This is a genomic window from Thalassospira lucentensis MCCC 1A00383 = DSM 14000, from assembly GCF_000421265.1.
GTDB classification, from domain to species: Bacteria; Pseudomonadota; Alphaproteobacteria; order Rhodospirillales; family Thalassospiraceae; genus Thalassospira; species Thalassospira lucentensis.
Genome location: NZ_ATWN01000002.1, coordinates 403701 through 460014, shown reverse-complemented (window position 1 = coordinate 460014; position 56314 = coordinate 403701). Strand labels below are relative to the sequence as shown.

60 protein-coding genes (2 of these 60 only partly in view) are annotated in these 56314 nt (G+C 53.9%); 30 read left to right on the top strand and 30 right to left on the bottom strand.

What is annotated here, in order from left to right:
• The 3 genes from K355_RS0106295 to K355_RS0106285 all read left to right on the top strand — a co-directional run.
• On the top strand, positions 1–748 hold the 3' portion of the coding sequence (locus K355_RS0106295) for a Bug family tripartite tricarboxylate transporter substrate binding protein (protein WP_022731269.1). The gene continues 218 nt to the left of window position 1, outside the view; the window shows 748 of its 966 coding nt (coding positions 219–966); its start codon lies beyond the left edge, outside the window; its stop codon occupies positions 746–748.
• Positions 749–828: 80 nt separating this feature from the next.
• Positions 829–1269, top strand: a complete 441-nt coding sequence (locus K355_RS0106290; RefSeq protein WP_022731268.1) for a tripartite tricarboxylate transporter TctB family protein — start codon at positions 829–831, stop codon at positions 1267–1269.
• Positions 1270–1280: 11 nt separating this feature from the next.
• Positions 1281–2780 carry a tripartite tricarboxylate transporter permease gene (locus tag K355_RS0106285; RefSeq protein ID WP_022731267.1) on the top strand — a complete coding sequence of 500 codons (1500 nt, stop codon included), beginning with the start codon at positions 1281–1283 and terminating at the stop codon, positions 2778–2780.
• An 89-nt stretch (positions 2781–2869) separates the two neighbouring features.
• On the opposite strand, the gene ahpD is transcribed toward K355_RS0106285, so the two are convergent.
• Entirely contained in the window at positions 2870–3406 is a 537-nt protein-coding gene (ahpD, locus tag K355_RS0106280) for an alkylhydroperoxidase, AhpD family (protein WP_022731266.1), read from the bottom strand.
• A 163-nt stretch (positions 3407–3569) separates the two neighbouring features.
• Positions 3570–4097 (bottom strand): peroxiredoxin, encoded by a 528-nt coding sequence (locus K355_RS0106275; RefSeq protein ID WP_022731265.1) that lies wholly within the window; start codon positions 4095–4097, stop codon positions 3570–3572.
• Between the two features lie 163 nt (positions 4098–4260).
• Between K355_RS0106275 and K355_RS0106270 the strand changes: the two genes are divergently transcribed.
• The 10 genes from K355_RS0106270 (at position 4261) to K355_RS0106225 (ending at position 12726) form a co-directional block, all read left to right on the top strand.
• The gene (locus tag K355_RS0106270; protein WP_022731264.1) at positions 4261–5184 is read left to right on the top strand and encodes a LysR substrate-binding domain-containing protein; all 924 of its coding nucleotides are present in this window, start codon (positions 4261–4263) and stop codon (positions 5182–5184) included.
• Positions 5185–5264: 80 nt separating this feature from the next.
• The gene (locus K355_RS0106265) at positions 5265–6248 is read left to right on the top strand and encodes a rhomboid family intramembrane serine protease (protein WP_022731263.1); all 984 of its coding nucleotides are present in this window, start codon (positions 5265–5267) and stop codon (positions 6246–6248) included.
• Between the two features lie 38 nt (positions 6249–6286).
• Positions 6287–7327, top strand: a complete 1041-nt coding sequence (locus K355_RS0106260; protein ID WP_022731262.1) for a zinc-dependent alcohol dehydrogenase family protein — start codon at positions 6287–6289, stop codon at positions 7325–7327.
• Positions 7328–7568: 241 nt separating this feature from the next.
• Positions 7569–7742: a periplasmic nitrate reductase, NapE protein gene (gene napE / locus K355_RS0106255; protein WP_022731261.1), complete on the top strand. Its 174-nt coding sequence runs from the start codon at positions 7569–7571 to the stop codon at positions 7740–7742.
• A 16-nt stretch (positions 7743–7758) separates the two neighbouring features.
• Positions 7759–8283 (top strand): ferredoxin-type protein NapF, encoded by a 525-nt coding sequence (napF, locus tag K355_RS0106250; protein ID WP_022731260.1) that lies wholly within the window; start codon positions 7759–7761, stop codon positions 8281–8283.
• On the top strand, positions 8276–8527 hold the full coding sequence (locus K355_RS0106245; RefSeq protein ID WP_022731259.1) for a chaperone NapD: 252 nt from the start codon (positions 8276–8278) through the stop codon (positions 8525–8527). The genes napF and K355_RS0106245 overlap by 8 nt, the downstream gene beginning before the upstream one ends.
• Positions 8528–8585: 58 nt before the next feature.
• Positions 8586–11090, top strand: a complete 2505-nt coding sequence (gene napA / locus K355_RS0106240) for a nitrate reductase catalytic subunit NapA (protein WP_022731258.1) — start codon at positions 8586–8588, stop codon at positions 11088–11090.
• Positions 11091–11101: 11 nt separating this feature from the next.
• Positions 11102–11566, top strand: coding sequence for a nitrate reductase cytochrome c-type subunit (locus K355_RS0106235; protein WP_022731257.1), 465 nt, complete (start codon positions 11102–11104; stop codon positions 11564–11566).
• Positions 11567–11577: 11 nt separating this feature from the next.
• A complete protein-coding gene (locus K355_RS0106230) occupies positions 11578–12168 on the top strand; it encodes a cytochrome c3 family protein (RefSeq protein WP_022731256.1) in 591 nt (196 codons plus the stop codon).
• Positions 12169–12189: 21 nt separating this feature from the next.
• Entirely contained in the window at positions 12190–12726 is a 537-nt protein-coding gene (locus K355_RS0106225) for a DUF2478 domain-containing protein (RefSeq protein ID WP_022731255.1), read from the top strand.
• A 22-nt stretch (positions 12727–12748) separates the two neighbouring features.
• Here the strand turns inward: K355_RS0106225 and K355_RS23255 are convergent, their stop codons facing one another.
• The 10 genes from K355_RS23255 to rfaD all read right to left on the bottom strand — a co-directional run bounded on the left by K355_RS23255 (position 12749) and on the right by rfaD (position 22652).
• Positions 12749–13486, bottom strand: coding sequence for a glutamine amidotransferase-related protein (locus K355_RS23255; protein ID WP_022731254.1), 738 nt, complete (start codon positions 13484–13486; stop codon positions 12749–12751).
• Between the two features lie 143 nt (positions 13487–13629).
• Positions 13630–14733 carry a redox-regulated ATPase YchF gene (ychF, locus tag K355_RS0106210; protein WP_022731252.1) on the bottom strand — a complete coding sequence of 368 codons (1104 nt, stop codon included), beginning with the start codon at positions 14731–14733 and terminating at the stop codon, positions 13630–13632.
• 66 nt (positions 14734–14799) lie between these two features.
• Positions 14800–15573: an aminoacyl-tRNA hydrolase gene (gene pth / locus K355_RS0106205; protein ID WP_022731251.1), complete on the bottom strand. Its 774-nt coding sequence runs from the start codon at positions 15571–15573 to the stop codon at positions 14800–14802.
• A gap of 15 nt (positions 15574–15588) precedes the next feature.
• Entirely contained in the window at positions 15589–16224 is a 636-nt protein-coding gene (locus K355_RS0106200; RefSeq protein WP_022731250.1) for a 50S ribosomal protein L25/general stress protein Ctc, read from the bottom strand.
• 121 nt (positions 16225–16345) lie between these two features.
• Positions 16346–17278: a ribose-phosphate pyrophosphokinase gene (locus tag K355_RS0106195; protein WP_022731249.1), complete on the bottom strand. Its 933-nt coding sequence runs from the start codon at positions 17276–17278 to the stop codon at positions 16346–16348.
• Between the two features lie 302 nt (positions 17279–17580).
• The gene (locus K355_RS0106190; protein WP_028791387.1) at positions 17581–18597 is read right to left on the bottom strand and encodes a hypothetical protein; all 1017 of its coding nucleotides are present in this window, start codon (positions 18595–18597) and stop codon (positions 17581–17583) included.
• A 98-nt stretch (positions 18598–18695) separates the two neighbouring features.
• Positions 18696–19517, bottom strand: coding sequence for a peptidoglycan editing factor PgeF (gene pgeF / locus K355_RS0106185; protein ID WP_022731247.1), 822 nt, complete (start codon positions 19515–19517; stop codon positions 18696–18698).
• Positions 19518–19576: 59 nt separating this feature from the next.
• Positions 19577–20704, bottom strand: a complete 1128-nt coding sequence (locus K355_RS0106180) for a class I SAM-dependent methyltransferase (RefSeq protein WP_022731246.1) — start codon at positions 20702–20704, stop codon at positions 19577–19579.
• Complete coding sequence (lgt, locus tag K355_RS23250) at positions 20701–21555, bottom strand: prolipoprotein diacylglyceryl transferase (protein WP_211219021.1); 855 nt, start codon at positions 21553–21555, stop codon at positions 20701–20703. Before lgt ends, K355_RS0106180 begins: the two co-directional genes overlap by 4 nt.
• A gap of 110 nt (positions 21556–21665) precedes the next feature.
• On the bottom strand, positions 21666–22652 hold the full coding sequence (rfaD, locus tag K355_RS0106170) for an ADP-glyceromanno-heptose 6-epimerase (protein WP_022731244.1): 987 nt from the start codon (positions 22650–22652) through the stop codon (positions 21666–21668).
• 219 nt (positions 22653–22871) lie between these two features.
• Between rfaD and K355_RS0106165 the strand changes: the two genes are divergently transcribed.
• Entirely contained in the window at positions 22872–23186 is a 315-nt protein-coding gene (locus K355_RS0106165; RefSeq protein ID WP_022731243.1) for an accessory factor UbiK family protein, read from the top strand.
• Between the two features lie 201 nt (positions 23187–23387).
• Complete coding sequence (locus K355_RS0106160) at positions 23388–23894, top strand: type III secretion system chaperone family protein (protein ID WP_022731242.1); 507 nt, start codon at positions 23388–23390, stop codon at positions 23892–23894.
• 32 nt (positions 23895–23926) lie between these two features.
• On the opposite strand, the gene K355_RS0106155 is transcribed toward K355_RS0106160, so the two are convergent.
• The gene (locus K355_RS0106155; protein WP_147250353.1) at positions 23927–24130 is read right to left on the bottom strand and encodes a hypothetical protein; all 204 of its coding nucleotides are present in this window, start codon (positions 24128–24130) and stop codon (positions 23927–23929) included.
• 123 nt (positions 24131–24253) lie between these two features.
• Between K355_RS0106155 and proC the strand changes: the two genes are divergently transcribed.
• From proC to K355_RS0106135, 4 genes are all read left to right on the top strand, one after another.
• Entirely contained in the window at positions 24254–25069 is an 816-nt protein-coding gene (proC, locus tag K355_RS0106150; protein WP_022731240.1) for a pyrroline-5-carboxylate reductase, read from the top strand.
• A 33-nt stretch (positions 25070–25102) separates the two neighbouring features.
• The gene (locus K355_RS0106145) at positions 25103–25819 is read left to right on the top strand and encodes a TetR/AcrR family transcriptional regulator (protein ID WP_022731239.1); all 717 of its coding nucleotides are present in this window, start codon (positions 25103–25105) and stop codon (positions 25817–25819) included.
• 200 nt (positions 25820–26019) lie between these two features.
• Positions 26020–26472 (top strand): phasin family protein, encoded by a 453-nt coding sequence (locus K355_RS0106140; protein WP_022731238.1) that lies wholly within the window; start codon positions 26020–26022, stop codon positions 26470–26472.
• Positions 26473–26640: 168 nt separating this feature from the next.
• The gene (locus K355_RS0106135) at positions 26641–26985 is read left to right on the top strand and encodes a tRNA-binding protein (protein ID WP_022731237.1); all 345 of its coding nucleotides are present in this window, start codon (positions 26641–26643) and stop codon (positions 26983–26985) included.
• A 159-nt stretch (positions 26986–27144) separates the two neighbouring features.
• Here K355_RS0106135 and K355_RS0106130 read toward each other — a convergent pair whose 3' ends face one another.
• Both K355_RS0106130 and K355_RS0106125 read right to left on the bottom strand, forming a co-directional pair.
• Complete coding sequence (locus tag K355_RS0106130) at positions 27145–28635, bottom strand: methyl-accepting chemotaxis protein (RefSeq protein WP_022731236.1); 1491 nt, start codon at positions 28633–28635, stop codon at positions 27145–27147.
• A 231-nt stretch (positions 28636–28866) separates the two neighbouring features.
• A complete protein-coding gene (locus K355_RS0106125; protein WP_022731235.1) occupies positions 28867–29643 on the bottom strand; it encodes a ferredoxin--NADP reductase in 777 nt (258 codons plus the stop codon).
• 310 nt (positions 29644–29953) lie between these two features.
• Here K355_RS0106125 and K355_RS0106120 point away from each other — a divergent pair, with 310 nt between their 5' ends.
• Positions 29954–30631, top strand: a complete 678-nt coding sequence (locus K355_RS0106120; protein WP_028791383.1) for a GntR family transcriptional regulator — start codon at positions 29954–29956, stop codon at positions 30629–30631.
• On the opposite strand, the gene K355_RS0106115 is transcribed toward K355_RS0106120, so the two are convergent.
• Positions 30628–31233, bottom strand: coding sequence for a TetR/AcrR family transcriptional regulator (locus tag K355_RS0106115; protein WP_022731233.1), 606 nt, complete (start codon positions 31231–31233; stop codon positions 30628–30630). The genes K355_RS0106120 and K355_RS0106115 overlap by 4 nt on opposite strands.
• Before the next feature lie 121 nt (positions 31234–31354).
• Between K355_RS0106115 and K355_RS0106110 the strand changes: the two genes are divergently transcribed.
• Both K355_RS0106110 and K355_RS0106105 read left to right on the top strand, forming a co-directional pair.
• Positions 31355–31756, top strand: a complete 402-nt coding sequence (locus tag K355_RS0106110; protein WP_022731232.1) for a RidA family protein — start codon at positions 31355–31357, stop codon at positions 31754–31756.
• A 212-nt stretch (positions 31757–31968) separates the two neighbouring features.
• A complete protein-coding gene (locus K355_RS0106105; RefSeq protein WP_022731231.1) occupies positions 31969–32664 on the top strand; it encodes a nitroreductase family protein in 696 nt (231 codons plus the stop codon).
• A 96-nt stretch (positions 32665–32760) separates the two neighbouring features.
• On the opposite strand, the gene K355_RS0106100 is transcribed toward K355_RS0106105, so the two are convergent.
• From K355_RS0106100 to K355_RS0106090, 3 genes are all read right to left on the bottom strand, one after another.
• Positions 32761–34095 carry a HAMP domain-containing histidine kinase gene (locus K355_RS0106100; RefSeq protein ID WP_022731230.1) on the bottom strand — a complete coding sequence of 445 codons (1335 nt, stop codon included), beginning with the start codon at positions 34093–34095 and terminating at the stop codon, positions 32761–32763.
• 52 nt (positions 34096–34147) lie between these two features.
• Positions 34148–34879 (bottom strand): response regulator, encoded by a 732-nt coding sequence (locus K355_RS0106095; protein ID WP_022731229.1) that lies wholly within the window; start codon positions 34877–34879, stop codon positions 34148–34150.
• Between the two features lie 191 nt (positions 34880–35070).
• Complete coding sequence (locus tag K355_RS0106090; RefSeq protein ID WP_022731228.1) at positions 35071–35595, bottom strand: MarR family winged helix-turn-helix transcriptional regulator; 525 nt, start codon at positions 35593–35595, stop codon at positions 35071–35073.
• Positions 35596–35708: 113 nt separating this feature from the next.
• Here K355_RS0106090 and K355_RS0106085 point away from each other — a divergent pair, with 113 nt between their 5' ends.
• Positions 35709–36605, top strand: coding sequence for a branched-chain amino acid aminotransferase (locus K355_RS0106085; RefSeq protein ID WP_022731227.1), 897 nt, complete (start codon positions 35709–35711; stop codon positions 36603–36605).
• Positions 36606–36769: 164 nt separating this feature from the next.
• On the top strand, positions 36770–37420 hold the full coding sequence (locus K355_RS0106080) for a glutathione S-transferase family protein (protein ID WP_051145955.1): 651 nt from the start codon (positions 36770–36772) through the stop codon (positions 37418–37420).
• Positions 37421–37764: 344 nt separating this feature from the next.
• On the opposite strand, the gene K355_RS0106075 is transcribed toward K355_RS0106080, so the two are convergent.
• The 4 genes from K355_RS0106075 to betC form a co-directional block, all read right to left on the bottom strand.
• A complete protein-coding gene (locus K355_RS0106075; RefSeq protein ID WP_211219020.1) occupies positions 37765–39159 on the bottom strand; it encodes a UvrD-helicase domain-containing protein in 1395 nt (464 codons plus the stop codon).
• 43 nt (positions 39160–39202) lie between these two features.
• Positions 39203–40915, bottom strand: a complete 1713-nt coding sequence (locus K355_RS23245) for an ATP-dependent nuclease (RefSeq protein ID WP_022731224.1) — start codon at positions 40913–40915, stop codon at positions 39203–39205.
• 360 nt (positions 40916–41275) lie between these two features.
• Positions 41276–42925, bottom strand: coding sequence for a BCCT family transporter (locus tag K355_RS23240; RefSeq protein ID WP_022731223.1), 1650 nt, complete (start codon positions 42923–42925; stop codon positions 41276–41278).
• A 194-nt stretch (positions 42926–43119) separates the two neighbouring features.
• A complete protein-coding gene (gene betC / locus K355_RS0106060) occupies positions 43120–44646 on the bottom strand; it encodes a choline-sulfatase (RefSeq protein WP_028791379.1) in 1527 nt (508 codons plus the stop codon).
• A 177-nt stretch (positions 44647–44823) separates the two neighbouring features.
• On the opposite strand from betC, the gene K355_RS0106055 reads away from it, so the two are divergent.
• Positions 44824–45723 carry a choline sulfate utilization transcriptional regulator gene (locus K355_RS0106055; protein ID WP_022731221.1) on the top strand — a complete coding sequence of 300 codons (900 nt, stop codon included), beginning with the start codon at positions 44824–44826 and terminating at the stop codon, positions 45721–45723.
• A 9-nt stretch (positions 45724–45732) separates the two neighbouring features.
• On the opposite strand, the gene K355_RS0106050 is transcribed toward K355_RS0106055, so the two are convergent.
• On the bottom strand, positions 45733–46557 hold the full coding sequence (locus tag K355_RS0106050; protein ID WP_022731220.1) for an oxidoreductase: 825 nt from the start codon (positions 46555–46557) through the stop codon (positions 45733–45735).
• Positions 46558–46669: 112 nt separating this feature from the next.
• Between K355_RS0106050 and K355_RS24830 the strand changes: the two genes are divergently transcribed.
• On the top strand, positions 46670–47590 hold the full coding sequence (locus K355_RS24830) for an AraC family transcriptional regulator (protein ID WP_022731219.1): 921 nt from the start codon (positions 46670–46672) through the stop codon (positions 47588–47590).
• Between the two features lie 281 nt (positions 47591–47871).
• Here the strand turns inward: K355_RS24830 and K355_RS0106040 are convergent, their stop codons facing one another.
• A complete protein-coding gene (locus K355_RS0106040) occupies positions 47872–48489 on the bottom strand; it encodes an FMN-dependent NADH-azoreductase (protein WP_022731218.1) in 618 nt (205 codons plus the stop codon).
• A gap of 149 nt (positions 48490–48638) precedes the next feature.
• Between K355_RS0106040 and K355_RS0106030 the strand changes: the two genes are divergently transcribed.
• Positions 48639–49544, top strand: a complete 906-nt coding sequence (locus K355_RS0106030) for a LysR family transcriptional regulator (protein ID WP_022731216.1) — start codon at positions 48639–48641, stop codon at positions 49542–49544.
• Positions 49545–49579: 35 nt separating this feature from the next.
• Here the strand turns inward: K355_RS0106030 and hemF are convergent, their stop codons facing one another.
• Together hemF and K355_RS0106020 are read right to left on the bottom strand one after the other, a co-directional pair.
• Complete coding sequence (gene hemF / locus K355_RS0106025) at positions 49580–50491, bottom strand: oxygen-dependent coproporphyrinogen oxidase (RefSeq protein WP_022731215.1); 912 nt, start codon at positions 50489–50491, stop codon at positions 49580–49582.
• 17 nt (positions 50492–50508) lie between these two features.
• The gene (locus tag K355_RS0106020) at positions 50509–50988 is read right to left on the bottom strand and encodes a tRNA (cytidine(34)-2'-O)-methyltransferase (protein ID WP_022731214.1); all 480 of its coding nucleotides are present in this window, start codon (positions 50986–50988) and stop codon (positions 50509–50511) included.
• Positions 50989–51603: 615 nt separating this feature from the next.
• Here K355_RS0106020 and petA point away from each other — a divergent pair.
• Genes petA through K355_RS0106000 form a run of 3 tightly spaced genes read left to right on the top strand, consistent with a single transcriptional unit; the run spans position 51604 to position 54204 of the window.
• Entirely contained in the window at positions 51604–52155 is a 552-nt protein-coding gene (gene petA, locus K355_RS0106010; RefSeq protein ID WP_022731212.1) for a ubiquinol-cytochrome c reductase iron-sulfur subunit, read from the top strand.
• Between the two features lie 8 nt (positions 52156–52163).
• Entirely contained in the window at positions 52164–53435 is a 1272-nt protein-coding gene (locus K355_RS0106005) for a cytochrome b (protein WP_081649465.1), read from the top strand.
• On the top strand, positions 53428–54204 hold the full coding sequence (locus K355_RS0106000) for a cytochrome c1 (protein ID WP_028791376.1): 777 nt from the start codon (positions 53428–53430) through the stop codon (positions 54202–54204). Before K355_RS0106005 ends, K355_RS0106000 begins: the two co-directional genes overlap by 8 nt.
• A 214-nt stretch (positions 54205–54418) precedes the next feature.
• Here the strand turns inward: K355_RS0106000 and K355_RS0105995 are convergent, their stop codons facing one another.
• From K355_RS0105995 to K355_RS23230, 3 genes are all read right to left on the bottom strand, one after another.
• On the bottom strand, positions 54419–55003 hold the full coding sequence (locus K355_RS0105995; protein WP_022731211.1) for a hypothetical protein: 585 nt from the start codon (positions 55001–55003) through the stop codon (positions 54419–54421).
• 149 nt (positions 55004–55152) lie between these two features.
• Positions 55153–55989 (bottom strand): substrate-binding periplasmic protein, encoded by an 837-nt coding sequence (locus K355_RS0105990; RefSeq protein ID WP_022731210.1) that lies wholly within the window; start codon positions 55987–55989, stop codon positions 55153–55155.
• Positions 55990–56140: 151 nt separating this feature from the next.
• A protein-coding gene (locus K355_RS23230) for a methyltransferase domain-containing protein (protein WP_022731209.1) crosses the window boundary here: on the bottom strand, positions 56141–56314 show its end. It continues 666 nt past the right edge of the window; 174 of the gene's 840 nt are visible here — the last part of the coding sequence; its start codon lies off the right edge, out of view; it ends in the stop codon at positions 56141–56143.

Sequence of the window (56314 nt, the reverse complement as noted above, 5' to 3'; positions counted from 1 at the left end):
GCTTTTCAACACGACACGCACAGATGACCCCAATGCGATTGTCGCATTTTCATCCGGCTCGCTTCTGAACATCGCAACGGGAAAATACGGCGAGTGGACCGAAAATGACGTCCGCTTCCTAGCTACTGTCGGGGCTGATTTCGGCGCGGTAATTGTCCGCTCTGACAGCGAATTCAAAACCCTTGATGATCTGATGAACAAAGTAAAAGCAGATGAAAGCAGCCTCGCAATCGGGGCTGGCGGGTCTGTCGGGTCTCAGGATTGGATGAAAGCCGCCTTACTTTTGAAGTCGGTCGAACGTGACCCACGCAAGATGATTTATGTCGCCTATGACGGGGGTGGTGATGCCCTCACCGGTCTACTAGGTGGCAGCATTGATGTCTATACGGGCGATATCGGCGAAATGACCGCTCATCTTGATACCGGTGAATTGCGTGTTCTGGCTGTAATGTCCCCGGATCGTTTGCCTGAACCATTCGCAGATATCCCGACAACCAAAGAACTTGGTTATGACGCGGAATGGACCATCATGCGAGGCTTCTACATGGGCAAAAACGTTTCTGACGACGCCTATGAAGCATGGGCAGCCGCCTTCAAGGAAGCCTATGGCACCGAAGAATTCGCCAAGATCCAGCATGACAAAGGCCTTCTTCCGCTAAACATCGCGGGCAAGGACCTTGACGAAAATGTCAAGGAACGCATCAAAAAGCTGCGTGCAATTGCAAAGGAAGCCGGTCTCATCGAGTAATCATTAAGCTCGGCGGCCTCCTTACTATCCCAAAAGGGGGTCGCTGCACTTTTCTTGCGCTCTTTGAGCAGGAGAACATCATGGCTGATCGCCTATTTGCACTGTGCGCCCTGATTGCTGGCGGCATCTATACCTTTGTTGCTTTTGCTGTCATCAAGGCCCCTTTTCAATATGACCCGCTCGGACCGGAAACATGGCCCCAAGTATTGGCTATCGTCTTTCTGTTTTGCAGTCTTTACATCCTTGCTAGCCCGGATCACATCCGGCTGACACTCGCACGCAGTGTCTGGCTCAGGTTACTACTGCTCGTCTTAATGCTCGGGGGCTATGCAGAACTTTATGAACCGCTGGGCTTTGTGGTTTCAACCACCCTGTTTTGCAGCCTCTTTTCCATCATGCTGGGTGCAAAACGCCTTCATGCAATCGCCTTTGGATGTACAACCGGTATCATCGGATACGGCATTTGTGACTTTTTGCTGGGCCTGAACCTGCCAGAAGGTCTGCTGGCACCGCTTTTGTGAGTTTTATTCCCATGACTGAAGTTCTATCTGGCTTAAGTGGCGGCTTTAGTGTCGCCCTGATGCCGCTTAATCTTTTACTCGTCCTGATCGGCTGCTTTGCCGGAACCCTGATTGGCGCGTTGCCCGGTATTGGTCCGATCAATGGTGTCGCCATCCTGCTCCCGATTGCCTACAGCCTGGGGCTACCACCTGAGTCCGCCCTGATCTTACTTGCGGGCATTTATTATGGTGCAGAATACGGCGGGCGCATATCGTCCATTCTTTTGAATGTGCCCGGTGATGCCGGTGCTGTGATGACCACACTGGATGGCAACCCCATGGCGAAACGCGGCGAAGCCGGTCGGGCATTGTCAATCTCGGCTATCGCTTCCTTCGTCGGTGGTACGGTTGCCGTTATTTTAATATCGCTCTTCGGTCCACTGCTCGCAAAATTTGCGCTTACTTTCACCCCGGCTGATTACGTGGCATTGATGGTCTTTGCCTTTGCAAGCCTGTCTTCCCTTGTCGGAAAAAATCAGGTCAAAACACTGATGGGGGCCACCATCGGACTAATGCTGGCAACCGTAGGCATTGATGCCAATACCGGCGTTCCACGCTATACCGGCGGCGTTCCCGATATTCTTGCCGGGTTTGACTTTCTTGTTGTTGTGATTGGGTTCTTCGGAATGGCCGAGCTTATTCATCTGGTCGAACAACAGGTATCAGGCAAGCTCAAACTGCTTCCGATAGGTAAAAGCTTTGTCTCGTGGAAAGACCTGATGCTGATCCGTTGGACAATCTTACGGTCTTCTATCATCGGATTTGTCATTGGTGTTTTGCCCGGTGTCGGAGCATCGGTTGCCTCTGCGGTGACCTATGGGACCGAGATGCGCATGGCTGGCAAAGACCGCGAAAAATTCGGAACTGGTGATCCACGCGGGTTGGCCGCCCCTGAGGCGGGAAACAATGCCGCCGCGGGCGGAGCCATGGTGCCCATGCTGACACTTGGGATTCCCGGGTCTGGGACCACCGCCATTCTTCTTGGCGCGCTCATGCTGTTTAACGTCACACCCGGCCCGATGATGTTTGAACAACGCCCTGAAATCGCATGGGGGCTGATTGCATCAATGTATATCGGTAACCTTGCCTTGCTGGTGATCAACCTGCCACTTGTGGGTTTGTTCGCCAGAATGCTGACCATCCCGCAAAAATATCTTAGTCCATTGATTGCCGTTCTTGCTTTCATCGGGGTCTATTCGGTGGTCGGCAATCCGTTCGATCTGTTCTTGATTATCGGATTTGGCATCTTCGGTTGGATATTGCGCAAGTTGGAATTCTCACTGGCACCGATCATTCTGGGCTTTGTGCTCGGTCACTTGTTCGAAGATAATCTTCGGCGTGCGCTTTCCATATCACGCGGCGATTGGTCGATCCTGATTTCTTCATGGGAAAGCATCGGGTTGTATCTTATGGCTGCACTTATTGTGGTTCTGCCTGTTGTCGTGAGCTATCGAAACCGCATGAGAGCATAACAGCAACAAGCCCAAACAAATTGAGGGTGTCATACGATTGACACCCTCATTCTCTTTAAACTAGATCGCAACAAAATCGTCCGATTGGCTTACTCGGCCAATGCATCTTCGGCGTCAATGACAACCGCGACCGCATGGATCACAGAGGCAATACGGATCGCGTTCTGGATGGTTTCTTTTTTGATACCAGCACCTTTAAGCACCTTGTCATGGCTATCGATGCACATGCCACAGCCATTGATCGCCGAAACCGCGATTGAAAACAGCTCAAAATCGGCTTTATCAATGCCCGGCTTGCCGATGATGTTCATCCGAAGGCGCGCAGGCATCGAACCATATTCATCATCTGACACCAGATGCACAAACCGGTAATAGATATTGTTCATACCCATGATTGCCGCTGCACCCTTGGCGGCTTCAAGGGCTTCTTCGGAAAGCTTGGCTTTGGCTTCTGCGGCAACTGCCTTGATCAATTTGGCGTTGCGCGATGCGAAAGCACAGGCCAGCGCAGTGCCGTAAACCTGCTGATCGGTCATGCCCGGATTGTTGGCCATGCTCGACAGGTTAAGCTTCAGGTCCTTGGCATAGGCTGGCATTGCGTCTTTGATTTCGGTAATCGAAGTCATTGGTTTCCCCTGAATTCCGTGATGCGCACGTCGCAAAAATCATTAAACAAATCAGCCGCCACCCGACTACCAGATATGCAGGCATCAGGATCGATAAACATCCGATGGGCTGAAAGCGGGACCGGGCAAATGCCCGATCCCAAAATCGTCGTCCAAACCAGACTTAGAGGGTTTCGTCACCCTGGGTCCAGTTGCACGGGCACAACTCGTCGGTCTGAAGCGCATCAAGGATACGCAGTGCTTCATGCGGGTTACGGCCAACGTTAAGGTCGTTTACCTGCACGTGACGGATGATGTTGTCCGGATCAACGATGAAGGTCGCACGCAGCGCAACACCAGCGTCTTTGGCCAGAACACCAAGGGCGGTCGAGAGTTCTTTTTTCTCGTCGGCCAGCCATACGAACGGGCTATCGCCCAGATCTTCGTGGTGAGTGCGCCATGCAGCATGGACGAAATCGGTATCGGTCGAGCAGCCCAGAAGAACCGCATCACGGTCTTCGAAATCACCGTTCAGTTCGCCGTAACCGACGATTTCGGTCGGGCAAACAAAAGTGAAATCTTTCGGCCAGAAGAACAAAATCTTCCATTTGCCGTCATAGGACTTATCGGTAACCGGTGCGAAGCTATCCGGGGATTTTCCCGAAACACCAGTCAGATTAAATTCAGGAAGCGTATCACCAACGGTAAGCATTATGGTTACTCCTAACCCTAGTTAAAAAACCCAATTGCGGCCCCCGACAGGCCGCCAATTCTTGTGAGCAAGTGCGAAATGAACACTCACTGCTGGCGATTTGTAGTGAAATGCACTAACTAAGACAAATAGATAAAACTTCGCTTGTTGATAGGAAAAATTAATGGCTGCCCAACCCAGCATCAAGCAGCTCAAATATCTTGTCGCTTTGGCCGAATGTGGCCATTTTGGCCGCGCTGCTGAGGCATGCTTCATCACGCAGCCAAGCCTTTCGGCCGCGATTAACGAGCTTGAAAACCTGCTCGGCGCGCAGCTGGTTGAACGCAATAAGCGCCAGGTCCTCATCACGCCACTGGGCGAAGATGTCGTTTCGCGGGCGCGAAGTATCCTCCATGAAGTCGATGAACTGACCACCATGGCACAGGCCGCGACCGAACCGCTTTCGGGTCCGATCCATATCGGGGTGATCCCGACAATTGGCCCGTATCTTTTGCCCGATGTGATGTCACAGTTAAAATCAGGATTCCCCAAACTGCAGCCCTTCCTCCGCGAAGACCAAACATCCAAACTGGTATCGCTTCTCGCAGCGGGGAAACTTGATCTGGCTCTGATCGCACTTCCGATCGAAGAAAACTGGCTGGAAGAATTTGATCTGTTTGAAGACCGGTTCGTCTTTGCGTGCAGCCCGGATAACCCGCTGACCAAAAAACGCCATATAGAGATCGCTGACATCAAGGACGAAAAGCTTCTTCTGCTCGAAGACGGTCATTGCCTGCGCGATCAGGCGCTTGAGGTCTGCCAGAAAGCTGGCTGGAGCAAGTCCGCCGATTTTCAGGCCAATAGCCTGTCAACTCTGGTGCAAATGGTTGCTGCCGGTGTCGGATCGACGCTATTGCCTGAAATGTCGCTGGAAGTCGAAGCCCGCCGCCCGGATTCGCTAAAGATCATTCCATTTGAAAACCCGGTCCCCATTCGGCGTATCGGCATGGTCTGGCGTCGCAGTTCAGCCCGAAAGCGTGAATATCGTCAGCTGGCTGCCCACCTTCGTGATAGCCTGACCGCACAGAAACAGGCGAATGTCGCCTGATCTATTGGTCCATACGCCAAAACGGTTCGGGCCTAAAACGCAACCTTACGTAAACGTGCCACAGGATTAGTACCGAGCCGATGCTCCCGATCAAGGACGACAACCCGACCACGATAACGCCTTGGGTCACCTATGCCATCATTGCAATCAATGTGGCTGTCTTCCTTGTGACCATATCACTTAGTCCAAAGGGCGCCACACTGGCCACCTTGCAATACGGGGCCATTCCCGCCGTCCTGTTTGGCCATGCCGATCTGCCCCCGCAACTTGCCGCTTTCCCGCCCGGATATGAATTCCTGTCGATTTTCACCTCCATGTTCATGCATGGTGGCTGGATGCACATTGCGGGCAACATGCTGTATCTCTGGGTCTTTGGGAACAACGTCGAAGATGCCATGGGGCATTTCCGCTTCCTGATTTTCTATCTGCTGTGCGGCGTTGCCGCCGCCCTTGGGCACGGGTTGCTCGACACCCAGTCGCAAATTCCGATGATTGGTGCGTCGGGGGCGCTGGCAGGTGTCTTGGGGGCGTATTTCCTGCTCTATCCCAAGGCCCGCATTCTGGTCTGGTTCTTCTGGGTGTTCATTTTCTACGTCCCGGCTGTCTTTGTTCTGGGCTTCTGGTTCGTGACACAGGTCTTTAATTTCGGCAGTGGTGCCGGCGGCGGCATTGCGTGGGTTGCCCATATCGCGGGCTTCATTGCCGGGCTTGTCCTGATCCCGTTGTTCAAGCACCGCAACGTGCCGCTATGGCATGATGGATCACATGCACCGGCCTTTGGCGTTTATCGCCCGGGCCGACCGGGGCGCAAGGCACGCGGCGCAAGTACCTCCGGGTCTGGCGTCCCGCCATGGGCTGCGGCCTATGAGGCCGAACGTGCGGCGATGAAGCGCGACCGGCGCGGCCCATGGGGCAAGGAAACCCCGACCGGCGAAGACCGCGACACATCCCCGTGGGGCCGCTATCAACCAACCGCACCAAAACCAAAACCGGCCCCCAAGCCGGGCATTGGTGTGCCCAAAGTTGTCCGGTTGCATTCCGACCGCGACAAGGACGATACTTAGAAAATAACGTTCCGCTCATTCACGTCGGGAGCCCCAAAATGCGCGCAGCCTATTTCACCGAGTACCAAGGCCCGATCAACATTCAGACCGTTGATGATCCCACCCCGTCGAATGATGGCGTTGTGATCAAGGTCGGTGCGACCGGATTGTGCCGCAGTGACTGGCACGGCTGGATGGGCCATGATTCCGATGTGCAGTTGCCCCATGTACCGGGCCATGAATTTGCCGGTACCATTGTCGGGGTTGGCAAGGACATCAAACGCTGGAAGGAAGACGACCGGGTCACCGTCCCGTTCGTATCGGGATGCGGACATTGCCCTGAATGCCACAGCGGCAATCATCAGGTCTGCGACAACCAGTTCCAGCCGGGCTTCACCCATTGGGGCAGCTTTGCGCAATATGTTGCCATCGACTATGCCGACACCAACCTGATTGCACTTCCAGACGATATGGAATTCGCCACCGCGGCGAGCCTCGGCTGCCGCTTTGCCACCAGTTTCCGCGGTGTGATTGATCAGGGCAAAGTATCCGCCGGACAAATGGTCGCCGTGCATGGTGCAGGCGGGGTCGGCTTATCGGCCATCATGATTGCCGCTGCCGCCGGTGCCTATGTCATTGCAGTTGATATTGATGACAGCAAACTTGAATTTGCCAAAGAACTTGGCGCAAATGCCACGCTCAATGCCCGCACCGTTGGTGACATCCCAACCGCGATCAAGGACATCACACGTGGTGGTGTGCATGTATCGATTGATGCCCTTGGCAGTGAACAGACCTGCTTTAACTCGGTCGCCAGTTTGCGCAAACGCGGCAAACATATTCAGATCGGCCTTATGACCGGCGATCACGCCCACGCCAAAGTCCCGATGGACCGCGTTGTCGCCCATGAGCTAGAAATTCTCGGCAGCCACGGCATGCAGGCGTTTCGCTATGACGCCATGCTCGACATGATCATGACCGGCAAACTCACCCCGCAAAAACTCATCGGCGACCGAGTCACATTGGCCGAAGGCGCAACTGCCCTTATGAATATGGACAATTTCGTCGGAATCGGCGTCACCGTGATTGATCGTTTTTAGGTCGCAAAAATCAGAATGACGCTGTTTCTCTATCAGACAGCCATTGTTTAGAATACTTATAATTTTAAAGTCATGTGACTAATTATATTTAAGATTGAAATCCTCACGGGAATGACCTTAACTTCGAAGTGGGTATTCATCGGCCCCGCCCGATAACCCCAAAAAGAGAACACCGGCTTTCGCTTTGAACATAATGGCGAAAGGAACGGTTTCCTTCCTTCGAAGTGAGAGAAACGAAACCATGAGCGATAGCCAAACCATAGATGGCCCACCCCGACGTAAAACAGAACTGCGATGCTTTCTGTTTCTGGCCGTGTTCCTGGCCCCCGCCCTTTCGGTTGCAATCGTTGGTGGGTTGGGCTTTTCAATCTGGATTTATCAGATGTTTGCCGGACCGCCCGGACCTCCGATGTAGGCGGTAGGGGGCTGATATGCCTGCAAACGCAAAACAGACAAGCCGTCGTGACTTCCTTGCCCGTTTCAGGGCTGTATCGACGACGCATTCTGATCAGACCGGTGATGTTATCCGGCCACCATGGGCACGGCATCTTGATGCCCGTTGCACGGGATGTGGCGATTGTGCGCCCGCCTGCCCGGAAGGCATCATCGCATTTGACGGTAGAAACCATCCGGTCATTGATTTCACCAAAGGTGAATGCACCTTTTGCGGGGCCTGTTCGCGTGCCTGTGCAGAAGATGTTTTTGACACGACAGCCGATACCCCTTGGAACCTCGACATTACGGTTGCCAAAACCTGTTTTGCGGAAAATGGGATTTACTGTCGGTCTTGTGGGGATGTCTGTCCGGAATCTGCCATCCGTATCGCCCCACAGCTGGGTGGTCGGGCCCGTGTCATCGTTAATGAAGACGCATGTACCGGTTGCGGCGCATGCCTCTCGGCCTGCCCGGCCGACGCCATATCCATTACCCCCCAAAAGGAGCACGCCCATGGATGAAAATATCGGGGTGATCTCCAGCATGATTGTTCAGGCCCGTCCCGAACATCTGGACGTGATCGCGACACAACTTGAAGCCTTTCCCGGCATCGAAATCACCGCACGTGACGTCTCGGGAAAAATCATTGTCGTACTTGAAGCCAAGAATGACCGGCAACTGGCCGACACCATGAAAGAGATCGGTGACCTTTCAGGCGTTCTTGGCGTCAACCTGGTTTATCACCACAACGAAAACGCCAATTAGTACCACCGCGTACTAGCCAACGATCAAGAATTTGACATCTGGCCCAAGGAAACAAACGATGTTCAAGACAAAGATATCCCGCCGCGATGCCCTTAAGGCAAAAGCAGCAGCAATTGCCGCTGCCGCCGCTGGCATCAGTCTTCCAGCATCTGCACAGAATCTGGTGACAGAGACAGAACACACCAAACTCAAATGGTCCAAGGCCCCCTGCCGGTTCTGCGGCACCGGGTGTTCGGTCATGGTCGCAACCAAGGACAATCATGTCGTTGCAACCCATGGCGATGTTCTCTCTCCGGTGAACCGGGGGCTTAACTGCGTCAAAGGGTACTTCCTGTCCAAGATCATGTATGGCAAGGATCGCCTGACCGAACCGCTCTTGCGCAAAAAGAACGGCGTCTATGACAAGAATGGCGATTTCGAACCGGTGTCCTGGGACGAAGCATTCGATATCATGGCCGAGAAATGGAAAGCAGCCCTCAAGGCTAAAGGTCCGACATCTGTCGGCATGTTTGGCTCCGGCCAATGGACCGTGTTTGAAGGGTACGCTGCCTCCAAACTGATGAAAGCCGGTTTCCGGTCCAACAATCTCGACCCCAATGCCCGCCATTGCATGGCATCCGCCGTTGTTGGCTTCATGCGGACCTTTGGCATGGACGAACCGATGGGCTGCTATGACGATATGGAAGTCGCAGACGCCTTCGTTCTGTGGGGCTCCAACATGGCGGAAATGCACCCGATCCTATGGACCCGTGTCACGGACCGGCGTTTGTCGGCCCCGCATGTAAAAGTCGCTGTTCTGTCGACCTATGAACATCGCTGCTTTGATCTGGCCGACATCCCGATGGTGTTCAAACCCCAGACCGATCTGGTGATCCTCAATTACATCGCCAACCACATTATATCGACCGACCGGGTCAATACTGACTTTGTCAACAAACATACCATTTTCCGGCGCGGCAATACCGATATCGGGTATGGCCTGCGCCCCGAAGATCCACGCCAACAATCAGCTGAACACGCATCCGATGCCGGTGGTTCAACCGACATGACATTCGACGAGTACGCCGAATTTGTGTCGGAATATACGCTTGATAAAACCCATGAAATGACTGGTGTACCCAAGGAACGTCTGGAAGCACTGGCTGAACTTTATGCCGATCCAAAGATCAAGGTCACATCGTTCTGGACCATGGGCTTTAACCAGCATACACGCGGGGTATGGGCCAACAATCTGTGTTACAATATCCACCTTCTGACCGGCAAGATTGCCGAGCCGGGCAATTCACCGTTTTCACTCACCGGGCAACCGTCCGCCTGTGGCACCGCGCGCGAAGTTGGTACGTTCTCCCATCGGCTGCCTGCCGATATGGTCGTCACCAATCCCGAACACCGTAAGCATGCCGAAGAAATCTGGAAACTGCCCGAAGGCACCATTCCCGACAAGGTTGGCTATCACGCAGTAGAACAAAACCGCATGCTCAAGGACGGCAAACTCAACGCCTATTGGGTGCAATGTAATAACAACATGCAGGCTGCTGCCAACATCAACGAGGAAGCCTGGCCGGGGTACCGCAATCCGGAAAACTTCATCGCCGTTTCTGATGCATACCCAACCGTAACCTGCGAGGCTGCCGATCTTGTCCTGCCCACGGCAATGTGGGTGGAAAAAGAAGGCTGCTATGGCAATGCCGAACGCCGCACGCATATGTGGCATCAACTTGTTCAGGCTCCGGGGAACGCCAAGTCCGACCTTTGGCAACTGATGGAATTTTCCAAACGCTTTGCCATCGAGGACGTCTGGCCGGAAGAGCTTCTGGCCAAGGCACCGGAACTACGCGGCAAAACTATGTTTGACGTTCTGTATCGCAACGGCAACGTCGACAAGTTCCCGCTTGAGGAAACGGCCCCTGATTACGACAATAACGAGTCTGAAGAATACGGCTTCTATGTCCAAAAAGGCCTGTTTGAAGAATACGCGGCCTTCGGACGCGGTCATGGCCATGATCTGGCACCGTTCGACCGCTATCACAAGGAACGCGGCCTGCGCTGGCCGGTGGTAGACGGCAAGGAAACCCTTTGGCGGTACCGCGAAGGATATGACCCTTATGTCACCCCCGGTGCCGGGGTCGAGTTTTATGGCCATAAGGATGGCAAGGCACGCATCTTTGCCCTTCCCTATGAACCAGCGGCTGAAACCCCTGATGAAGAATATCCGTTCTGGCTTTGCACTGGACGCGTCCTGGAACATTGGCACTCAGGGTCCATGACCCAGCGCGTGCCGGAACTTTACCGATCATTCCCAGATGCCTTGTGCTTCCTGCATCCCGATGATGCCGCTGAACAGGGGCTTAGGCGGGGTGACGAAATCCGGGTCATTTCACGTCGTGGCGACATGCGCACACGGGTTGAAACACGCGGTCGCAACAAGCCCCCTCGCGGACTTGTTTTCATTCCTTGGTTCGATGCCAGCGAGTTGATCAACAAGGTCACACTTGATGCCACCGATCCAATGTCAAAACAGACTGATTACAAAAAATGCGCCATTCGCATTGAAAAAGTCTGAGGGAGGAAGCCATGAAAATAAGTCCAAAATGGTTGCTGTCGCTTGCCATCATTGGCATTGCTGGCATGGCATATGCCGCAGAACCGATAACAACATTGCGCAGCACCGCCCCGGATCAGGAATCCGCAGCACCACGCATTACCAATTTTGAAGATAACAGCGTCAAACGCCCGCGCAATTATCCGGAGCAACCGCCAACCATTCCGCATGATATCGAAGGATATCAAATCGACCGCAATGCCAATAAATGCCTGTCGTGTCATGCCCGTTCACGCACCGGCGAAAGCGGGGCGCCCATGGTTTCGATCACGCATTTCATGGACCGCGACAACCAGTTCTTGGCCGCCGTCAGTCCACGTCGTTATTTCTGCACCCAATGCCACGTCCCGCAGAAAGAAGTCAAACCTTTGGTCGATAATGACTTTGTCGATATTGATCAACTTCTGCCTGACAACGGCACACGTATTGCGGAATAGGGGGATTGGCGATGATTAATCTTCTGAAACGGTACTGGAAAGTTCTGACGACACCCAGTGTCCATTACAGTCTGGCATTCCTGACCGTGGGCGGCTTTATCGCCGGCGTCATTTTCTGGGGTGGTTTCAATACCGCACTGGAAGCCACCAACACCGAACAATTCTGCATTTCGTGCCATGAAATGGAAAACAACGTCTATGCCGAACTAAAATCAACCATTCACTACTCAAACCGGTCAGGTGTGCGCGCCACCTGTCCAGACTGCCATGTCCCCCATGAATGGACCGACAAGATCGCCCGTAAAATGCAGGCTTCCAAAGAAGTCTGGGGCAAGATTTTCGGCACCATCAGCACGCGCGATAAATTCCTCGATAAACGTCTTGAGCTGGCCCAGCATGAATGGGCGCGGCTTAAAGCCAATAACTCGCTCGAATGCCGCAATTGCCATTCAGATGAATCAATGGACATCACCCGTCAAAGCCCCCGTGCCGTCGAAGCCCATCAGAAATTTTTATTCACCGGTGAAAAGACATGTATCGACTGTCACAAGGGGATCGCGCATCATCTACCTGACATGTCGGGTGTTCCCGAATGGCAGTAATCTGATGATGGATATGACAGCGTGACACAAGACACCCAATCTAAACCCCTTCTGGCTGGGATACGTTTCCAGCCAAGGGAACCAATTGACGCCATACTGACCCAGATAACGACCCATTATCGGTGCGACCGTATTTCTGGCTATGTCCAAAAACGCCATAAGGACCGTGATTGCGGCACCTTGGTCTATGTCCGCAACCTGCGATCCGGCGAGGAAATGTCGATCACGAAAAACCGGGGTGCCATGGCAAAGGGCTGCAAGCTCGACGGCGATGCGCTATCGAGCTTGTCGGAACAACTCGCACAAGATATCGAAGCCGGAAGTGATCTTTTGATCGTCGCACGTTTTGGCCGAAGCGAGGCCGAAGGACGCGGGCTTCGCGATGTCATCTCACGCGCGATGGAACTTGAAATTCCTGTACTGGTCGGGGTGCGGGGTGAATATGCCGATGCGTGGGCCGAATTCCACGGCGGCATTGCCGATACACTCCCGCTTGACGAGAATGCCATTCTCACATGGGTCAAGAACCATCGAACTGCTGTCACGGAAAACGCCTAAGGAAATCAGGCGGTGACCAGGCTCAGTCACCGCATCCGGCAACCACTGGTGCGCGGTCCGCTACCAGCACCTTGGCGGCAAACCGTTCAAACCATGCGCCAAAATCTACGTCATATTTCGCCCGGCCTGCGCGCTGTTCATCGGGGCCTTGCCCGTTTGGGCGGTCGGTCTTGTCCCCCGCCCCTGACAGCCAACGTTCGTGACTTTCATCATCGACTTCCGGGTGGAACTGAATGCCCCAGATGCGCCCATCAATATGATAGGCCTGATGGGGGAATGTTGGCCCGGTCGCCATCAGCTCGGCCCCCTCGGGCAAGCCGAACCCTTCGCTGTGCCAATGATAGACCATCATGTTGTCGGGAAATAAATCGCGCCCTGCCTCTGTCGCCTGAACCGGGTAATAGCCGATTTCCGTCAGGCCATCGGGATGGGGGGCAACCGACGCACCAAGGTGACGCGCCATCATCTGAGCGCCAAGACAAATGCCCAGATACATCGCGTCACTGGCAACAACCTTGGGCAACCAGTCCATGATCGCACTGACATTGCCCAGATCATCCTCGTTGGCACTCATCGGGCCGCCAAACACAACAACAAGGTGGTAGCCGCTAAGATCATGGGGCAAGACATCGCCTTCGCCTGGACGACGAATATCGAACGTATAGCCATAGCGACGCATGACATCCCCAACCCGGCCCGGTTGACCGGTGGCGGAGTTGAAAACCAGAAGAATGCGTTTTGCCGGGCTTAGTTCGTTCATCGTGACCTCATTACTGCGTTCGCGAAGGGTGACCTTTTCGGGCCATTTTGACAACCCCTTCGCACCCGAACCGGCCCTGTCAAATACGAAAAAGCCGCCGCAAATCTGCGACGGCTTTGAATTCGTTACGTTTAATATGCGTCTTAAACGTTAAACTTGAAATGGAAGATATCGCCGTCCTTAACGATGTAGGTCTTGCCTTCCTGACGCAGCTTACCGTTATCGCGCGCGCCAGCTTCACCGTTGAATGCGATGAAGTCATCATAGGCAATGGTTTCGGCCTTGATGAAACCGCGTTCAAAATCGGTATGAATGACGCCCGCCGCATTCGGCGCAGTCGCCCCTTTATACACCGTCCAGGCGCGTGCTTCTTTCGGACCGACGGTAAAGAAAGTCAGAAGGTCAAGCAGCTTGTATCCTTCACGGATACACCGCGTCAGACCGGTTTCCGAAAGGCCAAGACCTTCGAGGAATTCCTTTTTGTCTTCGGCACTGTCAAGCAAGGCTACTTCAGACTCGATTGCCGCTGAAATCACCACCGAACGCGCGCCCTGTGCAGCGGCCATTTCGGCAACCTTGGCCGAAAGCGCGTTGCCCTCGGCCGCACTGTCTTCGTCAACATTGCACGCATAAAGGATCGGTTTGCTGGTCAAAAGCTGCAACATACGAAACGCTTTTTCTTCGTCCTCACCATCAATTTTGACGGTACGGGCTGGTTGGCCTTCGCGCAACGCAACCAAAGACCGTTCGATCAGCTCCATCGTCAGAACGGCTTCTTTTTCGTTCTGGCGGGCTTTTTTCTGAAGGCCCGGAATACGTTTTTCCAAGCTTTCCATATCGGCAAGCATCAATTCGGTTTCGATGGTTTCCGCATCGCGCACCGGATCAACCGATCCGTCAACATGGGTGATATCACCATCTTCGAAACAGCGCAGCACATGGACAATCGCATCGGTTTCGCGAATGTTGGCTAGAAACTGGTTGCCCAGCCCCTCGCCCTTGGACGCACCGCGCACCAAACCGGCAATATCGACAAATTCAAGTTGGGTCGGAATGATGGTTGCCGACTTGCCAATCGCCGCAATTTTATCAAGACGATCATCCGGGACGCTGACACGCCCGGTATTGGGCTCAATCGTACAGAACGGGAAGTTTGCCGCCTCGGCCGCAGCCGTCTGGGTCAGGGCGTTAAAAAGGGTCGACTTACCAACATTTGGCATACCGACGATACCGCATTTGAATCCCATCTTTCCGGGCTCCGTAACTTGATTTGTTTCTATCAGGATCGGCTCGAATATGATCAAGCCGAAAGACTATTTCTTTTTGCCAAACGCCTTGGCAAGGGCTTGCGCCATCGCATTTGCGGCATTGCTGACCGGGGTATCGGCCTTTTCAATGCGCACCTGTGCAGCACCCGACAAATTGTTCATATCTTCGCCAGCCGGTTCTTGCTCGCTGGCCTCACCTTTGGCTTTGCTGGCCGCTGGTTTATCTTTCTTCGGCGCCTTTGGCTTTGGCGGTGACACGATGTTTGACACCTTGCTCATAAAGCCGCCGTCATCGCCCTTGGTCAGTCGGGCAAACTCGGCTGCCACCGCGTCAAGCAACGTCATCAGCCAGCCATCCTGTTCGGATTTGGAAAAATCCCCCAGAACATGGTCATGTACACGTGACTTTTCACCGGGGTGTCCAATGCCCAACCGCACACGACGGTATTCTTTGCCACAATGGGCGTCGATGGATCGCAATCCGTTATGTCCGCCGTGGCCCCCGCCGCGTTTCACACGCAACTTGCCCGGCGGCAGGTCCAGCTCATCATGCAGGACAATAACGTCTTCGACCGGAATCTTGTAAAAGCGCAGCACTTCGCCAACGCTTTGCCCCGAAAGGTTCATGAAGGTTTCCGGTTTCAGAACCAGAACTTTCTGCCCGTTCAAGTCACCTTCCGAAATCTGGCCCTGAAACTTTTTGCGCCAGGGACCAAAAGAATGGCGGCGGACGAGTTCGTCCGCCGCCATGAAGCCGATATTGTGGCGATTGGCGGCATATCCCGATCCCGGGTTTCCCAATCCAACCACCAAAAACATCTTAAGACCTCAATCTTATTCTTCGGTCGATTCCGCTGCGTCTTCTTCGCCATCTTCTGCGTCATCGGCATTATCTTCCGATTTCAGAGCGGACGGAGCAGCAACGGTTGCAACGGTAAAGTCACGGTCGGTAATCGTAAGCTCAACACCTTTTGGCAATTTGATTGCCGAGATGTGGATCGAGTCACCAACTTCAACACCCGTAAGGTCGAAGACCAGTTCTTCCGGGATAGCAGCAGGCGCACAGCTAACTTCGACGTCGTGACGAACGATATTGAGAACGCCACCGCGTTTCAGACCCGGTGATTTCTCTTCGTTGATGAAGCGAACCGGAACTTCCACGTTCATGGTCTGGCCTTTTGCAAAGCGCAGGAAGTCAACATGGATCGGTGCGTCAGTCACTTTGTCGAACTGAACGTCGCGTGGCAGGACTTCGTATTTCTCTTTGCCGACGTTAACCGTCAGAATGTGAGAAAAGAAGCCAGGCTGATGCAGAAGTTTAACGAGCGGACGCGGGTCAATCTGGAACATAACAGGTTCTTGTTTTGCACCATAAATAACACCAGGGACCATACCGGCACGACGCACGGCACGGGCGGCCCCCTTTCCGGCCCGTTCACGGATTTCCGCAGTGATAACAGAGTTTGCCATCAGAAAATCTCCTTGAACTATAAAATTTGTTTACGCAGGTTGGTGTAAATCACCGCTGAAAGCCCACGAAAACAAGCGCGCTGGCCTCCAGGGGTGCCAGCGCGACGAGGGCCTTATACCCTCAATCGAAAAGAACGGAAACAGATTTTTCTTCCGAGATGCGACGAATGGCCTCGGCCATCAGCGGCGCAATCGGAAGCTGTCTGATTTTTGCGCAAGTACGCACCGCATCCGATGCCTTGATCGAATCGGTGGTAACCACCTCGGACATCGGCGAATTGGCAATACGCTCAACCGCCGGGCCCGACAAAACACCATGCGAAACATAGGCCGCAACCGATGCCGCACCGCGTTCTTTCAATGCACCTGCCGCATTGCAAAGTGTACCGGCACTGTCCACGATATCGTCAACCAGAATGCAGGCTGCATCCTTAACATCACCGATAACATGCATGACTTCCGACACACCAGCCTGCGGGCGGCGTTTATCAATGATCGCCAGTTCGGCATCAAGACGCTTTGCCACCGAACGTGCACGGGCAACACCGCCAACATCCGGGCTAACGATGACCAGTTTCTGGCCTTCGAACTTGTTGCGGATGTCGCTGGTCAGAACCGGAGACGCAAACAGGTTATCAAGCGGGATATCAAAGAAGCCCTGAATCTGACCGGCATGAAGGTCCATGGTCAGAACGCGGTCTGCACCGGCAACAGTAATCAGGTTGGCAACCAGTTTGGCCGAAATCGGGGTGCGGGGACCCGATTTGCGATCTTGCCTGGCATAGCCGAAATACGGCATGACCGCCGTGATGCGACGTGCAGACCCACGACGCAGTGCGTCGATCACCACCAGAAGTTCCATCAGGTTGTCGTTTGCGGGATAAGAGGTGCTCTGAATGACAAAAACGTCCTCACCGCGGACGTTTTCCTGAATTTCACACCAGATTTCTTCGTCGGAGAATCGCTTAACATCTGCGCGGGTAAGCGGCAGGTTCAGATGGTCAGCAATTGCCTCAGCCAAGGGATGGTTACTGTTACCAGCGAGGATCTTCATAGCGGGGCCTCGGATAATGGGTGCCGGGAAAGCGAAAAAACGAATTTGCGACTCCGCCCTGCACGAAGTGCCGGGATGGTTCCCTGCATGCCCTTGCCGCTCAAAGCCCCGGTTTTCAGGGTTTCCCCATCCGGCACAACGACACATTCACAACACTCAAAGACCACTATTTGGCTACTCCGCATCTTGGCAGATCGCGGCGGCTTTATACCCATCCGTTAACAGTCTGTAAATGGCCCCAATGGCGAATAACGACAAGGCAGTCATCCATCCCCCCGCAACACCAATATGACAACAGCCCCCTAACGCGCCGATGCGGTCTTTTTAGGTGCACGCAACTGCCATTGTTTACGGTTGGCGATCTGGCCCAAAACACCTTCAAGGGATTCAACCGCCGCCTGTGCCGCAAGCGATGCGATTGTGCCCCAACGTTCATCAAGGCTACCGTGCGGAACCACATTGTTTTGCTTCATCTGGCCCAGTTCCGTGCCATCGACATCCATGATCACCCATTCGATCAACACCCGGTCCACCGGTGTACGCGATTTGCTTTTATCAATCGGGGTGACTTGGGTGGTCGCCGACAGGATTACGCTATGATCCCCAATGTCGGTATTGTCGATCTCGATCCCTTTGGATTGCAAAAGGGCCCCGGCCGACCTTGCCAAGGCAGTATTTCCATCTCCCGGTGCGCCTGCAAAATCAATCAGGGCGACTTTCATGACCGGGGCTGCGCGCAATGCGGTCCGGTCCCCGGTGATCATAAAGGCAATCTTGTCGGCCGATTGTGCGACCAGTGCGTCATAGGTTTCTTCTTGCGGGTCTTGGTCAATCCCGCCCAGATCGCGGACTTTCTCCACCAGTTCCTTAGGAACGGCAAGATCGCCGTCCTCCGGTCCCGTTGGGACAGGCGCAAACCACTGATCCGGTCCCAATTCGCCTGTGGCCTTTGTGGTATCAATCGCCAAGCCATCGGGACGCATCAAAACCCACGTAATATCAACCGATGCCCCGGCATCAATCAGATTGGCCGTAACGTTGGGACGCAGGATATAATCGCCACCTTGTGGGCTGTCGCTATAGGCCGGGATATCGCGTGATCGCAATGCGCGCGCCATCGCCCGTGCCAGATGCTGTGATGCGCCTTCCGGCAAATCTTCGCCGCCTTCGACCCGCACGGTTTCGGTATCACGCAATTCCAGAAGCGACGGATCACCTTCACGCCCCGCACCCTGAAACGGGCGCGGCAAATCACCGCAGGCACCAAGCGGGATGATCGTGACAACAAAAAGAAGGAAAGTACGGAGGAACGATTTCATCAAAGCCACTTTGAAAATCACATCAAAACGCACCCAACCATGGATACGATGATCATAAAGAAAAACAGCATAATCAAATGTGGCATGGCGTATCCCCCTTACGCGTCTGACAACATGATCGCGGAAAGCTGCCGGCCATAATCGGGCTCCTTGCGAAGCGTCGTCCGGCGGTAACTGTAAAACAGGTCTTCTTGCGCCAACGTGTCGCGCGCCACAAGTTCGACCTTGGCAATGCCAGTCGCAATCGTGCGGCGATGCACATATTCCGGCAGATCAAACATATAGTGTCCGGCGCGCGACGACGCATCAAAAAGGTCTTCGTTGCCTTCTGGTCCGTCAAGGATCGTATCGCGGAATGCGGCGTCCACCTCATAAGAGGCGCGCGCGATGCACGGACCAACGGCAGCAATAATGTTTTCGCGGCTCGCCCCCAGCTTTTCCATCGCCGTCACTGTGGCTTCGGAAACCCCGCCATAAGACCCGCGCCATCCCGAATGGCACGCGCCAATCACGCCAGCTTTGGGATCATGAAACAAAACCGGGGTACAGTCAGCGGTCAGAATGCCCAGCATAATACCCGGCCGGTCTGTCACCATCGCATCGGCCTTTGGCGCCTCGTCACGTGACAGCGCCCGATCCAGCACGGCAACATCCGTACCATGCACCTGATACACCGTTGTCAGGTCATCGGGCGCCGCCGCAAATGACTTGGCGGCACGTGCGCGGTTTTCGGCCACTCGGTCCTTATCGTCATCGGAGCCAAATCCGACATTAAGCCCACCGTGAATGCCGTCGCTAACCCCGCCCTTGCGGCTGAAAAATCCGTGTCGCAGAACTGACGGCACGCCAAGGTTTTCGGCCTCAAACCACTCAAGCCCGTTTACGGTACGGGCGATGCCATGCGTTATCGGATGGGTCATTGGTGTGGTGTGCTCCGTGCTTACGTCATCATCAGTCGGCGTTTGCGGTGTTAATCGGGTTACCCTTCTGCCCCACTGATACAGGGAGGGGGTGTCGTCGTCGCACCATAGCCGATCAGTACTTTAAAAAGCGTTCCCATCTGATCGGGCGCGATTAACCGCGAAAGTGCCTGATCAATCGCCTTTGCCTGATCTTCGCTGGCATCGGTTTTTAAAAGTTCGGCACGCTGTTCAATGCCCAGCATCACCAAAAACGTCCCCTGGGTTAATACCGCCCCTGTCCGCGCGCCCGCCTCAATCATCGCGCGCGAGATGGCGGCGAAATCAACATGGGCTGTCAAATCGACATCGCCCGGCTGGTTCAGAACCGGATGATATTCATGGGCCTTTACCGCCTGCAACGTATCGCCAAACGCACTATGGGGATGACCGTAATCGATAAACAATGCCGCCCCGCCGTTGTCATTTAAACGGCGCGCAATCTGATCGGCAATGGCAATCGCCGGGCCGCAGGACTCAAAAATGTCACCCTTTTTAGCCGTCCCGCGCAGGGTCGCAGGCACCAGCGCATCGGCCACCGGCGTTTCGCGTCCGCGCACAAACCCAAGTTCACCACCCTCTGCATCAACCCCGACAAGCCGTTCGGCCCATCCGGTTTCCCCGCGTTCAAACTGGCGGATCGGCAGCGCGTCAAAGAACTCATTACCAATCACAATCGTCGGCACACCGGCCCGACCGGGGATATCGTCAAACGCTTCGTGCCATGTTGCGGGAATGCCATATGGCATGATTGATGTTTGCTGATGGGTGCGCAAAACCGGACTGGTTTCAACAAACCGCACCGTGATCGCATCACTAAAGCCCGGCACATTACGCACCGCGCGCAGGGCATCGGACATCAAGGTTCCGCGCCCCGGCCCCAATTCGACCAGATCGATTTTCGACGGACCACCCATCTGTTGCCAGCTCACCGCCGCCCAAAGACCAATCAACTCGCCAAACATCTGGCTGATTTCAGGCGCGGTAATAAAATCCCCCGCCCGGCCAAACGGGTCCTGTTTGCGGTAATAACCATATTCAGGATGGGCGAGGGCCTCATTCATGAAATCGGCAATCGTGATCGGCCCGGACAACGAAATCCGGCGTTTGATATGTTCAAGTAGCGGGTTCGCAGACGGTTCGGTCACGCGGTCTTTCCATCTTTTCTTTTGAGATCATCCTTGGGATGGACACGGGTTTCAATCGGCTTGCGCTTCAAGGCATATGCAATGACAGCCGCCCCGGCCAGAACCATCGGAATCGACAACAATTGCCCCATCGTCGTCCCGCCCACCAGATAGCCAAGCTGTGCGTCGGGCTGACGGAAAAACTCGATAATGATCCGCGAAATGCCATACCCGGCAACGAACGTCCCGCCAAGAATCCCCGGACGGTGGCGCACGAACGCACTGCGCGACAACACAAACAGAACGACAAACAGGATCAGCCCTTCAAGGGCTGCTTCATAAAGCTGGCTTGGATGGCGTGGCATCGGTCCGCCATTGGGGAACACCATGCCCCACGGCGCATCGGTCGCACGGCCAAACAGCTCGCCATTGATGAAATTGGCAATCCGGCCAAAAAACAAACCAATCGGTGTCGCCACCGCCGCAGCATCGAGAACCGCAAGGATCGAAATCCCGCGTTTGCGCGCAAACAGGATAATCGCAACAATCACGCCCATAAAGCCGCCATGGAATGCCATGCCGCCTTGCCAGACCTTCAGGATATTGGCCGGGTTATCGATATAGTAATCGAAATTGTAAAACAGCACATAGCCAATCCGCCCGCCAAGGATCACCCCAAGTGTGGCCCAGAACAGCAAATCATCAACATCGTTTTTGCTCATGATCTTTGGGGTTTTGGTGCAATAATACACCACGTATTGCCACCCGATCAGAAGGCCAGCGATATAGGCCAGCGCATACCAGCGAATGGCAATCGGGCCGATGGAAATCGCAATCGGGTCTATTGCCGGAAAGGCAAGGCTGAGCATCAAAAAAACTCCGGTCCGAAACGAGGATTAAACAAAATGGCGTATCAGGATGTCACAAAGGATATGGGCAGCATCATGGCAGTCACCTTTTGGGCGCCCAAATCCCCATTTGATCAGCGGAACGGATCGTCTGTTGCCAGATAATCCTGCACATAGCACCGCACACCTTCTTCAAGCGACGTCATCTCCGCGTCATAGCCTGCTTGGCGCAGCTTGGCCATGTTGGCCTCAGTGAAATACTGGTATTTGTCGCGGATCGATTCTGGTGTTGGTACGTATTTAATGTCGGGCGCCTTGCCCATCGCATCAAACACCGAAAGTGCCAGATCCTTGAAACTGCGTGCCTTGCCGGTCCCGATGTTAAACAGGTCGCTGACATCGGGGTGGTCATAAAGCCACATGATGATATTGACGACATCGCCGACCCAGACAAAATCACGCAACTGCCCGCCATCTTCATAATCGGGATGGTGCGATTTAAACAGGGTCGCGGTTTCCCCCGCCGACAGCTTGTCAAACATTTGGGAGACGACCGAACGCATGCCGCCCTTGTGATATTCATTGGGGCCATAGACGTTGAAAAACTTCAATCCGGCCCACTGTTTGGGGCGGAAACCGTTTTGATCCAGAATGCGGCGGAACCGGCGATCAGTCGCATGTTTTGACCAGCCATAAGCATTAAGTGGCGCCAGTTTCGCCATGTCGCCTTCGTTAAAGCTGTCATCAAAGCCCTGCTTGCCATCGCCATATGTTGCCGCCGATGATGCATAGATCAGGCGCGCTGAATGGCGCGAACACCATTCCCAAAGCCACGTGGTCAGTTTCAGGTTGTTGGCAACGATCTTGTCCGCGTCGGTTTCGGTGGTCGCGGAAATCGCACCCATGTGGAAAATCGCATCGACATCGCCCGAATGCTGTTCAAGAAATGCTGGCAGTTCATCGGGATGAATGATGTCACGCAAATTACGCTTGGCAATGTTTTTCCATTTGATGCCATCGCGCAGGCGATCCACGACAACAATGTCGGTTTTGCCGCGGTCTTCAAGGGCGGCAACAATGTTGGAGCCGATAAATCCGGCACCACCGGTAACGATAAGCATCACATTCTCCTGACGGAAGGCATTCCCGTTCCCTAACGGCCCTTGCGCGGGGCGCTGTCATCTAAAAATCTGACCACTTTATAGGACCGCGCCTGATCGGGAGCAAGAAAAGCCATAGAAAAGAACGATATTCTCGCCCAAACAGACGATCAACTTGCCCCGCACGGCATTACCAACCATATTACGCTCAACATATTGACCCCAAAGCCGGAGACAACCATGCAGATCAATAACCGCATTCTCGATGACCTGACCCGTGTCACCAATTCTGCACTGGGCACCATGACCGGCGTCAAAGGCGAAGTCGACGCAATGATCCGTCAGCAGTTTGAGAAAATCCTGGTGAACATGGATCTGGTCACCCGCGAAGAATTCGACGTCGTGCATGATGTTGCCATTCGCGCAGCCGAACGCATTGACGCGCTCGAAGCCAAAATTACCGATCTTGAAAAACGTCTTGCCGTTGCCGATGCGCCCAAGAAACCGGCAGCAAAACGCACCAGCGCAAAAACAACTGCGAAAAAAGACGTATAACCGGGCTGCACTCCCCACATTAAGGTCAGATAACCGTCGTTCTTTGATCGGATAAGCCCCGTCTTATCCGGCCAATTGCGAACGCAGGACGACAATGACATGAAACTCATTGCAGTCCTGCGATTAAGGGCGGTTGAAACACGGCACGCCGCGGCATATAGTGCGCGCCCTTTCGCATATGCTTAAACAGGCTGGGTTTATATGAACGACCAACCCGACGATATTGGCGATATGGACGACGAAAATCCGTTGCTCCTTGTTGAAGATATCGCCCGCACCAACCAATGGCACATAGAACGACGCAGCACCGATGAAGTGGTGGTCGAGATTCCGGGCCATTGGTGCACGTATCTGGTCTATTTCACCTGGCGTGATGATGCAGAAGCATTGCACATCGCATGTTGCTTTGACCTGTTTGTGCCCGAGCCATTGCGCCCGCGCATGTATGAACTGGTGACCAAATGTAACGAGCAACTCTGGATCGGGCATTTCGGTCTGTGGCTCGAAGAAAACATGCCGCTGTTTCGTCACACACTGTTGTTTGGCGGCGACGTCCCCCCAATGGTCGAACAGTTCGAAGAAATGATCGACATTGCGGTCTCGGAATGTGAACGGTTTTTCCCGGCGTTTAATTTCGTACTGGGTCAGGGCAAATCCCCCGACGAAGCGTTGATGCATTCCATGCTCGAACCGCTCGGACAGGCGTAAACGCCCAAACCCACTTCCACCAATCACGCGTATCAGGACGGCATAGTGCCGTCCTTTTGCATATAACGCCCTGTTGCACCGCTTTTTTTTCGATTTTCCCGCACGGTCGGCAAAACAAAACAAACATCATCTTCGCGCTTCAAGCCAAACACCGAACAAAATAAAATCCGGCAAAACCCACCAACCACAGCCAAACACCCCGCTGTGATGTACATAACTATTTTTGGTGTTCCCACCTTTGCCACCTCTTGCCCTACGGCCTGACTTGACCCACCTTGAGAAGATCGCTACGGCATTGAATCACGACTGTTGATTGCACCCCGCACAACAGTATCGGATGGATAAAGCGGAGCAATTTTATGAATACGCGCCTTTTGCTGGTCGGTTGCGGAAAGATGGGCAGTGCCATGCTCGAAGGCTGGCTTGCGCAGGGGCTTGTTGCCAGCAATGTCTATATTGTTGAGCAGCCCGAAGCGGCCGAGAAACTCCAAACCAGCTACGGCATCAATGGCATCACCGATGTCAAAGACGTGCCCAAGGACTTTAGCCCGCAAGTCGTGCTGTTTGCCGTCAAGCCACAGGTCCTGCCTGATGTGATTGACGCCTATAAGCCGCTTGCACGCGCCGAAACCGTGTTTCTGTCGGTGGCTGCTGGCAAAACCATTGAATTCTTTACCAGCCATCTGGGCGAAAACGCCCGCATTGTGCGCGCCATGCCCAACACACCAGCTGCGGTCTCGCGCGGCATGACCGTGATGTGCCCAACTGAAAATGTCAGCATCGCCCAGTGCAACATGTGCGAAACCCTGCTTAAAACCGTCGGTCTTGTGTCCTGGGTCGAGGATGAAAGCCTGATGGATGCGGTTACGGCCCTGTCGGGAAGCGGACCGGCCTATATCTTCCATCTGGTCGAAGCCATGGCACAGGCGGGTGAAACCGCAGGGCTCCCCGCAGAACAGGCGATGCTGCTTGCCCGTCAGACCGTGGTTGGTGCGGGCTTCCTGCTTGATAGCAGCGAAGAAACCGCAGAAACCCTGCGCCAGAATGTCACAAGCCCGGGAGGCACCACGGCGGCCGCCCTTAATGTTCTGATGGATCAAAAATCAGGACTGCCCGAACTGATGACCCGCGCGGTTGAAGCCGCCCGCAAACGGTCGGTCGAACTGGCGGGCTAAAACACCCCGCCTCCACCAATAAGGAGTACAGTCATGCCTGCGAAAAAGGATATCCCAAATACCCTGATCACGGCCGCCATGAAACTGGCCGCCGATAAAAGCTGGCATGACGTCACCCTGATTGATATCGCCCAAGCGGCTGGCGTGACGGTTGCGGACTGTTACGACCATTGTCGTGGCAAGGGCGATATCCTTCGCAAATTCATCCATAAAATCGACCGCGACGTTCTCGCCGATCTCGATGCCGAAGATTTCAACGAACCCGGCCATGACCGGCTTATTGCGATTGTGATGGCGCGCTTTGATGCGCTGGCGGCCTATCGCCCTGCCCTGCGCTCGATCCTGTGCGCACGTGGCGATCTTGGCCCGGCAGATTCTTTGCGCGCCATTAAAACTCATTTCGGATCGATGCGCTGGATGCTCGACGCGGCAGGCTTTCGCACCGGTGGCCTTCACGGCAGCCTGCGCATTGCCGCGATGACCGGGATCTATGCCCGCTGCTTTAAGCTGTGGCTTGACGACACCAGCACCGACTTTGGCCCGACCATGGCCCTGCTTGATCGTGAATTGTCAAAGGCCGCAACATGGGACGCCCGGGTTGAAAAGGGTCTTGGCAAAGCACACCACCTGTGCGGCAAAATTTCAAAAAAATATCACCGCTTTGCAGCAAAAAATCATGGTTCATCCCAACAGGAAACCACGGCGCAAACGCCCGCACAGACCAGTGGATCTTCTGCAACGGCACCCTAAGTATCTGATCTAAAATCCAAAAGATACATGAACACTCAGGGTTATGTTACCGACATAAAACAATAACCTTACGGTTTTTGTGCAGTGCAAAATAATCCTTGACGAAAGCGATCCATTCCTTCATATTGCAGTTGAATTTGTGCGGCGCACAATAGCGCCTCATTCCATAAATGTTCAAATTTTTAGATGGAGTGCAAACCATGACCGCCGCAAAAAAGGCAACGAACCCGTTCTTTGATCTCGACTTCACCAAGTACACCGCGGACTTTAAAATTCCGGGTGTTGACGTGAACGAAATGATGGCTTTCCAGCGTAAAAACATGGAAGCCCTGACCAAAGCCAACAAGGTAGCCTTCGATGGTTTCCAGGCTGTTGCTCAGCGCCAGGGTGAAATCTTCAAGTCGCTGCTGGACAAAGTCCAGACGCAGGGCAAAGATTTTGCTGCTACATCCGCTGACGACCCGATGGCGTCTGCTGCAAAGCAGACCGAAGTCGCGAAAGCCGCATACGAAGAAGCACTTTCGAATGCCAAGGAACTGTCAGGTCTGGTAACCAAGTCTCAGGAAGAGGCACTTTCTCTTCTGCAGACTCGCTTTACCGATTCTCTCGACGAATTCAAAACCGTAATCGAAAAGAGTGCGGTCGCGAAGTAACAGCTTAACGCTTTACACTTCCCGTAATCTACTTGATGGCAGGACCTTCTGGTCCTGCCATTTTTCTTATGTTTTGCTCAAACTCCTGACTTTGGCCCGGCCCGTGCTTTGGACTTCTCAGACCAGACGTCCCGCATTAATCTGGCGCCATAACAAGGAGACCACATCATGAGCGAAATCAGTTTTGATGATTTTCTAAAAGTCGATATCCGCGTTGGCACCGTCATTGATGCGCAAGACTTCCCCGAAGCCCGCCGCCCGGCCTTAAAACTGTGGGTGGATTTCGGCCCGGACATCGGCACCAAAAAAACATCAGCCCAGATCACCAAATATTACACCCCCGAAAAGCTGATCGGCCGTCAGGTCGCGGGCGTTATCAACTTCCCCAAAAAGCAGGTCGGACCGTTCATGTCCGAATTCCTGTGTTTGGGTTTTCCCGACGGCGCGGATGACAAAGGCATCGTTCTGATCAAACCTGATCAGGAAGTCCCAAATGGCAGTCGACTGTTTTAACCGTCAGGTTTTGGGGCATAGGCTGTGCATGACCGATGGGAACAAAGCTTTGAACGCCCGACTTTGCGGAACAAATCGTTTTTAAAGGTCGCCCTTTTCCAAAAAATTAGGCGGGAACACATCATGTCCCCGCCCACTCTGCCTCATAGCTGTCACCAGCTACCTTGCAAGAACCACTGCCGCTTCGCGTGTGCGCCCTACAGTACCCGACACCAGCGATGACGCATCGCGGATATAACGCACGGTCGATGAAAACCGTTCAACCGATTCTGCCATGCGCTGCATATTGCCCGACACTTCCTGGGTCACCGCACTTTGCTCTTCAACCGCTGACGAAATCGTGGTGACGTTATTTACAACCCCTTCGACATCGCCCTGAATGGTGCCAAGAACGCCAGTGACTTCCTCGGCGATATTCTGAACGCCTTCAATCTCACCGGTGATCTGCTCTGTCGCGCGGGCCACCTGATTGGCAAGATTTTTAACCTCCGTCGCAACCACTGCAAACCCTTTGCCAGCTTCCCCCGCGCGGGCGGACTCAATCGTTGCGTTGAGTGCCAGTAAGTTGATCTGCCCGGCAATACCTTGAATGACGTCGATGATATTGCTCATCGCGCCGACCAGTTCGGTCATTCTGCCGGTCGATGCCCCCGCCTGAACCGCCTTTTCGAAAACCATATCAGTTGACGCCCGCGCCTCAGACATGCTGCGCGAAATTTCTGCAATCGATGCGGCAAGTTGCTCGGTCCCCGCAGCAACCGCCTGAACATTTTCAGATGTTTCTTCACATGACGAAGTTGCCACGTCTGATCGTTGATCAAGCTCGCCCAGACTGTGATCGATTTCAGTGAAATTGGTATCGATCATCGCCTTAAGCTCCGACAGCAAGTTCACCTGCTCGGTAATATCGGTGGCATATTTGATGACTTTGTAAGGATTGCCGTCAGGGTCAAAGATCGGATTGTAAGACGCCTCGATCCAGATTTCTTTGCCGCTCTTGGCAATGCGCTTGAACTGCTTTGCACAGAAATTCCCGCGACCTAAATCTTTCCAAAATTCGTCATATTCTGCACTGCTTGAATATTGCGGATCGACAAAGATTTTGTGGCGGCGACCAACAACTTCCGACAGTTCATAGCCCATCACATTCAGGAAATTGTCGTTGGCGTCCAGAATGTTTCCCTGAAGATCAAACTCAATCACCGCTTGGCTGCGGTTGATCGCATTTACCTTGCCTTCGAAATCGGCAAAGGTCTGCTGACGCTTGGTGATGTCGGATGCAAATTTGACGATCTTGACAACCTCGCCTTTTTTATTGCGCACCGGGTTATAGGTTGCTTCGATCCAAACCCGCTGGCCGCTTTTGGTAATGCGTGGGAATGCTGCGGATTTAAAAGTACCCCCGCGCAAATCAGACCAGAACAGATCGTAGTCCGGACTGTTTTTGATCTCAGCAGGCACAAATATCGCGTGATGCTTGCCAACGATTTCGGCCAGCTCATATTCCAGGACCGACAAAAAGTTATCATTTGCCCGCAATATCGTTCCTTGCGGATCAAACTCGATAACGGCCAGCGACTGGTCAAGTGCTGTCAAAGTCTCTTTCGCCAGAGAACCGGTGTTGCGCTTAAAAAAATTGAAGATAGCCATGGTAAACTCCTATCAATCGTCATTAAGGCAGAACACTGCCTCTTACTGCCGAACGCGGCGTTGAGAGGAATTTACGCAAAACACCTATACAAAAATATCCCCATTTGGGGAGCAGCATATCCATAGGTATATATTTTTGGATCAAAACATTAAAAAGGACACAAACGCAATGCGCTGTGCCCTTTTAAAATAGACGATTATTTTTGAAACCAGCGTTATCAAGCCTTGAAATTACTTCTCGACGAACGCTTTTTCGATCACGAAATGGCCCGGCTCATTCATGTTGCCTTCCTTGCCACCCCACTCGACCAGCATTTCGCGGGTGTCGGCAATCATTTCCGGATTGCCACACAGCATGAAGCGGTCATTTTCAAGGGATGGCTTGGGCAGGCCAAGGTCGCTATACAGCTTGCCCGATTTCATCAGTTCGGTGATGCGGCCCTGATTTTTGAACTCTTCGCGGGTGACGGTCGGATAGTACAGAAGCTTGCTCTGAACGTCTTCGCCAAAGAATTCATTGTTGGGCAGTTCGCTGTGAATGAATTCCTGATAGGCCAGTTCACGCACTTCGCGGCAGCCATGCACCAGAACAACCTTGTTATAGCGCTCGTAGGTTTCGTAATCGCGGATCACGCTCATGAACGGCGCCAGACCGGTACCGGTCGACAACAGCCACAGGTTTTTGCCCGGCAGCAAATTGTCATGGATCAGGGTTCCGGTTGGCTTGCGCCCTACCAGGATCTTGTCACCCAGCTTGACGTGCTGCAAACGCGACGTCAGCGGTCCATCGGGCACCTTGATCGAAAAGAATTCAAGTTCCTCGTCATAGTTCGCACTGACCATCGAATAGGCGCGCAAAAGCGGCTTGCCTTCAACTTCGAGGCCGATCATCGCGAACTGACCATTGATGAACCGAAAGCCCGGATCACGCGTGGTTTTGAACGTGAAGAGAGTGTCCGTCCAGTGATGGACATAGGTGACGGTTTCTTCGTTAAAATTGCTGGCCATAACGCTGCATCAATCCGTTTCGTCTAAAGATGTTTTCAGGGGCGCGGCGGGAATAAGGATGTATATCCCGGCAAAACGTCCATGCCAAGTTGGCGCGATTTAACATCACTTCACCGTATATCGCAAGAAAACAATCTCATTTTTTGTAATTTTTGTGTGAATTACACAAATTTATACAAAATATATGTAGAATATTGTCTGACAATCATGCACGATAGAGTGACCTGCCGCGATTGGCAACACGGCATTGCTGTGTGATACCCGATCAGAACCGGGCGAACAATGATCCACCGCAAACGGGTGATATATGATGCAAACTGCCGCAGAAAAACCCGACAACCTGACAGTTCAGCACATCACGGACGCCATCACCAATGCCATCCGCGAAGGCCGTCTGGCCCCCGGACAGCGGCTGACCGAAATCGACTTTGCCAAGAAACTGTCGGTGAGCCGCCCGTCTGTGCGCGAAGCCTTTCGTCAGTTGACCTCCGACGGCCTGCTGCTTTCCCAGCCATATCGCGGTGTCAGTGTCAGGCACATGACCCGGCGCGAAGTCGATGACCTGTTTACCGTCCGAAGCGCGCTGGAAGGACTGGCGGTACGGTTGGCGACACCAATGCTGCACGCAGACATCAGCCCACTTGAAACCATCCAGGACCAGCTTGATCGCGCCGAGGCCGCCCGCGACCTCACCGCCATGTCGCGTCATAACCTTGCCTTTCACATGCTGTTTGCCGATGTCAGCGGCAATGCCCTGCTATGCGAACAGCTGCGCCGGATCGCCAATAATGTCTATTGGCTGCAATTTCGTGTGCTTGTCGCCGACGAGAAGGTCCTGGCGACCAATGGCGCACACCGCGAAATCGTTGCCGCGATCAAACAAGGGGATGCCAAACGGGCCGAGTCTATCATGATCGATCACGTCGATCAGTCGCGCCAATTGGTGCAGGCCCTGTCCGACGATCATTTCAATGATCACGCGTCCTAAACACTGCTTTCTGGCGTTACCAGAACACCAGACGCAAGACATTCGAACGCCGCTACGACCTTGGGCAGGGTCGCTTCTGGAGTCTCACTTGCGGCAACCCAAAGTGCGGCATTAAGTGCGACACCGTTCAGAAGCCGCGCGAAGGCTTCAATATCAACAGGCTTGATCGCCTTCTCGGCCGCAAGGTCCTGCAAGGTCGCGATTGTTGCCTGAAGACATCGGTTCTGACTTGGCCATTGTGACGGATCGCCAAGCACCGCCGGACCATCAAGCAACACGATCCGCTGCACTTCGGGCTGAAGCGCCATCTCGATATAGGCCGCCCCTTCGGCCAGAAGACCTTTCCAGCTACCTCCGGCTTTCTGACCCGCTTCATGTGCGCGTGTCGCCATAACGGTGTCGATCTCATCCACAACCGCCGCCATCAATCCCTTCTTGTCACCAAAGTTGTGATAGAGCGCACCGCGCGTCAAACCGACATCTGCTGTCAGATCGTCCATCGATGCACCGGAATAGCCTTTTTCCGCAAATGCCTTGCGGCCTGCGGCAATCAGTTTTGCACGCGTTTCCGCCATTTTAGCTGCGCGGGTTGTTGTCGCCATGTCCCACCTCTTTCATATACGCATCATATGCAATTGACATACGCTTCGTATGTCGTTAGTTAATATACGCATCGTATGTGAATACCCAAAACAATTCCACTCTTACCTGAATGAGGACAACATGCCCCTTACCAACAAACCCATCTTCCCCGCAAACCGTCATGATCTTTATGAACAGCATGGCTATTCAGCGGCCATACAGTCCGGTGACCTGCTCTTCGTTTCTGGCCAGGTCGGCAGCCGCGAAGACGGTTCTCCCGAACCCGATTTCCGCAAGCAAGTCATCCTTGCATTTGACAATCTCAAGGCTGTGCTCAAGGCCGCAGACTGCACCATCGATGACATCGTTGACGTCACAACGTTCCATACAGATCCAGAACATCAGTTCGAAACAATCATGGACGTAAAAAGCACCGTCTTTGATCAGGCGCCCTATCCGAACTGGACGGCGATTGGTGTCAACTGGCTTGCCGGGTTCGATTTCGAAATCAAAGTGATCGCCCGCATTCCTGCCAAGGTTTGATTTCTCCCGATAAACGCCCTGCTGCATTTTTGCTGTGGCAGGGCGCTTTGGGACCTCACAAGATGCTTGGCCGATATCTGGCCACCAGCCCGACCTCTCACCCAAACATGCTGGCTTTGCCCCAAAATTCTACTGTTGACACTTGCTCTAGGGCACATCTCCCCGTACGATTGTCTGACAATTTAATAAAACAACAATTTCAGGAAAGTGCCATGACTGCCACCAAGGGCCTGACAACTGACTTCGTTCCGATCCCCCTGCCAGATTATCAGGAATATGATGTGGCGCAGATGCGCGCGCGGGCTCAGGGTTTCTATGACGACATTAAAACCCGCCACACCGTGCGCGATTTTTCTGACCGGCCCGTGCCGCGCGACATTATTGAAACCTGCATCCGTGCGGCAGGAACCGCGCCAAATGGCGCCAATCATCAGCCATGGCATTTTTCGGTCATTGGCGACCCGGCGATGAAAAAGCAGATCCGCGATGCGGCTGAGGAAGAAGAACGCGCCTTTTACGCGGGACGTGGCGGCGAAGAATGGCTCGACGCACTTGGTCCGCTGGGCACGGATGACAGCAAACCGTTTCTTGAAATCGCTCCCTGGCTGATCTGCATCTTTGGCGAACGCAAAAGCACCTCGGCCGACGGCAAGCTGCGCAAGAACTATTACGTCCCGGAATCGGTCTCCATTGCGACGGGCTTTCTGATTGCCGCCCTGCACCGTGCGGGCCTTGCAACCCTGACGCACACGCCAAGCCCGATGAGCTTTCTGACCGATATCTGTCAAAGGCCTGCCCACAACAAACCCTACATTCTTCTGGTCACGGGCTATCCCGCATCAGACGCGACCATCCCAACCCACGCGACCGAGAAAAAGCCGCTGTCTGAAATCGCGACATTCTTCTAAGCGGCCATTTTTATCGCCCGACACGACAAAAGCCCCGTAAACATATTACGGGGCTTTTGGTATTCGCTAAATGCGGGACTGGAAAATATCGCGGCCTTAATGCCCGACCGGCAAGATCAGGCGCACGCGCAAGCCACCGCCCGGTGCATCCGCCAGCACGACTTCGCCGCCATGCCCACGCGCTGAATCGCGTGCGATGGTCATGCCAAGCCCGACGCCGCCGGTGGCCTGATTGCGTGATTCCTCAAGCCGGAAAAACGGTTTGAAGACTTCTTCGCGCTTATCGGCCGGAATGCCCGGACCATCATCATCAAAGACAATTTCATAATCGGGCCCACGCCGACCGGCGCGCACCGACAGGTTATTGGCATATCGCCCGGCATTGGACATGATGTTGGCAATACAGCGGCGCATCGATTGCGGGCGGAGCTCCATATCAAGATTGTCTTCGATATGCAGATCAATCTGCTGACCATCGCGCAAGGCCTCGCCCACCTGATCGGTCAGAAGTTTGCCAATATCAGTCGGCTCGGCCTTTTCACCTTCTTCACCGCGCGCAAACGCCAGATAGGCGTCGACCATGCGTTCCATATCAACCACGTCCTGCTTGAGCGCATCAACACCCGGCGATGATTGCTGCATCGCCAGTTCAAGCTTCATGCGGGTCAAAGGTGTGCGCAGGTCATGCGACACCCCGGCCAAAAGGGCCGTGCGTTGCGACAAATGCCGCCCGATACGGTCGCGCATCGACAAGAAAGATGTTGCCGCCATGCGAACTTCGGACGCCCCTTCGGGCTTGAAGTCCTCGACATCAACACCCCGGCCAAACTGATCAGCAGCCTTCGCCAAACGGCGGATCGGGCGCACTTGATTGCGCATGAATATCACCGCGACCCCATACAGGATCAGGGCCGATCCGGCGATCCACATGAAGAAGATATAGGTGGTTGAATTATAAAGTCGTTTGCGCGGGGCGACGATCGACAGCACGCCCTCTTTCAGTTGAACCCGAATTTCAAGCTGGCGGTCATCCAGATCGAGATTGAAATAAAACGGACGCGCCAATCGCTCATCAAGGGCATTAAACAATTCCTCGGACACCAGACCAAACGGCGGTTCAGTGGTTTCCTCCTGCAAAATCTCGTCTGGTTCAAACACCAGATCAAGTTGCATGCGCCCGCGGGCTGAATGCTGAATCCATTGGTAATGTTCTTCGTCAGGAAACTGACCCAGATAATCAATGACATAGGCCACATCACCGGCAAGTCCACGGCTGAGCTGACGTGCGACCGTGTCCCAGTGGCGCTCAAAAAAGATCAGCACAGTGACAATCTGCAACAGCAACATCGGCGTCATCAGAATCAAAAGCGACCGGCCCAAAAGGCCTGTCGGCATCAATCGCTTGATCCATCCGTTCCGTTCACTACCCACGGTGCACTTCCCTGTTCATTTCGCCACACCTGATCACAATCATCGTTTCAGTTCAATCTGCATACAGCACATAGCCCCGACCACGCACTGTCTGCAAGTATCTTGGTTGCTTCGGGTCTTCTTCAAATTTTCGACGCAGGCGGGTTACCTGCACATCGATGCTACGTGACGCCCCGGCATCGACGGCATTGCCGCCCATCAGACCATGAAGTTCCTCGCGCGATGTGATTTGTCCGCGCCGCGTCACCAATGCCGCCAACAGTGCCTGCTCGGACGTGGTCAGATAGATGTGCTCCGTCCCCGATTGCAATGTCATGCGTGCAGAATCGAACGAAAACGGGCCAAACCGCACGACATCATCGTCGCCCCCCCCTTCATCGACATCAGCATCCGGATCGGGCATTTGGGCAAACCGACGCAGGATGGCTTCGATCCGCAACACAAGTTCGCGGGGCTCAAACGGCTTGGCAAGGTAATCATCGGCCCCGGCTTCAAGTCCGGTAATGCGGTCTTGCGTTTCCGAAAGTGCCGTTAACAGCAAGATCGGAACCTTTGAACCAGACTCGCGCAAGCTTCGCGCCAGATCGAAACCCTTTTCGCCGGGCATCAAGACGTCCAGTACGATCAAGTCAAACTGAAGTCCGGCAAGGCTGGATCGGGCTTCTTGCGCATTCCGCGCCGCTGAGACGATAAATCCGTTCTCCCCCAGATACCGGGTTAGAAGCCCCCGCAAGCGATCATCATCGTCGACCACAAGAACATGTGGCTGATCTGCTTTGCTCATCAAACTCCCCCAAACACCGAAATCATCTCTGACTTATGCCGAGTAACTTGGGCCAAAAAGTGTTTCAAAAGCATCAAGCTCGCCATCATAACTTTATGACAATTCATGACAAAAGGGGCAAAATGCCCCTTTTAACCATACCGCCGCAAGGCCTGCGCGAAACAGCAGCAGGCCAATGACCCCCTTAAACTTTACCCGGCGCGTCGGCGCAGGCCGTTTGGACCGCTGGGGCCGTCTTCCTCAAACCGTTTGCGATCATCTTCTTCAAGCATGCCCAGCAAAACCTTGCGGAACCCTTCGACCGATTCGGCCCCGGCTTCGCGGTAGGCTGCGGCAATCAGCCCGCGTTGCTTTTCAGTGATCTCACGCTCAAGCGCATCGCCCTTGTCGGTCAGGGTCAAAAGCCGCTGACGCCGGTCCTGCAAACCGGTTTTCTGATCGATGAACCCTTCGCGGACCAACTGGCTGAGCACGCGTGACAGCGACTGCTTGGTGATGCGCAGGATCGACAACAGGTCACTGACCGTAATGCCGGGGTTTCGGCTTACGAAATAAATGACCCGATGATGGGCGCGCCCGAAATTATATTGCTCAAGCACCTGGTCTGCGACCGCAGTGAAATCACGGTAGGCATAGAACAACAGTTCGATGCCTTGCCTAAGCTCTTCTTCCCGCAGGAAAAGCGGGTTGACCTTGCGTGTAGAGATATCTGCCATGCTTTTCCGTTATGTCAGTTATATTGACATATTAATCTATGAATGTTACTTCGACCAGACAAATAAGGACATAAAGTTACGCCCAAGAGCGAAATTGAATTGGAATTTGGCAAATGACGACTCCGACCTTCGACAACCGTGACGGTTTTATCTGGTATAATGGTGCCCTTAAACCTTGGCGTGAAAGTACTTTGCACGTGCTGAGCCACGCTGTCCATTATGGTAGTGCGGTGTTTGAAGGTGAGCGGTCGTATAATGGCAAGGTTTTCAAGCTGGCAGAGCATGGCGAACGCCTGATCAAGTCCGGTGAAATCCTCGATATGAATATCCCGTACAGCTCGGCTGAGCTTGATGATGCGGTGATTGAAACCTTGGCTGCCAACAATATCAATGAGGGCTATGTCCGCCGTATTGCTTGGCGCGGCAGCGAAATGATGGGGGTTTCCGCCCAGACAACCCACATCAATGTGGCGATTGCCTGCTGGGAATGGCCAAGCTATTTCGCGCCCGAAGAACGCCTTAAGGGCATTCGTCTCGATCTGTCGAAATGGGCCCGTCCGGCCCCGAATACAGCACCAACAAATGCAAAGGCATCAGGCCTTTACATGATTTGCACCCTGTCGAAACACGAAGCCGAGCGCAAAGGATATGCCGACGCGCTGATGCTTGATTACCGGGGTCAGGTTGCCGAGGCAACTGGTGCTAACGTGTTCTTTATCAAAGATAATCAGATCCACACACCGACCCCTGATTGCTTCCTGGATGGCATCACGCGCCGCACGGTAATTGGCCTTGCCAAGGCGCGCGGGTATGAGGTGATTGAGCGCGCAATCATGCCAGAAGAAATGGCCGATTTTGATGAATGCTTCCTGACCGGAACAGCCGCAGAGGTGACCCCGGTTGCCGAAATCGGGCCGTATAAATTTACGCCTGCGACCGTCTGCAAAGCGATGATGGAAGATTACATGGCGCTGGTGCGCGGTGAGAAAACGGCGGTTGCTGCCGAATAGTTTTTTTTGAATAATCATCGTGATTATTCATTTTCAGTGAATAAACGCCCGGTTCTGATGGACCGGGCGTTTTTTATTGTACGCACATAATCGCCGTGCCGGGGATGGCCCAAGGTGATATCAAGGCGGCAAAGACGACTAACGTGGCAGGCAGCGGCACATTCATGCATAAAAAGTCTGATGATTTAAAATCCGATCATACATTGCTGTATCAAACCCACTCGCCGTTCGCGCGCAAGGTGCTGGTGTTTGCCCTTGAGTGCGGGCTGGGAGCGCGAATTGAAGTTGTGCATCATGAAACCAGTCCGACCAACCGCAATGAGGCGGTCTTTGCCGCCAACCCACTGGGCAAGGTGCCGGTCCTGATCCTGCCAGACGGCATGACATTGTATGATTCGATGGTGATCTGTGACTACCTTGATCGGCTACATTCAGGCCGCAAACTGATCCCGCACAAAGCCCCAAAACGTTGGCATGCCTTGCGTTTACATGCCCTGGCGCAAGGGATGTGCGATGCCGGTGTGCTCTATCGCTGGGAGACCAACCGTCGCCCGCAAGAGCTTCGCTATCCGCCGTTGGCCGACGGGCAGAAGGCCAAATTGATCGAGGCGTTTGACCATCTTGAAACAGCCCTTGATCCCAAAACCCCGGTCACAATCGGTCACATTGCGCTGGCCACCGGGCTTGACTGGATCGCGTTTCGCGAATTGATCGATTTCAAAACTGGCCGCCCGACCTTAAGCAAATGGTATGAGGATTTCTGCGCCCGGGATTCTATGGTTAAAACCCGATTTTCTGGCCAAACCCATGACTGAAATGCGTCTCTTCATTCCATAGAGAACCGAAATCCATCCGGTCCACGGATGGCCTTTTTATTCCTCATACAATATATCCTTGCGCGCGGCAGCGTATGGGGAAGCTCTGACCCCGTGTCGTGGAGGGCCATCACCCAACCCGGAATGGGCGATAGGGCATTCAATTCCGTCGGTATAGGGTTGCGTGAAAGACATTCCCGAGATTGTGGATCACGCTGTCTTTACGTCTTGGGGCTTGGGGCTTGTGATCCCTTACCTTAAAAAGCAGACGGTCCCATTGAGCTGAACTTGGGAAAGGGACCTTCCTCGGTTTTTTAACATGCCCTTTTCGTTTTTCGAGTCATTCAATCTGCAGGAGTAAGCACCGGATTAGTCGAGACAATAGTGAGCGACCGCGCGCCACGAGTCAGCGCAACATACAACTCTTTCTTAGAAAGGGATGCGGCATCAAGGATGATAGCATGATCGAATTCCAATCCTTTAACCAGCAATGTTGTAGCAATAAGCTTACGTCGGCCAACTGGACGGCCCTTGTGACGGAACTCCCCCTGATATTTCTCCGCGGCTTCGGAAAGTGACAGCTCCGGATGTAGTAAGTGCTTGCGGAGAACGCTTAAAACCCTATTAAACAAGTCAGATCTCACAACTTCGATACCGGCCGTTTCCCGTAGCGCCAGAAGAAAGTCCGCCATGGTTGCGCTGTTTGATGCAGCAAGATAGGCATTTGCTGCGCGAGCTGCGAAGGGATTACGAGTATTTGCCCGTACATTGACCAATTCTCCGCGACAGGTCCCCGCTGGAAGTTTCTGCCCAACGGCGGTCATACAACGTTTTGCAAATGTGATAACCTCCCTTAAACTCTCTTCTTCAGTTCGCGCTCGCTCAATTTTCCGTATGAACGAGAAGAGGGCTTTGCCTTCTACTTCCTCAATTGAGGAAAACACACCTCCAAGGTTTCGTGAAAGTATGTGACACTTCTCTTTGTACTCTTGACTCCCCTTGTGAATCGCGATGACCGTGTGTGAACTATCGCATTGAAAATAACGGCACGTATTGCCCTGCGATCGATTCAGCGACTGCGGATCATCATGTGATTGCATGACGCTGACAACCCTTGGAAGATTCATGTTCAAATTGATGGGCTGTCCCTGTTCCAGACGGGTCCGGATAGTTCGAAGCCATGCACCAAGATCACCCGCGCCCGCGTGTATCCAACGATGCGGCACTTCAAGAACACCAAGACGCTCAAAGCTACCTTCAACGTCTTGCCTCCAGTCTATTGGATTTTGTCCCGCGAAATCGAATAGACTTTGCAATGGATCGCCAAGTACCCGACACGGCAGATCACGTGCGAGCTTAAGAACAACGGCGTGCTGGCCAGTCGAGCAGTCTTGGTACTCATCAACATAAAGCCCGTCGTAAGAGGAGCGAACGATCCTACGGATGAATTCGTGATCAAGTAGAAACGAACTCGCTTCATAAAGTTCGCCCCATTGTTCATTGTCGGCGGGACGCTCCGAAACCCAGCCAGATGTTGCTGAATAGGAAAGCGCAAGTCGCAGCGACCAGCTTGCGATTGTCTCGATGCGATATAACTTCTCGCCGACCCCAAGTGTGCGCATTTTGCGCCGCAAGGCGTTTACCCCCGCGTAGGTATGCGTCAGGATCAGCTGTCTTCCAGAGCTTTGTGCCGTCGCTTGGGCAATCAAGTGGGTCTTGCCGAAGCCTGCGGGGGCCATGACAAATCCAGCCCCACGGTAAGCTGCTAGAATGTCTGACAGCTCACACATCGTCGATCCAATTCCGCAAACCGTCTAGCTGTCGGACCAAATCGCACCCACGGATAGCCTCGTCCCTAAGGTGACCGGCAATAACGAGAGCCCACTCTTGGCTCCAAGCCTGCCGTTTGAACCAGTCGCCTGTCTTGGCCGCCTTTCCGAGTGCAGTTCGAAGCTCTCGAGTATCAACCCATCTAGCAAAGTCTCGGTTGAAATCTTGACCGAACTGAGTTCTAAGTTGGTCGAGCAAGCTTTGGTCGTTGCCCCAGATTTCCCTCGCCACTTCAAATGAACTCATCACACCTGCCCACGGAACGTCGAAGAAAATACGTTCTTCTATTGAGAGCTCATTATCCCATTTCGTGACAGTTATGCTGGCGTCCCTAAGCGCTTGAGCATCTGCTTCAGAAAAAAGATTTGGTGCATCAGAATCCGCGAGAACAGCAACATCATAGCCAAGCTCTTTTATATTCTCAGCAATGTCCTTAATTTTCCCCGCCCCATTCGCATCGAAAAGAGCTACTCCCCTATAGGCGAACGACTCCATATGTTCTGATGTATGCCAATAATCATCAAGGCCGCGTAAAAAGCCTACTTCAGTAGCGCCTTCACAAACAACGATCTTAGGAGCAAGAAACGCCTCGGCACCAACACGTATTCTTCCCTGAACGGCCTCTGCAATTGCAGGCTTTTTAGCCGCAACAACATTGATTAGACCACCATTGCGATGAACGATGTGAAGGTCGCCAACATTTAATTCTCGGAGCACCACAGGAGAATGAGTCGTCAGGAAATATTGCCCTGTAGCATCTTCCTTAAAGTGCTTCAGAAGACGCGCAATACGGTGTGGCTCAAGGCCAACCTCGACCTCATCAAACAACGTGATATGCTGTTCGCGCAGAGCCTGTTTCTGTAAGCCCGTCGTTAGCATCCGTTTTGAACCGAGCCCAAGCTGTCGCAGCGGCATATCGCCATCGTGCAACGCGAGCCCACCGATCCGAACATTGATAGCATCAGTATCAAGGTGAGTCTTGTAGGATGCAGCAACATTAACACCGAGTGCACGGGCTGTGGTTTCAGCGGCTCTCGCTACTGCATCAAAGTCCGCTAAATCCGCCCCTCGCCGATTATCCAATGCCGCTTTGGCCGCACGCGCAACACTGGTTAACGATGACGTGATGTTCTCGGTTTCAGTCAACTGACTCAAGATCGATCCACGCGACCAAGTAAGATGTCTGTCAGACACAGCTCCGATCAGACTAACAGCAACTTTGGCTCTGTCAGACGCCTTGAACTGCACCCCTTCATCTTCAGCATTCTTGATAATCGACCATGAAGGCTCAAGATCATCAGCAACATCAAGGCGAATGCGCAATACATCTTCCAAACCCTCACCGGGATCAATCATTAGCTTGCGTGTTTCGAGATTCCAGCCACAGAGCCAGTGACCATATTTTTCTAGGTCTCGGAATGCATCAGGCAAATCGCCTAGAATGGCCTCTATCCTTATGTGCCTCGATGGGTCGCAAAGATGAAAATCCGCATCGTCGAAAGAAAGATTCCATTGGGGATAGAATAAGCGACGCAAGGCTTCAAGAATTGTCGATTTGGTTGAATCTCCTCGCCCAATCAAACACACAATGTTCGCATTAGGGATCGCCCAAGCCAGCTCACTAATACCTCGGAAATTCCTTATAGACAGAGAGCGTATTTTCATATGGCAATCCCCTCTTTGTATATCCCGCAACGCATACTTAAAAGAACTTTGATATACAAACAATGCAACTAAAAAGGGGCTCCTCCATTATCGTATTTTCAATTTCTCGGTCTATTCAAGCTGACTGAAGGCGAAATCATTCTATTGAAAAGCATGATGTGAACGCCCCGACATCTAAGCTAGCTGAATGCTTAATTAACCAAACGAGGTGGCCACCAGCATGCGACATAGCCACGCAGGATTATAGCCCGGACGATGCCCCTCCTTTGCAGGTCTGTGTCCTTGTTGGAACACAAAAACGGACGGTCCAGTTTGCACCAGACCGTCCGTTTACACGTGTGTTGTTACGTGGTTTTCAGGTTACTTGGGCGTTGCGCCGACCGAGCCTTGCGGGGCTTCGGGGGTGGTGGGCAACTCCGTTTCGCCGACATAGGCGTCGGGCAGATTGTGGTCGGCGTCATGTTCTGTCTCGAACCACTGTTTATAGCGGTACATGACAAGATGATCGCGTCCCAAGGCTCTGAGTAGCCCATACATCATCACAAGGATGACAAAGGCAAACGGGAAGCCCGCCACAACGGCCGCCGCCTGCAGGGCCGATAGCCCGCCTGCGACAAGCAAGATGGCGGCAATCACCCCCTCGGTCATGGCCCAGAACAGACGTTGAACGCGCGGCGGGTTGGTGTGCCCACCTGCGGTCAGCATGTCGATGACAAAGCTGCCACTGTCTGAGGAGGTCACAAACCAGACAACGATCATGACAATCACCACAGCGGTGACAAACTTGGTCAGCGGCAGGAATTCCAGCAACTTGAAGATCGCATTGCCGTAGCCCTGCTTGGTGGCCTCAATCAATCCGGGATCACCCAGAAGTTCCATATGGATCGCAACCCCGCCAAAGGCGGTGAACCAGAAGAACAGAATGACGATCGGAATGAACAGAACACCCAAGGTGAATTCGCGGATCGTGCGCCCACGTGAAATGCGGGCGATAAAGATACCGACAAACGGTGACCACGAAACCCACCATGCCCAATAGAAGATGGTCCAGCCAACCTGCCAGTTGGTGCCGGAATAGGCTTCGCTCCAGAAGCTGAGCTGGACCAGATTACTGACGTAGTTGCCGACATTTTCAACAAAGCTGTCGAAGATATAGAGCGTCGGGCCGGTAATCACGATGAAGGCCAGCAGGACAAAGCTGAGCTGAATGTTGAAATTACTGATCCGCTTGATCCCACTGTCGAGCCCGGCCATCACCGAAATGGTGGCAAAGATCGTAATGATGCCGATCAGGATAATCTGAACCAACAGCGTATCGGGAATACCGAACAACCCATTGAGCCCGGCACTGATTTGCATCACGCCCAGCCCCAGCGTGGTAACGATGCCAAACATGGTACCAAAGACCGCAAGAATATCGACCGCATGCCCCCACGGACCATAAATGCGTTCGCCGATCATCGGATAAAGTGCTGAGCGGATCGAAAGCGGCAAACCTTTGCGGTAATGGAAATAGGCCAGCGACAAACCAACGATGCAGTAGATCGCCCAACCGTGAATGCCCCAATGCAGGAACGAAATCGTCATTGCCTGCTCGGCCGCGGCAATGCTTTCTGCCTCGGCCATCGGGGGTGCAAAGAAATGATACAGGGGTTCAGCCACCGCCCAATAGAGCAGGCCAATGCCAATCCCCGCACTAAACAGCATCGCCGTCCATGAAAACAGCCCGTATTCGGGGGCTTCACTTTGCGCGCCAAGACGGACCCGCCCATAAGGACCAATCGCCAGATAAAGACTGACCACCACCGCCAGATTGGCAACGATGATCAAAAACCAACCGAAATAATCCGCAATCGCGGACTGGGCGGTTGTGAAAACCAATGCTGCTGTGTCGGTGAAAAACGCGCCGAACACGATGAACCCCAAAATCAACAAGGCCGAGATGGAAAACACCGGCTTGCAGACATGGGGGAAAGGCCCAAGCGGACCCACCTTCATTTTGTCTTTCATACTTACCTCACTGTGCCGGGTATCCAACTTTTCGTTGTGTATGCCCCATGATCGACGTCAGAGTTCCCCCAACGCCAGATGATCAACAATGCGGTCTGCACCCGAACCAGACCACCAGGCGGCTTATAATTTGAACATTCGGTATTGAAGCTGCGCCGGTCTGTCTGTCCCACAAGACTACCGGCGCAGCTTCTTTACTCCCCTCGCGGGAAGCGTTGTTTTTCTTCGACTTCGTTTAAGTCCATGTGATTGCGCATGTAGCGCTCGGACGCCTTTTGCAGCGGCTGATAATCCCACGGGAAATAGGAGCCATTGCGCAAAGACTCATAAACAATCCAGCGGCGTGCCTGACTTTCGCGGACACTCGCATCAAAACTGTCGATGTCCCAGCGGGCGGCGCGTTGCGCGCGGAACTGTTCGAGCTGTTCGGCACTGGCCGCATCAATGGCCGCATCAATGGCAAGGTTTTTTAGCTCATGCGGGTCGGCCTCAAGATCAAACAACTGTTCAGGATCAAGCGGGCAATAGGTGTATTTCCATTTGCCTTCGCGGATACAGACCAGCGGTGCATAAGACCCCTCGGCGGCATACTCCATCAGAACCGGCTCGGTGCGTTTGGTGCCCGAGAAGCCCGGCAGGAGACTTGTGCCGTCCGTCCATGGCATGATTTCATCGAGTGAAATACCGGCCAGATCGGCCACCGTCGGGGTGACATCAAGGGTGGAGACCGGATCGGTGTAGCAGCCCGGTGTGATGTTGGGTCCAGCCATCATCAGGGGCACGCGGGCCGAGCCTTCAAAGAAGCTCATTTTAAACCAGAGGCCGCGTTCGCCCAGCATGTCACCATGATCAGACAGGAACAGAATGATGGTGTTGTCGGCCTGCTCGGTGCGTTCAAGCACATCCATGATCTGACCGATTTTATCATCGATATAGGACACATTGGCAAAATAGGCCTGACGCGATCGGCGGATATTTTCGCGCGTGATGTCAAAGGCGGTATGGTCGCTTGCCTGCAACAGACGTTTTGAATGCGGGTCCTGTTCGTCAAACGCGAACGCGCCGATTTCAGGTTCCAGTTCCGGGCAGTCTTCGTACAGGTCCCAGAATTTCTTGCGCGCGACGTAGGGATCGTGGGGATGGGTGAAGCTGACGGTCAGGCACCACGGGCGTTCATCGTGACCGCGCGACAGATCATAAAGTTTATGCGTGGCGTTATAGGCGACCTCGTCGTCATATTCCATCTGGTTGGAGATTTCCCCGACCCCGGCCCCGGTCACCGAGCCGAGATTGTGATACCACCAGTCAATGCGTTCACCCGGTTTGCGGTAATCGGGCGTCCAGCCAAAATCAGCCGGGTAAATATCGGTGGTCAGGCGTTCTTCAAAGCCGTGCAACTGATCGGGCCCGACAAAATGCATCTTGCCCGACAGGCAGGTGTAATACCCCGCGCGGCGCAAGTGATGGGCATAGGTCGGGATGTCGGAGCAAAATTCAGCGGCATTGTCATAGACCCGTGTGCGACTGGGTAATTGCCCGGCCATAAAGGATGCGCGCCCCGGTGCGCAAAGCGGGGATGCCGTATAGCAATTTTTAAACCGTGCGGAACGTTTCGCCAGCGCGCGCAGGTGCGGCGTATGGAGGAAATCAGCCGGACCATCGGGAAACAAAGTCCCGTTTAACTGGTCGGCCATCAGGATCAGGATATTCGGGGACTTCATGAAACGAATGCACTCCGGGACAGGGATGGAAAGCGCGCATTTTTCAAGCATTGCCGGGGGACCCAAATGAGCCTCATGCGGAATGCTCTTGACGTTGAATGCGGAACGATCATTAAATCCACAAATCATTGCGTGATGAAACCCGCTGATTTTTAATCACTCACATAAAGAATTTTTATGTCACAACGCCCGCTTGATATTGGATGGTTGCGCATTTTCGAGGCGGCCGGACGGCTGGGCAGCTTGACGCGCGCGGCCCATGAACTTGGCCTGACCCAGCCTGCTGTCACCTATCAGATCAAGCGGGTTGAGGAACAACTGGGCGTATCATTGCTGCGCCGGTCACAAGGCGGAAGCCGGCTGACCGATGCGGGCGAGATTTTGTTTCAGGCGGTACAGTCGAGTGTGGAAAGCATTGATAAGGCCGCACGCGATACGCGCCGCACGTCAAAGGTGCCCGCGGTGCGCATCTTTACCGATTTCGGATTTGCCGCATTCTGGTTGATGCCGCGCGTGACCGATTTCCGCCGCCTGCATCCGGAAGCGGAGGTCCATATTGTGGCGTCACAGGGACTTGAAGATGCGCTGGAGCGCGACACGGATGCCGCGATGCTGTTTGGCGCGCGCGAAGATTTCCCCGACACCGCACGCCTTTTGATCCCCGAATGTGTGGTGCCGGTCTGCACGCCGGGATTTCTCGAACGGTTTGGCCCGTTTGACAGCCCGGCGGACTTTGCCGCCGCCCCGTTGTTGCATCTTGAAACCACCGGAAAATCGCGCTGGCTGACCTGGGCGACGTGGCTTGCGGCCCATGGGGTGACACGCCCCCCGGCCCAAGGCGACCTTGGCCTGAATACCTATGGCTTTGTGATACAGGCCGCCTTGGCCGAACAGGGGGTGGCGCTGGGCTGGCGAGGCTTGGTTGATCCTCATCTTGATCAAGGCAGCCTTGTTGCGGTTGGCCCCGACGTCACCCGCAATGACCGGGGATACTGGTTGGTGCCCAGTACCACCGCCAATCCCACCGCCAGCCCAACAACATCGGTTTTGCTTGATTGGTTGATGAATGAGACGTGATTGAGCGCCCTAGCCGTCTGTGGATACCGTTAGGGATTTCAATTGTTCAATGTCACCCTGCATGCGGCTGAGCTTATCTGACACCAGTTGATAGGCATCACTGCCCAGCAACAATTGGGCTGGCGGGTTTTGATCGTTGATCAAGGTGAGCACCGCAGCGGCCAGCTTTGCCGGATCGCCGAGTTGTTTGCCGCTTTTTTCCAGACGGGCTTGGCGGATCGGTTCAAACAAGGCGTCATAATCAGCAATCGACCGATCGGTGCGCACCATGGAGCGCCCGGCCCAATCAGTTCTGAAAGAACCGGGGCAAACAGCCGTCACATGCACACCAAACGGTGCCATTTCGGCGCGCATGACTTCGGAAATGCCCTGTAGGGCGAATTTACTGCCGCAGTAATAAGCAATGCCGGGCATGGTGATCATACCACCCATCGAGGTGATATTGACAATAAAGCCCGCACGCCGTTCGCGAAAGCGCGGCAAAAAGGCCTTGGCCACCGCGGTTGCGCCAAACACATTGACCTCAAACTGATGGCGCAGCTCGTCCATCGGGGATTCTTCAAGCACGCCTTCATGGCCATAGCCGGCATTGTTGATCAGCACATCGACCGGTCCAAAATCGGCCTCAGCCTTGGCGACCGTTTCAGGGATGGCATCGAAATCGGTGACATCCATGCGCACCACGTCGATATCGGGCAGTTCAGATGTCAGGTGTACCTGTGCGCCATCTGATCGGACCGTGCCGATCACGGCATGGCCTGCTTCAAGGGCGGCTTTGGCAATGGCAAATCCGAAACCGGAATTCGCGCCGGTGATAAAAAATCGTTTGGTCATAGATGTAATCCATTCCTTGACATGATTGGGCGACACACTGTCAAATATTCTTAAAACGGACCCATATCTACGCCACTTACGCTGCCATTCTTGCCCAATCCTATGAAAGCATATGATGACCGCATATCAGCCCGCCGAGCTTGCCCGGCTTGCCGCACAGCTTGCGCCCAAGCAGGGGTATAATTACCAAGCCCTTCCGGGGGTGCGTGTGCTGCGCAGTGAAAGCGTGCTGCATAATGTGCCGGTGCTCTATCAGCCGGGTGTGGTTTTTGTCTGTCAGGGCAGCAAGCGCGGTGTGCTGGATGGTGATGTCTTTGTGTATGACGAAGCGCATTATTTGGCGGTTTCAGTGCCGGTGCCGTTTCGCATGGAATCAGATGCCAGCCCGGAACAGCCGTTGCTTGCGATCTATTTGGATTTTGACATGCGGCTGGTGGCCGAACTGATCGATATGCTTGAGGGATATGGCAAGGTGCCGACAACCATCCCGGCGGCCGAAAGCCTGATTTCAACGCCGATTGATAAAACCATCCAAGATATTTTGCACCGGTTTTTGAGCATGTTGCAAAGCCCGGTTGAAACCGCTGTTTTGGGCGATGGGCTGTTGCGGGAATTGTATTTTCGTATTCTGACCGGGCCGCAGGGCCCCAAAATGATGACGGCCCTTGCCCAACGTGGGACGGCAGGCAACATTCTGCGCAGTCTTGGGTATCTGCGTACCCACTTTACCCATCCGCTATCGATTGCGGATTTGGCGCAACAGGCCGGGATGAGTGTGCCGTCCTATCATGCGCATTTCCGCAAGCTTCTGGGCAGCAGTCCGATCCAGTATATCAAATCCATGCGCCTGCATGAGGCCAGGCTGTTGCTGGCCCGTCATGGACAGACGATTGCCGAAGTGGCCAATCGGGTCGGCTATGTCAGCGCATCGCAATTTAGCCGAGAGTTCAAACGACATTTTGGCAAAACCGCGTCCGAGGAAGTGACCTGGATGAAACAGCATCTTGGCGAATTACCCCCGGAACAGCAGTAGCAGCCCATAGAGGTAGCATAAGGCCAATTGGCTTCTGGCGGGAGTGTCCATCAATTACATCAAGACGGCCTTGTCACGTCGGCCCCGAGGTCACGCGCAAGGATCGCGGATACTGGCTGGTGCCCAGCCCGACGGCGAGCAAGACAACGTCCACATTGCTGGACTGGTGGATTAATGGGACGTGAGCACCAACGAAACGGATGGCACGTGTGGGTCGAGATTCCCGCCTTCGCGGGAATGACGATGAGATGTCGCGTTACGGACAGTTGGTTTTGGCGGTATCAGGCGGCGGCAGCAGCCTTGAGTTTCGCAGCGTGGGTGGCAACGAAATCCTCCATCGAGATTTCACCCATATCCACATTCTTTGCGACTTCGCCATGGATGACGGTCACATCGGTAATCCCGATAACACCGAGCAGCAGTTTCATGTATTGCGGGGCAATATTGCGATCGGCAATCGGAGAACCTTCGCCGTAGGCACCACCAGATGCGACAATCAGGGATGCTTTCACCCCGGTGACAAGGCCCGTACCATCGAAACCAAGCGTAATGCCCTTGCGCACGATGTGATCGACCCAGGCTTTAAGGTTGGACGGGATGTTGTAGTTATAAACCGGTGTCGAAATTACGATTTCATCTGCTGCCAACAGCTCTGCGACCAGTTCATCAGACAGCTTTAGCGTTGCTTTCATTTCGGGCGTCTGAGATGCGGGCGGGGTGAAATATGCCGCAAGCCACGGCATGGAAATGTGCGGAATAGACGTTTCGACCAGATCGCGCACCGTGACCTCGCCTTTGGGATGTGCGGCTTTCCAGTTGGCAATAAAGTTTTGCATCATGGTGCGTGAAACGGACGAAGCCCCCCGCGGGCTGGCTTCGATGACAAGAAGTTGCGGCATTGGATTTTCCTGTAGTAATGGGGGTTCAGACCCTCGACACCGCGTTCGCGCAGCGGCCGCGGCATCTGGTTGATGGCAAGATAGATCGCCCAAAACTTCATGAAAAGTGATATAACAACGATAATATCCATCTGTTTTGGTGATACATCATGATTGGAAATCTTAGCCTTGATCAATTACGGGTCCTGATCTGCATTGCAGATACTGGCAGTTTTTCGGCCGCCGGTCGGAAATTGAGCCGGGCGCAATCGGCCATCAGTCAATCGGTCGCAACGCTTGAAGATATGCAGGGCGTGATTCTTTTTGACCGCAGTGGTCATCGTCCGGCATTAACCGAGGTCGGACGCGTTCTGGTGGCAGAAGCAAGGGCTGTTCTGGCAAGTGCTGCCCGTTTCGAAGCGGTTGCCGCAGGGACACGCGCCGGACTTGAGCCGGAGCTTGGACTGGCGATTGATCCGCTGGTGCCATCCGCCCCTCTGATCGACAGCCTGCGTGATTTGCACCTGCGTCACCCCAATCTGCCGATCAGTTTTTCGACCGAAGGGCTTGGCGGTGCCTTACGCCGATTGCGCAGCGGCGATGTTTCGCTTGCGATATGCCTGTTACTGCCATCTGTCCCGGAAGATGTCATTGCGACCTCCTTGTTCAAAACCAGACTGATACCGGTTGTCGCGCCGCCCCATCCGCTTGCAATGCTGGGGCGGACGATCACACACGGCGATCTTGAGCCGCATATTCAACTGGTTCTGTCTGATCCGGTGGACCGCGATGGTGCAAGCTATGGCGTCACGGGGGCGGCACCGTGGCGCTTTGTCGATCTGGGACGGCGTATGGATTTTTTGCTGGCGGGATTTGGCTGGTGCCGTATGCCAGAACACCTTGTGTCCGAGGCGCTTGGCGCACAAAAGCTTGTGCAGCTTGATCTGGCAGACGGATTGTCAGACCCCGAAGAGATGCTGACAATTTATGCCGCACATTTGTCGGGAAAGCCCCCCGGACCCGCCGGGCAATGGCTGCTTGAAGATATAAAACAGCGGCTTTTGTCGCAGGGATAAGAGTTTTTGCACCGCAATTACCCTGCGACGTTATCCTATGGCCAGTTGGCCTCAGGCGGGAGGGACATCAGGATGGCTTCGGTGTTGCCGCCGGTCATCAGGCCAAAGCGTGTGCCGCGATCATGGAGCAGGTTAAATTCGACATAGCGGCCGCGCTTGATCAGTTGTGCGCGGCGGTCATCATCGGTCCAGAGTTTATTGTAATGGCGTTTGACCAGTTCGGGATAAATGTCGCGAAACGCGATGCCGACGTCCTTGGTAAAGGCAAAATCCGCATCCCAATCGGCATCAAGATAATCATAGAAAATCCCGCCGACCCCGCGCGCCTCATTACGGTGGGGGAGCCAGAAATATTCATCGCACCACTTTTTAAAGCGGTCGTAATAATCATCCCCATGGGCATCGCAGGCGGCCTTGAACGCGCCGTGGAAATCATTGGTGTCGGCATCATCGGGGAAGACCGGAGTTAAATCCGCCCCGCCGCCAAACCATGCCTTGGTGGTGACGATATGGCGGGTGTTCATATGCACCGCCGGGACATGTGGGGAGCATGGGTGTGCGACCAGTGAAATGCCCGCCGCCCAGAAATTGGGGTTTTCGGCGGCACCGGGGATTTCAGCGCGGAACTTTTCGGAAAATTCGCCGTGCACGGCCGAGATATTGACCCCGACCTTTTCAAACACCCGGCCCTTCATCACCGACATTTCACCGCCGCCTTCCCCCGGACCACGTTCCCAGACGGTGCGATCAAAACGACCGGCGGGACGATCCGACAGCGGGCCGGTGTAGCTGTCTTCAAGGGCCTCAAACGCGGCACAGATATCGTCGCGCAATTGACGGAACCAGTTTTGGGCGGTTTGTTTGCGCTGCGCGATGAGGGCTTCGTCAGCCGTGTGATCGGCATTGGCCTTCATCGCCTTTTTTGCAGCAGTTTTTGCGTCCGTCATTGCGTTACTCATTCCGTTCATTCACTTGGTTGGCTTGAAGGAAAGCCATTCGTCTGTCTGAGCGCCTCGCCCAGGGTCATTGCCGTTGCCATTGCCACATTAAGGGATCGCATTTCGGGCTGCATCGGGATCACCACGCGCGCATCGACATAGTCATGCACTTGGTCTGGCACCCCTTTGCTTTCCGAGCCCAGCATCAGAACATCATCGGGGCGAAAGTCAAAATCGCAATAGGGTTCAGCGCCCTTTGTGGTCAGCAGAACCAACCGTCCCGGCACCGTACCATTTTCGCGTGCGGCGACGAAATCGCGCCAATCGGCGTGGCGTATATAGTCCGCCTTGTCGATATAATCCATGCCCGCACGTTTCAATGCCGCCGAGGTCAGCAAAAATCCACAGGGCTCGATAATATCGACCGGCAGCCCAAAGCACGCCGCCATGCGCAGGATGGTGCCGGTGTTTTGCGGAATATCGGGTTCAAACAGACAGATTCTCATGGGCGTTCTTTGAGGGTCCTTGTGAACCGACAACGGTGTCGCGCGCGTCAGCTTGTTTCAAAGTTCGGAACTGTTTTATCCACACCGGGCCGTCCTTGGCCAACTTAAATCGACAATTTTCCGATTTTATTTACCCGATATCAGCCCGGTGTCGCACCGCGTTGGTGCCGTTCTTGCGCCCGTTTATCGCCTTTGGCGCAATCGTCTTGTCACATCGTTTTGATGACGTGGTCAGAATCGCCGCGATGCGAAGAGCCTATGGGTCTTCAAAGTTATAAAATTACCGACAGAAACCCGCATTAGACTTATTTGGAATAAGAAAAGGTAAGACCGCATCGTCTTGGTTGAAAAGGGCGGATAATCGCGCAAATACGCTAGGTTTTACGTATTTGTGCAGTGCAAAACCAGATGATCTTATCGAATGCAAACAATTTGCAACTCCAAGTTCTCCTTAACAAACCTGTTTTTTGTTAGTATACGAAGCTCGAAACAGGCCTAAAGGCTTTTGGCGGCTGGATTGTTTGATTTTCATCAAGGGAAATTAACCATCTATGCCCTAAGTCTGGCTTTGGGCATTCCGCATGCCTGTTTTGGGGGCAGAAAGAGGAAGACATTATGTCGCAATCGGTGCATTCATCCGGCGAGCATCAGCCGGACGAGAACCGCAGGGATTTCCTGACCTTGGCGACCACCGCAGTCGGCGTTGTTGGCGCTGGTTGTGCGTTGTTGCCATTCGTGGACAGCATGAATCCGTCCAAGGACGTTCTCGCGCTGGCTTCTGTTGAGGTCAACCTGTCCAACATCCCGGTTGGTCAGGCCGTTAAAGTAATGTGGCGAGGCAAGCCTGTCTTTATCCGCCATCGTACAGAACGTGAAATCAATGAGGCCAACGAGGTCGCATTAAATGAACTTGTCGATCCGCAAAGTGATGACGCGCGTGTCGAAAAGAAGGAATGGCTGATCGTTGTCGGCGTGTGCACCCATCTGGGCTGTATCCCGATGGGCACCGCCACCGGGGAAGCCCGTGGCGATTATGATGGTTGGTACTGTCCGTGCCATGGCTCGCACTATGATACGTCGGGCCGTATCCGCCGTGGTCCTGCGCCGAAGAATCTTGAGGTGCCGACCTACACCTTCCTCACCGACACATCCGTCCGGATCGGCTAAGGAGCTGTATGATGAGCGCACCTCAATGGAATAACAAAGTGGTGAAATGGGTTGATGACCGACTTCCGGTGATCTCCATGCTGCACCACTCCGCATACGAATATCCGACCCCGAAAAACCTGTCCTATATGTGGAACTTCGGTTCTTTGGCCGGGTTTGTTCTGGTCACCATGATCCTTTCGGGGATTTTCTTGGTGATGAATTATACGCCGCATACGAGCATGGCGTTTGAATCAGTCGAACGCATCATGCGTGATGTCAATTACGGCTGGCTGATCCGCTATATTCATATGAATGGCGCATCGATGTTCTTCATCGTTGTCTTCCTTCATATGTTCCGTGGCCTGTATTACGGGTCATACAAAGCGCCGCGTGAAATGCTGTGGTGGATTGGTATCCTGATCCTGCTGGCAATGATGGCAACCGCGTTTATGGGCTATGTCCTGCCGTGGGGCCAGATGTCCTTCTGGGGTGCGACGGTTATTACCAACCTGTTCTCCGCCTTCCCGATCATCGGCGATCCGCTGGTGACCTGGCTGTGGGGTGGGTTCTCGGTCGATAATCCGACGCTGAACCGGTTCTTCTCGCTGCATTATCTGATGCCGTTTATCATTCTGGGCCTTGTTGTCCTGCATGTCTGGGCATTGCATAGCGTGCGGTCGAACAACCCGACCGGCGTTGAGATCAAAACCCCTCAGGACAGCATTCCGTTCCACCCGTACTATACGATCAAGGATCTGTTCGGTATGGGCGTGTTCCTGATCTTCTTCTGCGGGTTTGTGTTCTTTGCACCTGATTATCTTGGCCACCCGGATAACTATATCCCGGCCAACCCGCTGGTCACACCTCCGCACATCGTGCCGGAATGGTACTTCCTGCCGTTCTATGCGATCCTGCGGTCAATCGATTTCACCATCTTTGGCATTCCGGCAAAGCTTCTGGGTGTGCTGGCGATGTTTGCATCGATTGTCATCCTGTTCGTTATTCCGTGGCTTGATACCTCCAAGGTACGCAGCTCGAAATTCCGTCCGGTTTACAAGTGGTTCTTCTGGCTGTTTGTCGTTGATACCTTCATCCTCGGCTATTGCGGAGCGAAGGCACCAGATGACTACTTCATGGGTGTACCGGGACTTAAGGTCATCGTGATGGGCCAGCTTTCCACGCTTTACTACTTTGCGCATTTCCTTGTGGTCATGCCATTGGTTGGAAAGATGGAACGACCCAAACCGCTTCCGGCTAGCATTAGCGAATCTGTTTTGAAGGAGGGTGCAAATGCGTAAGTTCGCACTGACCGCAATTGCAGCCGCCTTCGCGGTAACTGCATTCACCGGTGGCACAGCCAAGGCAGCCGGAGACGCCCCGGTTCCGGCAGCACAGGATTGGAGCTGGGACGGGATTTTTGGAACCTACGACCGTGCGCAGCTTCAGCGCGGTTTCCAGGTCTATAAAGCCGTTTGTGCCAGTTGCCACAGTCTTCGTTTCATTGCGTTCCGTAATCTGGACGGCATTGGATTTAACGAAGATCAGATCAAGGCGATTGCGGCGGAATATGATGTTGAAGACGGCCCGAACGATGATGGTGACATGTTCACCCGTCCGGGCAAGCCGTCTGACTACTTCCCGTCGCCCTTCCCGAACGAAAAAGCTGCGGCGGCTTCGAACGGTGGGGCCATTCCGCCCGATCTTTCCCTTATGAACAAAGCCCGCGTTGGTGGCCCCGATTACGTCTTCGGCCTTCTGACCGGCTATGAGGAAGAAGCCCCTGAGGGCTTTGACCTTGCTGATGGGAAACACTACAACCACTACTTCCCGGGTCATCAGATTTCCATGGCACCGCCGCTTTATGACGAAGCGGTCGAGTACACCGATGGAACGCCTGCGACCGTGGAACAGCATGCACGTGACATTTCGGCCTTCCTGAACTGGACGGCGCAGCCTGAACTTGAAGCCCGCAAAGCACTGGGCATCAAGGTCATCCTGTTCCTGATCGTTCTGACCGCGATGCTCTATGCGGTGAAACGTAAAATCTGGCGCGATATCGAACATTAAGTTCGTATCCCTCAGACTGACAAACGAAACAGGCCACCGAATTTCGGTGGCCTGTTTTTTGTATCTGCCGGGTCGGTAAGACTCACAACATTTACGTTTAAAGTTACCATCCAGATTCAGATCCACCTCCCCGACCTTTGGTCAGGCTGAAGTTTCTTCCCACCCTTTTGAAGCCGTACCAAGGTGTAGGAAGAAATATCCCGCCTAACCATCATCAGGTTTCAAACGGAACTTCCAGCCCGGCAAACGGGTCTTGGCCAAACTTTTGTGCGTAAAGTTGGGCAAAGACTTTCATCCAGGCCAGTTCGTTTTCATCCGGCCCGGCGGGTTCTGCTGGTGCTGATGGCGCACCAAACATTTCGGCATGCATTTCGCCAGATGTCGGACGGTTTGCCGGGTCAAAGACCTCAACCTCGATAATTGCGCCATAGCGTTCTTTAAGAGCTTGGGAGACCTTCTCGCTGGCATAGTCGGCAAAGGCCGCACCGCTCAGTCCGGTCTGTTCGGCAAAGGCCACCGCGCGCTGGAATGCACCGCCATCGGAAATTTTTGTGCCGGTAAACCCAGTATTCACACCGATCGTGCCAACCAATTCACCATTCAACCGGAAAGCTGTATGTATTGGTTGTGCATTTTGCCAAGCCAGTTGGGCTTCGCTGTCATATTCAAGTTTACGGCGGAGAAAATCGCGTTCTCGCTGTAGCATTTCCTCTGCCATTTTATCGTATTGTCCGCCCTGAACACGCGGCATATCGGCCAGCGATATCGGCACACCGTTCTGCAATGCATATTCCGTCACCCGCACCTCCTATCCTTAAGATTGCAGGCTCAATCAGCAATATCCGTACCAATTGCAGATAGAGATTAGGAGGCCACGTCCGATATCAGTCGGTAGACTGGGTATTTCATCTGGGTACTTGCCGCGCGGTATGCCATCATCACGGCCATTCAATACGTAAAGTAATCGACAACCAGCTGATCAATTTCGCCAGTGTCCCGCATTTGGCGCAGGACATCATCAAGATCATCGGCAAACTGATCGCGGTATGGCCAGGCCCCATCCGGATCGTAGCCAAAGGCGACATAGCCAAATTCCTGCCCGATGATGGCGGTTTCATCAATGTTGCGCGACTGTTCCTTATCCACGGCCAGTTCGCGCAGGCCCGCCAGAATGGCCATGCGTTCATTGACATAGCAATCAACGCGTCCAGCCATCAGAAAGCGCAGGTTGCTTTCGGTGGTGTTGGCTTCTTCAAGCGTGATCTCGCCCGCCGCCACCATGTCAAAGAAGTCCTCACCCGCCAGCCGGTACCCGGCATTGTTGGCAAAGCGCGCGCCCGTGAAATCGTCCGGGAAGACCCGCAAGTCGTGGCTTAGCACGTAGTCCTTGCTGCAAATCGCCACCACGGTTTCGCTCAGGATCGGGACGGAATAGCGTTCGACCCAGTTTCGGTCATCGCGCAAATACGGGGGAAAGAACGCCATGATCTGCCCCGATTGCAAAAGATCCATGCCGCGTTTAAACGGCACATTTTCAAACCGAAGATCATATTGCGGCATCTTGTCCACAGCCGCCTGCAGGATGCGGACATAAATGCCCGCAGGCGCGCCATCAGCATCGAGGAAGGCATAGGGTTTATTGTTGTCTTCGCCGTGCAAGACAACGGGAATGACATCCTGCGCAACCGCGATGGACGGTACTGAGATGGACTGAACCAACACCCATGAGGCCAAGGCTGCGGCGGTAGCTTTGGCGGGATGCTTCCGGATGCGGTTGGGCTTCATGCTCGGTAATTCTTGTGAGAGATCATACACATTATGTCACTCAAACTGCGCGGGCTGTCAAATGCGACACTGTAACCATATGCTTCACATATGGTGGCGGCATCTCGATTTCACAGGCTCTATTTCCCGATCCGGCTACTTCCCGGGCTGGCTATTTCCCAGTTTGGCAGGATTTTCTGGTTTGGGCGTTGTCCGCCGCGTCTTGGGCATGATGCAGATCGTCGCACTGTGACGCGGTGTCGTCAAAATGCTGTCGATTGCCGTCAGCCGGGCGCAGTGGCGGCACGGTGACGGGAATATGGACCAGACGGCGTTTACGGGCCGG

What these genes read in the sequence shown, in the direction of transcription:
- rfaD (WP_022731244.1), bottom strand. Translation starts at nt 22,652, where the DNA reads ATGCTTATCGTTACCGGTGGTGCCGGATTTATCGGCTCCAACATTGTT.
- K355_RS24830 (WP_022731219.1), top strand. Translation starts at nt 46,670, where the DNA reads ATGATGACCGCATATCAGCCCGCCGAGCTTGCCCGGCTTGCCGCACAG.
- proC (WP_022731240.1), top strand. Translation starts at nt 24,254, where the DNA reads ATGAATACGCGCCTTTTGCTGGTCGGTTGCGGAAAGATGGGCAGTGCC.
- K355_RS0106160 (WP_022731242.1), top strand. Translation starts at nt 23,388, where the DNA reads ATGAACGACCAACCCGACGATATTGGCGATATGGACGACGAAAATCCG.
- K355_RS0106090 (WP_022731228.1), bottom strand. Translation starts at nt 35,595, where the DNA reads ATGGCAGATATCTCTACACGCAAGGTCAACCCGCTTTTCCTGCGGGAA.
- K355_RS0106120 (WP_028791383.1), top strand. Translation starts at nt 29,954, where the DNA reads ATGCAAACTGCCGCAGAAAAACCCGACAACCTGACAGTTCAGCACATC.
- K355_RS0106275 (WP_022731265.1), bottom strand. Translation starts at nt 4,097, where the DNA reads ATGCTTACCGTTGGTGATACGCTTCCTGAATTTAATCTGACTGGTGTT.
- pth (WP_022731251.1), bottom strand. Translation starts at nt 15,573, where the DNA reads ATGTTTTTGGTGGTTGGATTGGGAAACCCGGGATCGGGATATGCCGCC.
- K355_RS0106105 (WP_022731231.1), top strand. Translation starts at nt 31,969, where the DNA reads ATGACTGCCACCAAGGGCCTGACAACTGACTTCGTTCCGATCCCCCTG.
- K355_RS0106050 (WP_022731220.1), bottom strand. Translation starts at nt 46,557, where the DNA reads ATGACCAAACGATTTTTTATCACCGGCGCGAATTCCGGTTTCGGATTT.
- K355_RS0106230 (WP_022731256.1), top strand. Translation starts at nt 11,578, where the DNA reads ATGATTAATCTTCTGAAACGGTACTGGAAAGTTCTGACGACACCCAGT.
- K355_RS0106165 (WP_022731243.1), top strand. Translation starts at nt 22,872, where the DNA reads ATGCAGATCAATAACCGCATTCTCGATGACCTGACCCGTGTCACCAAT.
- K355_RS0106140 (WP_022731238.1), top strand. Translation starts at nt 26,020, where the DNA reads ATGACCGCCGCAAAAAAGGCAACGAACCCGTTCTTTGATCTCGACTTC.
- K355_RS0106270 (WP_022731264.1), top strand. Translation starts at nt 4,261, where the DNA reads ATGGCTGCCCAACCCAGCATCAAGCAGCTCAAATATCTTGTCGCTTTG.
- K355_RS0106135 (WP_022731237.1), top strand. Translation starts at nt 26,641, where the DNA reads ATGAGCGAAATCAGTTTTGATGATTTTCTAAAAGTCGATATCCGCGTT.
- K355_RS0106200 (WP_022731250.1), bottom strand. Translation starts at nt 16,224, where the DNA reads ATGGCAAACTCTGTTATCACTGCGGAAATCCGTGAACGGGCCGGAAAG.
- K355_RS0106260 (WP_022731262.1), top strand. Translation starts at nt 6,287, where the DNA reads ATGCGCGCAGCCTATTTCACCGAGTACCAAGGCCCGATCAACATTCAG.
- K355_RS0106245 (WP_022731259.1), top strand. Translation starts at nt 8,276, where the DNA reads ATGGATGAAAATATCGGGGTGATCTCCAGCATGATTGTTCAGGCCCGT.
- K355_RS0106285 (WP_022731267.1), top strand. Translation starts at nt 1,281, where the DNA reads ATGACTGAAGTTCTATCTGGCTTAAGTGGCGGCTTTAGTGTCGCCCTG.
- K355_RS0106020 (WP_022731214.1), bottom strand. Translation starts at nt 50,988, where the DNA reads ATGAGAATCTGTCTGTTTGAACCCGATATTCCGCAAAACACCGGCACC.
- napE (WP_022731261.1), top strand. Translation starts at nt 7,569, where the DNA reads ATGAGCGATAGCCAAACCATAGATGGCCCACCCCGACGTAAAACAGAA.
- K355_RS0106005 (WP_081649465.1), top strand. Translation starts at nt 52,164, where the DNA reads ATGATGAGCGCACCTCAATGGAATAACAAAGTGGTGAAATGGGTTGAT.
- K355_RS23245 (WP_022731224.1), bottom strand. Translation starts at nt 40,915, where the DNA reads ATGAAAATACGCTCTCTGTCTATAAGGAATTTCCGAGGTATTAGTGAG.
- K355_RS23240 (WP_022731223.1), bottom strand. Translation starts at nt 42,925, where the DNA reads ATGAAAGACAAAATGAAGGTGGGTCCGCTTGGGCCTTTCCCCCATGTC.
- K355_RS0106130 (WP_022731236.1), bottom strand. Translation starts at nt 28,635, where the DNA reads ATGGCTATCTTCAATTTTTTTAAGCGCAACACCGGTTCTCTGGCGAAA.
- K355_RS0106085 (WP_022731227.1), top strand. Translation starts at nt 35,709, where the DNA reads ATGACGACTCCGACCTTCGACAACCGTGACGGTTTTATCTGGTATAAT.
- K355_RS0106195 (WP_022731249.1), bottom strand. Translation starts at nt 17,278, where the DNA reads ATGAAGATCCTCGCTGGTAACAGTAACCATCCCTTGGCTGAGGCAATT.
- K355_RS0106055 (WP_022731221.1), top strand. Translation starts at nt 44,824, where the DNA reads ATGTCACAACGCCCGCTTGATATTGGATGGTTGCGCATTTTCGAGGCG.
- K355_RS0106080 (WP_051145955.1), top strand. Translation starts at nt 36,770, where the DNA reads ATGCATAAAAAGTCTGATGATTTAAAATCCGATCATACATTGCTGTAT.
- K355_RS0106290 (WP_022731268.1), top strand. Translation starts at nt 829, where the DNA reads ATGGCTGATCGCCTATTTGCACTGTGCGCCCTGATTGCTGGCGGCATC.
- napA (WP_022731258.1), top strand. Translation starts at nt 8,586, where the DNA reads ATGTTCAAGACAAAGATATCCCGCCGCGATGCCCTTAAGGCAAAAGCA.
- K355_RS0106235 (WP_022731257.1), top strand. Translation starts at nt 11,102, where the DNA reads ATGAAAATAAGTCCAAAATGGTTGCTGTCGCTTGCCATCATTGGCATT.
- K355_RS0106110 (WP_022731232.1), top strand. Translation starts at nt 31,355, where the DNA reads ATGCCCCTTACCAACAAACCCATCTTCCCCGCAAACCGTCATGATCTT.
- K355_RS0106190 (WP_028791387.1), bottom strand. Translation starts at nt 18,597, where the DNA reads ATGAAATCGTTCCTCCGTACTTTCCTTCTTTTTGTTGTCACGATCATC.
- K355_RS0106040 (WP_022731218.1), bottom strand. Translation starts at nt 48,489, where the DNA reads ATGCCGCAACTTCTTGTCATCGAAGCCAGCCCGCGGGGGGCTTCGTCC.
- hemF (WP_022731215.1), bottom strand. Translation starts at nt 50,491, where the DNA reads ATGACGGACGCAAAAACTGCTGCAAAAAAGGCGATGAAGGCCAATGCC.
- K355_RS0106075 (WP_211219020.1), bottom strand. Translation starts at nt 39,159, where the DNA reads ATGGCCCCCGCAGGCTTCGGCAAGACCCACTTGATTGCCCAAGCGACG.
- K355_RS0106115 (WP_022731233.1), bottom strand. Translation starts at nt 31,233, where the DNA reads ATGGCGACAACAACCCGCGCAGCTAAAATGGCGGAAACGCGTGCAAAA.
- K355_RS0106030 (WP_022731216.1), top strand. Translation starts at nt 48,639, where the DNA reads ATGATTGGAAATCTTAGCCTTGATCAATTACGGGTCCTGATCTGCATT.
- napF (WP_022731260.1), top strand. Translation starts at nt 7,759, where the DNA reads ATGCCTGCAAACGCAAAACAGACAAGCCGTCGTGACTTCCTTGCCCGT.
- betC (WP_028791379.1), bottom strand. Translation starts at nt 44,646, where the DNA reads ATGAAGTCCCCGAATATCCTGATCCTGATGGCCGACCAGTTAAACGGG.
- pgeF (WP_022731247.1), bottom strand. Translation starts at nt 19,517, where the DNA reads ATGACCCATCCGATAACGCATGGCATCGCCCGTACCGTAAACGGGCTT.
- K355_RS0106125 (WP_022731235.1), bottom strand. Translation starts at nt 29,643, where the DNA reads ATGGCCAGCAATTTTAACGAAGAAACCGTCACCTATGTCCATCACTGG.
- K355_RS0106000 (WP_028791376.1), top strand. Translation starts at nt 53,428, where the DNA reads ATGCGTAAGTTCGCACTGACCGCAATTGCAGCCGCCTTCGCGGTAACT.
- K355_RS0105990 (WP_022731210.1), bottom strand. Translation starts at nt 55,989, where the DNA reads ATGAAGCCCAACCGCATCCGGAAGCATCCCGCCAAAGCTACCGCCGCA.
- K355_RS0106095 (WP_022731229.1), bottom strand. Translation starts at nt 34,879, where the DNA reads ATGAGCAAAGCAGATCAGCCACATGTTCTTGTGGTCGACGATGATGAT.
- ychF (WP_022731252.1), bottom strand. Translation starts at nt 14,733, where the DNA reads ATGGGATTCAAATGCGGTATCGTCGGTATGCCAAATGTTGGTAAGTCG.
- K355_RS0106145 (WP_022731239.1), top strand. Translation starts at nt 25,103, where the DNA reads ATGCCTGCGAAAAAGGATATCCCAAATACCCTGATCACGGCCGCCATG.
- K355_RS23255 (WP_022731254.1), bottom strand. Translation starts at nt 13,486, where the DNA reads ATGAACGAACTAAGCCCGGCAAAACGCATTCTTCTGGTTTTCAACTCC.
- ahpD (WP_022731266.1), bottom strand. Translation starts at nt 3,406, where the DNA reads ATGACTTCGATTACCGAAATCAAAGACGCAATGCCAGCCTATGCCAAG.
- K355_RS0106265 (WP_022731263.1), top strand. Translation starts at nt 5,265, where the DNA reads ATGCTCCCGATCAAGGACGACAACCCGACCACGATAACGCCTTGGGTC.
- petA (WP_022731212.1), top strand. Translation starts at nt 51,604, where the DNA reads ATGTCGCAATCGGTGCATTCATCCGGCGAGCATCAGCCGGACGAGAAC.